Below are 45,877 nucleotides of genomic sequence, written 5' to 3' on the forward strand. Positions count from 1 at the left end.
GTGCCACGTGCACGGGGCTCGCCGATCGAGTAGACCGGGGGTCACTGCAGCCCTCAGGACACTTCCGCGGTCATTTCTCCGCTCGACCGTGTTTAGCATAGGCAAGGCTGCCCTAATTTCGCAAGCACCTATTGGGTAGTGTCATGTCTTGGGTACGACACTCGGTAGTAAGCCGGAGTAAGCTGGTTCCAACGCTCAGGAGATGAACTATGGCCAAGCTGACGCGGCTGGGGGATCTGGAACGCGCCGTGATGGACCACTTGTGGTCCATGCCGGAACCGCAGACCGTTCGCCAAGTCCACGAAGCGTTGTCTGCGCGGCGCGACCTCGCCTACACGACCGTCATGACGGTGCTGCAGCGGTTGGCGAAGAAGAATCTGGTGTCTCAGCTTCGAGACGACCGGGCGCACCGTTATGCGCCGGTGCACGGCCGCGACGAACTGGTTGCCGGGCTGATGGTTGACGCACTGGCGCAAGCCGAGGACTCCGGTGGCCGGCAGGCCGCGCTGGTGCATTTTGTCGAGCGGGTCAACGCCGACGAGGCCGACGCTCTGCGACGCGCGCTCGCCGAATTAGAAACCAACCACCGCAATTCGCAATCCGCTGGACCTCCGGCCGAAGACTAAGGGAGACTAACAGCGTGTCTGCGCTGGCCTTCACCATCCTTGCGGTGATGCTGGCTGGCCCGACACCGGCGCTGTTGGCCCGCGCTCGGTGGCCGCTGCGCGCTCCGAGGGCCGCAATGGTGCTTTGGCAGGCCGTTGCCCTGGCCGCCGTCCTCTCCACGTTCAGCGCCGGCATCGCCATCGCCAGCCGACTTTTGATGCCCGGTCCGGACGGGCGACCCACCGCCGGGATCGTCGACGCCGAGCGTCGGCTGGGCTGGCCCTTGTGGGCGGCCTACCTCACCGTTCTCACGCTGACGGTCCTGGTGGGAGCCCGGCTGGTCATCGCGGTGGTGCGGGTAGCCATCGCCACCCGACGGCGTCGGGCTCGGCACCGCATGGTCGTCGACCTGGTCGGCGTGGACCACGGCGGAGCGTTGGTCCAGCCCTGTGCCAGAACTCGGGACCTGCGCGTCCTGGACGTCAAGCAGCCTCTCGCCTACTGCCTGCCCGGCGTGCGCAGCCGCGTCGTGGTCAGCGCAGGAGCACTGAACACGCTGGCGGATTCGGAAGTGACCGCGATTCTGTCCCATGAGCGGGCTCATCTGCGGGCCCGCCACGACCTTGTCCTGGAAGCGTTCACGGCCGTGCATGCCGCGTTCCCTCGGCTGGTCCGCAGCGCCAATGCCCTCGGCTCTGTGCAGCTTCTCGTCGAACTGTTGGCCGACGATGCGGCGGTACGCGCTACCGGGCGCACTCCCCTGGCTCGTGCCCTGGTTGCCTGCGCCTCCGGTCGTGCACCGTCCGGCGCGTTGGCCGCCGGCGGACCCAGCACCGTGTTGCGGGTACGCCGACTGTCCGGCCGCGGCAACAGCGCGGCGCTGTCCGCGGCCGCCTATCTGGCCGCCGCGGCCGTCCTGGTCGTGCCCACTATCGCGCTGGCCGTACCGTGGCTCACAGAGCTGCACCGGTTGGTCTCCGCCTAGGGGCGGAGCCAACACCGCCGCGCACCCACGGGGTCGTTATGCCACAGTGTTTGGCGAACAGTTTTGGACGCTGGATCATTCAATCTGAAAGGCGAGGACATGAGTTCGTCGGATTCGAAGGCTGCGACCGCCCAGATTGGAGTCACCGGCTTAGCCGTGATGGGCTCGAACCTGGCCCGGAACTTCGCCAGGCACGGGTACACCGTGGCGCTGCACAACCGGTCCGTCGCCAAGACCGACGCCCTGCTCGAAGAGCACGGCTCCGACGGCAACTTCGTCCGCAGTGAAACGATCTCGGAATTCCTTGCGGCACTGGAAAAGCCGCGGCGGGTCATCATCATGGTCAAAGCGGGCGACCCGACCGACGCCGTCATCAACGAGCTCGCCGACGCGATGGAAGACGGCGACATCATCATCGACGGCGGCAACGCCCTCTACACCGACACCATCCGTCGGGAAAAGGCGATCCGCGAGCGCGGGCTGCACTTCGTCGGCGCCGGGATTTCCGGCGGCGAGGAAGGTGCACTCAACGGCCCGTCGATCATGCCGGGCGGACCCGCCGAATCCTACGAATCCCTCGGCCCGCTGCTCGAGGAGATTTCGGCTCACGTCGACGGCGTACCGTGCTGCACCCACATCGGACCCGACGGCGCCGGGCACTTCGTCAAGATGGTGCACAACGGCATCGAATACTCCGACATGCAGTTGATCGGCGAGGCGTATCAGCTGCTTCGCGACGGGCTCGGCAAGTCGGCGGGTGAGATCGCCGACGTCTTCGACGAGTGGAACAAAGGCGATCTGGACAGCTTCCTGGTCGAGATCACCGCCAAGGTGCTGCGCCAGACCGACGCACGGACCGACAAGCCGCTGGTCGACGTCATCGTCGACGAAGCGGAGCAGAAGGGCACCGGCCGCTGGACAGTGAAGTCGGCCCTGGATCTCGGGGTGCCCGTCACCGGCATCGCCGAGGCGGTGTTCGCCCGAGCGCTGTCAGGTTCGGTAGCCCAACGCAAAGCCACCACCGGGCTGGCGTCCGGCGAACTCGGCACCAAACCAGGAGATGCGGCGCAGTTCACCGAAGATGTCCGCCAGGCGCTGTACGCGTCGAAGATCATCGCCTACGCCCAGGGCTTCAACCAGATTCAGGCTGGCAGCGCCGAATACGAGTGGAACATCACGCCCGGCGACCTCGCGACGATCTGGCGCGGGGGCTGCATCATCCGGGCCAAATTCCTCAACCGCATCAAAGACGCATACGACGAGGACCCCGACCTGGCCACGTTGATCGTCGCCCCCTATTTCCGCAGCGCGATCGAATCGGCTATCGACGGCTGGCGGCGGGTGGTGGTTACGGCGACGCAGCTGGGTATCCCGATACCGGGTTTCTCGTCGGCACTGTCTTACTACGACGCGTTGCGCACCGAGCGATTGCCGGCCGCACTGACCCAGGGCCTGCGCGACTTCTTCGGTGCGCACACCTACGGGCGGACCGACGAGGACCCGGGCAAGAAGTTTCACACCCTGTGGAGTGGAGACCGCACTGAAGTACCAGCTTGATCGACCTGACGAAGATGTGAGCGCCGCACGATGAAGTTCCTCGACGGGCACCGCCCGTCGTTCGACCTGACCTACAACGACGTGTTTATCGTGCCGAACCGGTCCGAGGTCGCCTCGCGGTTCGACGTCGACCTGTCCACCGTCGATGGCTCGGGCACCACCATCCCGGTGGTGGTCGCCAACATGACCGCGGTGGCCGGACGACGGATGGCCGAGACCGTCGCACGACGCGGCGGCCTGGTGATCCTTCCGCAGGATCTGCCCATCCCCGCCGTGGAGCAGACCGTCCAGTTCGTCAAGAGTCGTGACCTGGTGCTCGACACCCCGGTGACGCTGACCGCCGACGACTCGGTGTCGGATGCGACCGCTCTAATTCACAAGCGCGCACACGGCGTCGCGGTCGTCGTCTTCGAGGGCCGTCCGATCGGATTGGTCCGCGAGTCCGCGTGCGTCGGTGTGGACCGCTTCGCGCGGGTGCGCGACATAGCAATCACGGATTTCGTCGCCGCGCCGGTCGGCACCGAGCCACGCAAGATCTTCGACCTGCTCGAACACGCACCGGTCGACGTCGCGGTGGTGACTGACGCCGACGGCACGCTGGCCGGAGTGCTGACCCGCACCGGGGCGGTCCGCACCGGGATCTACAGCCCGGCGGTCGATCACGCCGGCCGGTTGCGGGTAGGCGCGGCCATCGGTATCAACGGTGACGTCGGGGCCAAGGCGCGAGCACTGGCAGAGGCCGGCGTCGACGTGCTGGTCATCGATACCGCCCATGGTCACCAGGTCAAGACGCTGGAGGCGATAAAGACGGTCGCATCACTGGAGTTGGGGGTGCCGCTGGCCGCCGGAAATGTGGTGTCCGCGCAGGGAACTCGGGATCTGATCGAGGCCGGTGCCGGCATTGTCAAGGTCGGCGTGGGGCCCGGGGCGATGTGCACCACCCGGATGATGACCGGCGTGGGCCGCCCGCAGTTCTCCGCGGTCGTCGAGTGTGCCTCTGCGGCAAGGGAATTGGGAGGACACGTGTGGGCGGACGGCGGGATCCGGCACCCGCGGGACGTGGCCCTGGCGTTGGCCGCGGGCGCGTCGAACGTGATGATCGGGTCGTGGTTCGCCGGCACCTACGAATCCCCCGGCGACCTGATGCGCGACCGCGACGACCAGCCGTACAAGGAGAGCTACGGCATGGCGTCCAAGCGCGCGGTCGTCGCCCGCACCGGCGGCGACAGCTCGTTCGAACGGGCCCATAAGGCGTTGTTCGAGGAAGGCATCTCGACATCGCGGATGGGGTTGGACCCGGACCGCGGCGGCGTCGAGGACCTGATCGATCACATCACCTCCGGGGTGCGCAGCACCTGCACCTACGTGGGTGCCACTACCCTGGAAGAGTTGCACGAGCGGGCGGTGGTCGGTGTGCAATCGGCCGCGGGCTTCGCGGAAGGACACCCTTTGCCCACCGGCTGGTGAAAGGCCCATGAACCACTCCGCCACCGTGGTCAGCGTGTTGGCCATCCTGGCGCTGACGCTTGGCACTGCGGTGTTCGTTGCCGCGGAGTTCTCGCTGACGGCCCTGGACCGCAGCACCGTCGAAGCCAACGCTCGCGGCGGGGGTGCCCGGGACCGCTTCATCCGACGGGCTCAACACCGGTTGTCGTTCCAGTTGTCGGGTGCGCAGTTAGGAATCTCGATAACCACGCTGGGCACCGGTTATCTGACCGACCCGTTGATGGCGGCGTTGCCGCACCCGTGGCTGGACGCGCTAGGGGTCTCCGACCAGCTAGCCGACACCATCACCACCTTCCTGGCGTTGGCGGTGGTCACGTCGGTGTCGATGGTTTTCGGCGAACTGGTCCCCAAATACCTTGCCGTGGCGCGGCCGCTGCGCACCGCCCGCGCCGTCGTGCTCCCGCAATGGCTGTTCTCGCTGCTGTTCACACCAGCCATCCGGCTGACCAACGGGGCGGCGAACTGGATCGTCCGCCGGCTCGGAATCGAGCCCGCCGAAGAACTGCGGTCGGCCCGCACACCCCAGGAATTGGTGTCGCTGGTGCGGACCTCGGCGCGCCGCGGCGCCCTGGACGACGTCACCGCCTCACTGATGCACCGCTCCCTGCAGTTCGGGACGCTGACGGCCGAGGAACTGATGACGCCGCGATCAAAGATCGTCGCCCTGCAGACCGACGACACCGTCGCCGATCTGGTTGCCGCGGTCGCCGCGACCGGCTTCTCGCGTTTCCCGGTGGTCCGCGGTGATCTCGACGAGACCGTGGGCATCGTGCACGTCAAGCAGGTGTTCGAGGTGCCCCCGGCCGACCGGGCGACAACGCTGTTGACCAGGGTGGCCACGCCGATCGCGGTGGTGCCCTCCACGCTGGACGGGGATGCGGTGATGGCGCAGATCCGCGCCAACTCGCTGCAGACCGCGATGGTCGTCGACGAGTACGGCGGCACTGCCGGAATGGTCACCGTCGAGGACCTGATCGAAGAGATCGTTGGCGACGTGCGCGACGAACACGACGACGAAACGCCGGACGTCATCGCCGCCGGCAACGGCTGGCGGGTCTCGGGTCTGCTGCGCATCGACGAGGTCGAGACGGCCATCGGCTACCGGGCGCCGGAGGGGCCCTACGAGACGATCGGCGGTCTGGTGTTGCGCGAGCTCGGACACATGCCGGTGGTCGGCGAGACCGTCGAATTACCCGCGCTGGACCGTAATGGGCTGCCCGAGGAACAACGGCGCTGGCGGGCCACGGTGGTGCAGCTCGACGGCCGCCGCCTCGATCAGCTCGAACTGATCGAACTTCACGACTCGGACGGGGACGGGCAGTGAACTCGATCCTGGCGATAGGGCTGGCGATCCTGCTGATCGCGCTCAACGGCTTCTTCGTCGGTGCCGAATTCGCGATGATCTCCGCTCGCCGCGACCGCCTCGAAGCGCTGGCCGAGCAGGGCCGGACTCGCGCCGTGACGGTGATCCGGGCCGGCGAACAACTTCCGGCCATGCTGGCGGGCGCCCAACTGGGCGTCACCGTGGCCTCGATCCTGCTGGGCAGGATTGCCGAGCCTGCTGTTGCCTCGTTGCTGCGTTCGTCGTTTGCGTTGGCCGGTTTCCATCCCGCGCTGCTGCACACGCTGTCCTTCGTCATCGCGTTGGCTCTGGTGGTGACGCTGCACGTGCTGCTCGGTGAAATGGTGCCCAAGAACATCGCGCTGGCCGGCCCGGAACGGACCGCGATGTTGCTGGTTCCGGCGTACCTGCCGTACGTGCGTGCGGCACGTCCGATCATCGTGCTTTACAACAAATGCGCCAACGCGATATTGCGGCTGTTGGGCGTCCAGCCCAAGGACGAACTCGACATCACGGTATCCACGGTCGAGCTGTCGGACATGATCGCCGAGTCGCTCTCGGAGGGTTTGCTCGACCAGGAGGAGCACGTGCGACTGACCCGCGCGCTGCGGATCCGCACCCGGGTGGTCGGAGACGTCGCGGTGCCGCTGGCAAAGGTGCACGCCGTGTCGGTCGCGGGCGCGGGTTTCGGACCCACGATCGGTGCGGTGGAGCAGGCGTTGGCACTGACGGGCTACTCCCGCTTTCCCGTGGTGGATCGCGACGGCAACTACATCGGCTATCTGCACATCAAGGACGTGTTGGCGCTCGGTGACGATCCGCACACGGTGATCGATCTGGCACTTGTGCGCGCGCTGCCCCGAGTCCCGCAGTCGCTAGGGCTGCCAGATGCGCTGTCGCGCATGCGCCGCAGCAACAGTCACCTCGCCTTGGTTTTAGCCGATAGCCCTGCGGATAGTGCTGAGGCGGCAGCCACCATGAGCGAAGTCGTTGGGGTGGTGGCGCTGGAGGATCTAGTCGAAGACCTGCTCGGCAGTATGCGCGACGGGGCGCAACACAACTGAGCGACGGCCCGTATGATCTGAGCGGCCGCGGGTATCACCACAGGTGCGACTGGGAACGAAACGGGAACGAAAACCCACAGGTCCGCGTTGCCAGAAAGCAATTCCCAGCGTCCGTTGCGTAGCTGCGGGCGCCGTTGTCAGCGCGCCATGACCTGGCATTGCGGGTCGGCCGGGATAGGCTCGGCAGGCTACTGCTCGGTAGTCTGACGGTAGCTAGAGGGGCCGCGTAGTGGCCATTACGGAGGAGAACAATGTCTGATCGCGTGACCCAAGGCAACTTGCGCGTCGCCCGGGTGCTCTATGACTTCGTGAACAACGAGGCACTGCCTGGCACCGGTATCGACCCGGACAGCTTCTGGGCCGGCGTCGACAAGGTCGTCACCGATCTCACTCCACGCAACCAGGAACTGTTGAAGACCCGCGACGAGTTGCAGGCCCAGATCGACAAGTGGCACCGGCTGCGGGTGCTCGAGCCGCTGGACCCGGATGCCTACCGTGAGTTCCTCACCGAAATCGGCTACCTGCAACCAGAACCCGACGACTTCACCATCACCACCTCGGGCGTGGATGACGAGATCACCACCACCGCCGGGCCGCAGTTGGTGGTGCCGGTGCTCAACGCCCGGTTCGCACTGAACGCCGCGAACGCGCGGTGGGGGTCGCTGTATGACGCCCTTTACGGCACCGACGTCATCTCCGAAGCCGACGGCGCCGAGAAGGGCTCCAGCTACAACAAGGTGCGTGGCGACCGCGTCATCGAATACGCGCGCAAGTTCCTCGACGTCGCCGCGCCGTTGGCGTCCGGTTCCTGGACGGACGCGACCGGGCTGAGCATCGCCGACGGGCAGCTGCAGATCGCGCTCGGTTCAGAATCCACCGGGCTGGCCAGCCCAGAGAAATTCGTGGGCTACTCCGGTGAGCTCGGCTCCCCCAACTGGTCGGTGCTGCTGGTCAACAACGGGCTGCACGTCGAGATCCTGATCGACCCCGAGTCCCCGATCGGACAGACCGACGCCGCCGGCATCAAGGATGTGGTGCTGGAGTCGGCGATCACCACGATCATGGACTTCGAGGACTCGGTGACCGCCGTCGACGCCGACGACAAGGTGCTCGGCTACCGCAACTGGCTCGGCCTGAACAAGGGCGATCTGGCCGAAGAGGTCGCCAAGGACGGCAAGACCTTCACCCGCAAGCTCAACGCCGACCGCACCTACACCAGCCCGGACGGGAACGGAGAGTTGACGCTCCCCGGCCGCAGCCTGCTGTTTGTCCGCAACGTCGGGCACTTGATGACCAACGACGCCATCGTGTTCAGCGCCGACGGCGAGGACGGACCAGAGGTCCCCGAAGGGATCCAGGATGCGTTGTTCACCGGCCTGACAGCCATCCACGGCCTGCGCAGCGGCGACGAGAATGGCCCGCTGCAAAACAGCCGCACCGGTTCGGTGTACATCGTGAAGCCCAAGATGCACGGACCCGAAGAGGTCGCCTTCACCTGCGAGCTGTTCAGCCGCGTCGAGGACGTTCTCGGCCTGCCGCAGTCCACCCTCAAAGTCGGAATCATGGACGAAGAGCGGCGTACGACGGTCAACTTGAAGGCGTGCATCAAGGCCGCCGCCGATCGCGTGGTGTTCATCAACACCGGGTTCCTGGACCGCACCGGCGACGAGATTCACACCTCGATGGAGGCCGGACCGATGATCCGCAAGGGTGCGATGAAGAACAGCACCTGGATCAAGGCCTACGAGGACGCCAACGTCGATGTCGGCCTGGCGGCCGGTTTCACCGGCAAAGCCCAGATCGGTAAAGGCATGTGGGCGATGACCGAACTGATGGCAGACATGGTCGAACAGAAAATCGGGCAGCCTAAGGCCGGCGCCACCACGGCGTGGGTTCCGTCGCCGACGGCCGCCACGCTGCACGCGATGCACTACCACGCGGTGGACGTGTTCGCTGTGCAGAAGGAGCTGGAAGGCCAACACCGCACCACCATCGACGAGCTGCTGACCGTCCCGCTGGCCAAAGAGCTGGCCTGGGCACCCGAGGAAATTCGCGAGGAGGTCGACAACAACTGTCAGTCGATCCTCGGCTACGTGGTGCGCTGGGTCGAGCAGGGCGTCGGCTGCTCCAAGGTTCCCGACATTCACAACACGGCACTGATGGAAGACCGTGCCACGCTGCGTATTTCCAGCCAGCTGCTGGCTAACTGGCTGCGCCACGGCGTGATCACCAACGAGGATGTCCGGGCCAGCCTGGAGCGGATGGCCCCGCTGGTGGACAAGCAGAACGAGGGCGACCGGTCCTACCGCCCGATGGCGCCGAATTTCGACGACAGCATCGCCTTCCTGGCCGCGCAGGAACTGATCCTGTCCGGCGGCCAGCAGCCCAGCGGTTACACCGAGCCAATCCTGCACCGTCGTCGTCGGGAATTTAAGGCCCGCTCGGGTGGGTAGGCACAGCAAGCCCGACCCCGAGGATTCTGTCCCCGATTCCAACCCCGAACCGTTCGCTGATTTTCCTGCGGACCCGGAGCGCGACGATCAGTTCGAGGCGTCAGAGCCTGCTGTGGAGGACAGCCGGTATTCCGACCATCCGTACCAGGACGAGGAGTACCCGGACTTCGGAGCGCGCCCGTCCGATCCCGAGCCCGCTGCAGCGGAGCCGGCAGCGCCCGCACCGCCACCGCTGTTTCGGGCCGGTAGCCGCGGACTCGGCGACTGGCAGGGCGGGCACCGCAGCGACGGCGGCAGGCGGGGCGTCAGCATCGGCGTAATCGTTGCCCTGGTCACCGTCGTTGTCGTAGTAGCCGGGGTGATCCTGTGGCAATTCTTCGGTGATGCGTTGTCGAACCGCTCGCACACGGCGGCGGCGCATTGCGTGGGCGGCAAGGACTCAGTCGCCGTCCTGACCGACCCGTCGATCCTCGACCAGGTCAAAGAACTTGCCGACGGCTACAACAAGCAGGCGGGCCCCATCGGCGACCGGTGCGTCACGGTATCGGTGAAAGCGGCCGGTTCGGACGCCGTGATCAGTGGCTTCATCGGCAAGTGGCCCGCCGACCTCGGCAACCAGCCGGGTCTGTGGATTCCGGGCAGCTCGATCTCGGCGGCACGCCTCGCGGGCGCGGCCGGACAGAAGATCATCAGCGACAGTCGCTCGTTGGTGACCTCCCCGGTCTTGCTGGCTATCCGTCCGGAGTTCAGCCAGGTGCTTTCCAAGCAGAACTGGGCGGCGCTACCCGCTCTGCAAACGAATCCCAATTCGATGGCCGGACTGAACGCGCCCAACTGGGGCTCGTTGCGACTGGCGCTTCCGGTCAGCGGGAACGGCGACGCGTCCTTCCTGGCCGGCGAGGCGATCGCGGCCGCGTCCGCCCCCGCCGGTGCGCCGCCGACCAGCGGAGTCGCCGCGGTACGCACGTTGGTGGGCGCGCAACCCAAACTCGGGGACGACTCGCTCAACGAAGCGATGAACGCCTTGCTCAAACCCGGTGATGTCGCGGCCGCCCCCGTGCACGCCGTGGTTACCACCGAACAACAGCTCTTCGTGCGCGGGCAGTCGACTTCGGATGCCAAGACCAAACTGACTTCCTGGACACCACCGGGGCCCGTGGCGGTGGCCGATTATCCGACCGTGCTGCTCAGCGGTTCCTGGCTGAGCCAGGAGCAGACCACGGCGGCGAGCGCGTTTGCCCGCTACATGCACACATCCGAGCAGCTGGCCAAGTTGGCGAAAGCAGGCTTCCGGGTGAACGGCATCAAGCCGCCGAGCAGCCCCGTCACCAACTTCCCCGCCTTGCCGTCCACGTTGTCAGTCGGCGACGAGGCCATGCGTGCCACGCTGGCCGACACCATGGCCACGCCGTCAACCGGAGTGGCGGCGACCATCATGCTCGACCAGTCGATGCCGAACGACGACGGTGGCGGTAAGACGCGGCTGGCCAACGTGATTGCGGCGCTCAACAACCGGGTCAAGGCGCTGCCGCCGAGTGCGGTCATCGGGTTGTGGACGTTCGACGGGCACGAGGGGCGCGCCGAAGTGCCGGCCGGCCCGCTGGCCGACCAGGTCAACGGCCAGCCACGGTCGGCGGCGCTCTCGGCCGCGCTGGATAAGCAGTTTTCCTCGGGCGGCGGCGCGGTGTCGTTCACCACGCTGCGCATGATCTACCAGGAAATGCAGGCCAATTACCGTGCTGGCCAACAGAATTCAATCCTGGTGATCACCGCTGGGCCGCACACCGACCAGACCCTGGACGGTCAGGGCCTGCAGGACTTCATCAAGAACAGTGCCGACCCGGCCAGGCCAGTGGCAGTCAACATCATCGACTTCGGTGGTGACCCGGACCGCGCCACCTGGGAAGCCGTCGCCCGTCTCAGCGGCGGCAGCTACCAGAACCTGTCGACCTCGGCCACCCCGGAGCTGGCGACCGCGGTCAACACCTTCTTGAGCTGACCGGCCTTCAGGCAAACGCCTCGATCGGCGGGCACGAGCACACCAGGTTCCGGTCGCCGTATGCGCCGTCGATACGACGCACCGGCGGCCACACCTTGGGCCGGAACGTCTTGCCCAGCGGATAGGCGGCTTCCTCCCGGGTGTACGGGTGGTCCCAGTCAGCCGAAACCAGGCACTCGGCGGTGTGCGGTGCCCCGCGCAACGGGTTGTCGTCCACCGGCCACTCCCCTTTGCCGACCCGGTCGATCTCGCCGCGGATGCCGATCATGGCCTCGCAGAACGCGTCCACCTCGGCCAGGCTCTCACTTTCGGTCGGTTCGACCATCAGCGTGCCGGCTACCGGAAAGCTCATCGTTGGTGCATGAAAACCGTAGTCGGCCAACCGCTTTGCAACATCGTCGACGGTTACGCCGGTCGCTTTGGTGATGCCGCGCAGATCCAGGATGCACTCGTGGGCGACCATGCCGTTCTCGCCGGTGTAAAGCACCGGGAAATACTCGTCGAGGCGGCGGGCGATGTAGTTGGCCGACGCGATCGCGGTCAGCGACGCCGCCCGTAGGCCGTCACCGCCCATCATTCGGATGTAGGCCCAGCTGATCGGCAGGATCGAGGCCGACCCGTACGGCGCGGACGACACCGGGTGTCCCCCGGGCAGCTCGGCCGCGTGCGGGTGTCCGGGCAGGAACTGCGCCAGGTGCTCGCGGACCGCCACCGGTCCAACGCCCGGGCCGCCGCCGCCGTGCGGGATGCAGAACGTCTTGTGCAGGTTCAGGTGGCTGACGTCGCCGCCGAACTTGCCCGGCCGGGCCAGGCCGACGAGCGCGTTGAGGTTGGCGCCGTCGACGTAGACCTGACCCCCGGCGTCGTGCACGGCGGCGCAGATGTCGGCGATGTCGTGCTCGTAGACGCCGTGAGTGGACGGGTAGGTGATCATCAGCGCCGACAACCGCTCCGCGTGTTCGCTGACCTTGGCGCGCAGGTCGGTTAGGTCCACGTCGCCGTTGTCCAGACACCGCACCACCACCACCCGCATGCCGGCCAACGCCGCTGACGCGGCGTTGGTGCCGTGCGCGCTGGACGGGATCAGGCAGATGTCGCGGTGCGGTTCACCGCGACTGGCGTGGTAGTCGTGGATCGCGAGCAGACCCGCGTACTCGCCCTGAGAGCCCGCGTTGGGCTGCAGAGACACCGCGTCGTAACCGGTGATTGCCACCAGCCAGTTCTCCAGGTCGCTGATGAGCTGACGCAACCCCAGGGTGTCAGACGGCGGCGCAAACGGATGCTGGCGGCCGAACTCCGGCCAGGTGATGGATTCCATCTCGGCGGCGGCGTTGAGCTTCATGGTGCAGGAGCCGAGCGGAATCATGCTGCGGTCCAGAGCAATATCCTTGTCGGCCAGCGTCCGCAGGTAGCGCATCATCGACGTTTCGGTGCGGTACTGGTGAAACGCCGGATGGGTGAGGAAATCCGACGTGCGCGTGGCGATCTCGACCGGGGCCGGCTCGGCCGCCTCTAGGCCGAACGCCGCCAGCACACTCGCCACATGCGCGGCGGTGGTGGCTTCGTCGCAGGCCACCGAGACATGGTCGGCGTCAACCCGCCACAGGTTGACGCCGTTGGTCTTGGCCGCCGCAACCACCTCGTCGGCCCGGCCGGGGACGCGGGCCAGCACGGTGTCGAAGTACTTGTCGTGAACCAGCGCATCCCCCAGCGCACCGGCAATGGTCTCGGCGTGGGAGTGCACCCGTCGGGCAATTGCGGTCAGGCCGTCGGCCCCGTGGTAGCTGGCGTACATGGCGGCCATCACCGCCAGCAGCACCTGCGCGGTACAGATGTTGCTGGTCGCCTTGTCGCGCCGGATGTGCTGCTCGCGGGTCTGCAGCGCCAACCGGTAGGCCGGTGACCCGTCCGCATCGACGGAAACCCCGACCAGGCGCCCGGGCAATTGACGGGCGTGCCGGGTGTGCACCGCCAGATAACCTGCGTGGGGCCCACCGAATCCCATTGGCACACCGAAGCGTTGGGTGGTGCCGAACGCGACGTCGGCGCCGATCTCACCCGGCGGCGTTAGCAGCGTCAGCGCCAAGAGGTCCGCGCCTATGGCGACCAGTGCGCCGCGGTCGTGAGCTTCGTTCACCAGCGCGCTCCAGTCGGTGATCCGGCCGCTGGCTCCGGGTAGCTGGGCGATCACACCGAAGAACTCGCCGTCAGGCAGGCCATTGCGAAGGGCGGCGGTGACAATCTCGATGCCCAGCGGCTTGGCCCGGGTGGCCAGGATCGCGGCGGTCTGCGCGAACAGGTCGACGTCGACGGCCAACCGGTTGCTCGAACCCTTGTAGGCGCGATGCATCAGCGTCATCGCCTCGGCGGCCGCGGTCCCCTCGTCCAGCATGGACGCGTTGGCGATCTCCAGCCCGGTCAGGTCGGTGACCATCGTCTGGAAATTGAGCAGCGCTTCCAGCCGTCCCTGGCTGATCTCGGGCTGATAAGGCGTGTAGGCGGTGTACCAAGCAGGGTTTTCCATGATGTTGCGCAGCAACACCGGCGGGGTGAGCGTGTCGTAATAGCCCTGCCCGATCATCGATACGGCGACGGTGTTGTTGTCGGCCAGCGTGCGTAGCTCGGCGAGTGCTTCGGCCTCGGTGGCGGCCGGGGGCAACCGGTCCAGTCCGGGCGCGCCCGCCTCGGTCAGCTTGTCGAGAATGCCGGCCGGGACCGCCTTGACGGCCAGGGTGTCGAGCGAGTCGACGCCGATGACCGCGAGCATGGTGGCGACGGCGTCAGCGTCGAGCCCGATGTGCCGGTCGGCGAAAGTGGAATGGTCGGACACAAATCTCTCCTGACATAGGGCACCGCTAAAGGACGGGGGCCCTCTCCCTCTGTCTTTACCCGTGCACCGGGCGCCTGAGAGATTCAGCGCAGTTCGACTAGCGCCTTTCCCCATCGGCGGGCGTACGCCGTTAAAGACGATCGCCGCTTTCCAGAGGCATCGTTATCTCGGGCGGTCCGGGTGCCTGAGAGGTTGATGGAGAGGTATTGCTCCTTCGGCGTCTGTAGCTGGCGGCCACAGAGCTCTCCCGCGCGAGGGCGATGCGGGATCCAGTTTACGCTGCCGGGTCAGCCGATCTTGCGGTCGCGGTGCTTACGACGGGACGCCAGCTCGTCCTCGGGTGCGGCGATGGACTCGCCACCGTCGGCCCGCTCACCGGGAAAGTCGGCGATGACGCCGGTCAGCTCCCGCATGGCGCCGGACACGGCGATACCGAACACGCCCTGACCGCCCTGTAGCAGGTCGACGACTTCTTCGGCGGACGTGCACTCGTAGACGCTGGTGCCGTCGGAGAACAACGTGATGTTGGCCAGGTCCTGCACACCGCGCTGACGCAGGTGATCCACCGCGACCCGGATGTTGTGCAGGGAGATGCCGGTATCCAGCAACCGCTTGACGATCTTGAGGACCAGGATGTCCTTGAACGAGTACAGCCGTTGGCTGCCCGATCCGGCCGCGCTGCGGATCGAGGGCACCACCAGCGAAGTGCGAGCCCAGTAGTCCAGCTGACGGTAGGTGATTCCAGCGATCTGGCAGGCACTCGGCCCGCGGTAGCCCACCAATTCGTCCGGTACCGAGTCGTCCGGGAACAATCCGGGCTGCACCGGTTGGCTGGGCGCCGCATCGCTGCGGTTGTCACCGGTTGGTGCGCTATCAGCAAGGTCCAGCTGTTCTTGACGTGGCTGCTCGCTCACGGTGCGTCCTCTCGCCGATCGCGCTCTTGTCACTAGCTGCGGTAGTGGCTGCCCCAACAGCCACGTTATCTCAGTTGCGAGTGTTAGAGAGCATACGCTGTTCGGTGGCTGTCGTGCTCTGGGTCGATCCTCGATCCGTCACCAAAGTATGGCCGCCGACCGGATTCCGGAGCGTTATATCCCAGGCGTGTCGACAATCCGTTGTGTGATATGAGACGCATCCGTGACCCGGATTGGGTACCGGGTCGGCATGGTGCAGGTGTGCGGCGCGTGGGCTAAGTCGCCTTGAAGTCGTCGGGAGAGACGCTGTCGAGAAACTCCTTGAACTTCTCCACCTCGTCTTCGCGGACAGCGCTGCTGGCCTCTTCGTCTCCCTCGTCGGGAATCAGCAGGCCGGCCTGAGCCAGCACGGCTTCCTCGACGTAGATCGGCACACCCACCCGCAGTGCGATCGCCACCGAGTCTGACGGCCGGGCCGACACCTTGATGTCGCGGTCGAAGATGAGGTCCGCGTAGAACGTGCCCTCCTGCAGGTCGACGATGCGTACCTCCTTGAGCGAATGCCCAAGTGCGGCAATGAGATCCCTGATCAGGTCATGGGTAAGCGGCCGCGGCGGTTCGACGCCTTGCTGTTCCAGGGCGATGGCCGCGGCCTCCGACTGGCCGATCCAGATCGGCAGGTACCGGTCACCGTCCGCCTCGCGCAGCAACAGCACCGGCTGGTTCTGCGGCTGCTCGACGCGAATGCCGACAACACGAACTTCACCCATCTGTGTCCGCCCTCCGCACACGCGACCAAACACCAAGCTGTCGAACGGAAGTCTAGTCCTCAGCGGTGCAGTACGTCGCGAACGGCGGACTTGATCAACGAGGTGTGCAAAGTAATTGCGAGCGCGGCTACCTCGCGCGCCAGCTCATCGGCGCGGTCACGTGCGCCGGCCTTATCCGCCTTGACCAGCGGCCCGGCAATCTGGGCGATCAGATCAGACTGTCGATCGGCGGCGGAACGGAACGCGCGCAGATGTCTTGGCTCCACGCCGTAGTCGGCAAGTGCCCGCGCGCATTGCAGAATCACCACCGCGTGTTCGTCGAAGAAACCGCCCGGCCCCGTCGTGATCACCCCCGCCTTCAGCAGAGCGGTCAACAACTCGCCATCCACGCCGGAGCGTTCCAGCAGGTCCTCACGGCTGAGCCGGACGCGGGTGGGCGCCACGGCGCCCGGGTCGGCTTCGGCTGCGGCACCGTCCACCGACACCAATCGCGGTACGCCGTAGGGAGATCCGATCGCCGGTAGTTCCCCGTCCGGCAGCGCGTCGAGTTGGGCCCTGATCACCTTCAGTGGCAGATAGTGATCCCGCTGAGCGGTCAGAATGAAACGCAGCCGCGCGCAGTCGTACGCGGTAAACCTTCGATAGCCCGACGCCGCCCGCTGCGGTGTCACCAAACCTTCTGCCTCCAGAAAACGAATCTTGGAGATGGTGACGTCCGGAAAGTCCGGTCGCAGCAGGTCCAAGACCGCCCCGATCGACATCCCGGCCGGCGCTGGGCTATCGGGCGCGCTCACTGGCCCCCGGATCCCCCGTCGTCGTCACCCTTGGGGCCGGTCAGAAAGACCAACCGGAACTTGCCGATCTGCACTTCGTCGCCGTTGGCCAGGACCGCCGAATCCACCGGCTCCCGGTTGACGTACGTGCCGTTGAGACTGCCGACGTCGACGACGTTGAACTCGGAACTTTCCAACCGGAATTCGGCATGGCGGCGGCTTACCGTCACGTCGTCGAGGAAGATGTCGCTGTCGGGGTGCCGGCCGGCCGAGGTGATGGCCTGGTCCAGCAGGAAGCGTGAACCGGCGTTGGGTCCGCGTTTGACGACCAGTAATGCGGAGCCCGCGGGGAGCCCCTCGACTCCGGATACCGAACTCTCGGTGCCCGCCTGCGCGGGTGCGTCCAGCTCGTTGAGGAAGTCGGCGCGGAAGACAGAGGTCGTCTCCACGGTGACTTCGTCCTGGTCGTTGTCCTTGTCCGTCACCCGCTGCTCCTCACTGGCCGCTGTGGCGTTGTATGACCCGACCGTTCGGCCGGCTTCCCACTCCCTGATGTCTTGACCGTACCGCGCGCGAGTTGGCTTCTCCTAGATCCTCGCAACGCTTTCGGGACCATAGCAATTGTCATTCGGTCAATGTGCCGCGGTAGGCCTCCGCGTCGAGCAGTTCCGCGATCGTCGAATCCAGCGCTGCGACATCGGCGCCGTCGACCTGGAGTTCCAGCAACCAACCCGCACCGTAGGGGTCGGAATTCAGCAACTGCGGATTGCCGTCCAGCTCGCCATTGACCGCAGATACTTTGCCCGCGACCGGGGCATACAGATCCGACACCGATTTCGTCGACTCCACCTCCCCGAACGGGTCGCCGGCGTTGAGTTCGGTACCCACCTCGGGCAACTGCACGAACACGACGTCACCGAGGGCCGACTGCGCGAAATCGGTGATCCCGACCCGCACGGTGTCTTCTGCGCTGCGGCGAACCCACTCGTGTTCGGCGGTGTAGTGCAGATCGGACGGGATATCGCTCACGGTGATCCTGTTCTGGTCGCATTTTTTGGGATGGTTCACTTGCCGGGCTGAGCGTATTGGTGTGGTTTTGGTTGCCGCAAGGTGGTCACCTCGACGCGGTCGGCCTGCTGCACCGACATGCGTCCGCCGACGCGCTTCACACTGTCCACCGCGCCGCCGGGAATGTTCATCGCGGCGGCCAGCGTCGGCGGATTACCAATGGCCAGAATCGAATACGGCGGTGCGAACGCCTTGGTGTCGATGGTCAGCGCGCCTGCTGACCCGATTACCCAGGTATCGACGCCGACCCGAACCGACTGGCGCGCGTCGTTGATTTGAATCGCTTCCGCGCCGGCCGCGCGCAACTCGTTGATCACGTCGAGCATCACCTCCGGTGACACCCCCGGGCCAGGGTCGTCGATCTTCACCGTCACACCCGGCCCGGTCGCACCCACCGCGCCGACCAGGATGGACAGCGCGGCCAACCGCGCCTGAGCGCTTTCGATGGCGGCCTGGTCGGTGTTTCCCGAGGCCTGCAACGCGTTGAGGCTGTTCTGCAAGTCGGCGACTTCGGTGCTCAGCGTGGCCTCGCGCTGCCGCAACGAGTCCAACAACACCAAAAGGTCTGCGGGACGGGCGGTTTCCAGGGAATCTCCGGACTCGTTCTGGCGGACCTGGGTGACGATGGCGACGCCCAGAACCAGACACAACAGGACCGCCAGCGCGCCGAACGCCAGCCGGGACCGGCCACCGCGGAACTTGCGTCGGGGGCGGTCCGGCGGCCGTTCGTGGCGTCCGCGTGGTGCGGCCGGCGCGGTCTCGTCGGGTTCGTCGCTCACCGGATCACGCTCCGAACAGGCGGCGCCGCAGCGCGGCGGCGTTGCCGAAGATCCGGATTCCCAGCACGACGACGATCGCGGTCGACAACTGGGTGCCGACGCCCAATTGGTCGCCGACGTAAACGATCAGCGCCGCCACCAACACGTTGAAGACGAACGAGACCACGAAGACTTTGGGATCGAAGATGCGTTCGAGGTAGGCGCGCAACCCGCCGAAAACCGCATCGAGCGCCGCTACCACCGCGATCGGCAGATACGGCTGGATGACCTCGGGGACGCTGGGATGAAAGACCAAACCCAACACGATGCCAACGGCTAGCGCGGCGATTCCGATCATGCTCGCGTAATTCCCCTCCGTCTTCTAGGGCTTTTCAGGGTCCGGTCGGTGCGGCGAACTTGACGTCCCGCACCGAGCCGGCGGGCAGCGACAGTTTGGCGGTGGTGTCGACGTTAACGCTCACACCGACGCCGTAGGAGGCCTCCAGCAGCCTAAGCCGACGCAATCCGGTGCTGTTCTCGAAGACGTCGTGCATCGAGTGCGGCGGCCCCACAGCCAGAATGTTGTACGGGCTGGTGGTCGGGTTGTTGTCGACCAGGATTGCTCCGCCGGCTTGGCGGATCGTGACGTTGGGCCCGATTCTCACCCCGCCGATCGAGATGGCCTCGGCGCCACTGGCCCACAGCGAGTTGACAACCAGTTGCAGGTCGCGGTCGAGGATGATTTGTCGGCTCCCGGCGACCCGCTGCTTGGACGCGTCGGAAAGATTGGGGCTCGCGCCGGGATCGGTCACGGTCACCGTCAGCCCTGGCCCGGTCACCGCCGTGCTGGCCGCCGGCAGGCTCAGGGCGTCGAGGCGGTTGAGCAGGCGTTGGCCCTCGGCATCGTCGGCAAGCGCCAGCCGCTGTACCTGGTCCACCTTGGCCGACAGTGCGCTGCGCTGCTGGGCCAACTTGGTGGCGCTGGCCTCGGTCAGGCGCACGTTGGTGGCCAGCAACTGTTGTGCGGAACGCACCCCGGGCGCCACCGTGCGGGCCTGGGCGACGGCGGCGGCGAACACGGCCGCCACCAGGGTCGCCGCCAATGCCTGCCACATCCAGCCGATCGCCCGGTGCTCGGGTTCTTTGCTGCTTTCCCGCTTCGCGGCCGCCGCGGCGTAGCCGGGGTCCAGATGTTCGGACAGTAGCGCCCGCAGCAGCGACGGCACCGGAATGTGTTGTGGGCGAGCCGTGGTGTGGGCGCTGTACCCGGCATTCGGGTCATAGCCGCCGAGCAGTCGATCGGGGTCAGCCATGTTTGACCTTCGGCATGCGCCGCAGCACCAGGACCATCTGGATCATGTACAGGACGAACGCCCACAGGTACATGTACATGCCCCAGATCAAAAACGCCCAGCCGCAGGCCAGCACGACGCGGCTCCATAACTGATCCCACTGTCCCAGCAGGACCAGCGGAAAGCCGGACATCAGCGCGAACGTCGCCGCCTTGCCCACATAGGAGACCGGAAGAGCGGACAGCCCGCGGCTCCACAGCAGCGGCAGGGTCCCGGCGAGTACCGCGTCGCGGGCCAACAGGGTCAGCACGAACCACCACGGCACGATTCCGCTGATCGCCAACACGATCGGCACGGTCACCATGTAGAGCCGGTCGACAGCCGGGTCAAGCAGCATGCCCAGCCGCGAGGACTGGTCCAGCAGCCGAGCGATCTTGCCGTCCGCCCAGTCGGAGACGCCGCTGAACATCAGAATCGCCACCGACCAGCTATGGGTATGCGTGACCAGCATCAGGTAGACGAACAGCGGGATCAGGGCCAGGCGGACGGCGCTCAGCACGTTGGGCACCGTCAGCACCCGATCGTGCGCGAGCACTGGCTCCATGAGCCGTGACACTATCGCCGTTGCGCCCCGGTCCGCACGGCGGACCGAACCCGTCAGCGGAAAACGCCGGGCAGGCTCAGCGTGGATAGCGTGTCGTCGGACAACGGGTTGTCGTTGACCATGTAGGTCCACGTCGATGTCGGTCGGGCCAGCTTGGAAAGATCCAGCCCGGGCTCGTCTTCGAGGACGTTCGCCGTCTCGAACGTCTGCTGGGCTGCCTCAATTGCATCGGCGGCCAGTGATGCGAACGCATCCACGGCCATCCGGTGGAACTCGTCCAGTGGGTTCTGCCGGCCCAGCGCGCGCAAGTGAATGCTCTCGCGGATGTCGGCCAGATACGCCAGGTGGTCGGCCCAGCCGCGATCCAAGTGGTAGAGCATGATCAGCCGGCAGATTTTCTCCAGCCGCTCCTCGCTGACGTCCTCAGCAAGTTCCTTGTACCGCTTCGGCGCCAGCTCCTCAAGCTCTTCGCGAGCGGTCGGGGTGCGCAGCAACGTGTCTCGCCGGTCGACGATGATGGCACGTTGCTGGGCGATCAGCTGGTTGTAGCGCCAGGTGTTTGCGTGCACGTCCAGCAGCCGGCCTTCGGCGACCCGCTGGGCGTGGTCGAGCAGCCCGTCGGTCTTGGGGCTGAGGATGCATCCGTCCTCGTCTGTTTCGGTAGGCAACTTGTTGCTATCCAGGTTGGCGGCCACCACGTCGTCTTCCCAGCTGGAGAAGAACACCGACGAGCCAGGGTCGCCCTGCCGTCCCGCCCGGCCGCGCAACTGGTTGTCGAGCCGCTCGGTGTGGTGGCGGCCGGTGCCGACCACGTGCAGGCCACCGAGTTCAGCGACCCGGTCGTGGTCGGACTCGTCGGACCCGCCGAGGCGGATGTCAGTGCCGCGGCCAGCCATCTGGGTGGACACCGTGACCGAGCCGTAGGTGCCCGCCTCGGCGATCACCTGTGCCTCCTCGGCGTCGTTCTTCGCGTTTAGCAACACGGCCGGCACCTTGCGCCGGGTCAGGCGCTCGTGCAGATCTTCGGATTCGGCGACGTCCCGGGTTCCGACGAGCACCGGCTGTCCGGTCTCGTGCACCTCGGCGATGTGCTCGACGATCGCGTCGTTCTTGGCGGCGGCGGTGATGTACACCCGGTCCGACTCGTCCTCGCGGATGTTCGGAGCGTTCGGCGGTATCGGCGAAACCCCCAGCTTGTAGAACTGGCGCAACTGCTCGCCCGCCGCCAACGCGGTGCCGGTCATGCCGCACACCGTGGTGTAGCGGTTGATCAGCGCCTGGACTGTGATGGTGTCGAGCACCTCGCCGGTCTCGGTGGTCTCGATGCCCTCCTTGGCCTCGACGGCGGCTTGCAGGCCATCCGGCCAGCGCTGCAGTTGCGCGATGCGGCCACGCGAGGCGTTGATCAGATGGACCGCGTCGTCGCGCACGATGTAGTGGACGTCGCGTTGCAGCAGTACGTGCGCATGCAATGCGACGTTGACCTCCGTAAGGGTGGTCACCACGTGCTCTTCGGAATAGAGGTCGATGCCGCCGAGCGCCTTTTCGACCTTTCGCGCGCCCGCCTCGGTGAGGTGGACGTTGCGGCTGTCGGCGTCGGTGTCGTAATCCTGTTCGGCGGTCAGGTTGCCGACCAGCTTGATGATTTCCAGCCGCGGCGTCTCGCGATGGGTGGTGCCGGCCAGCACCAACGGCACCAATGCCTCGTCGACCAGCACCGAGTCGGCTTCGTCGATCAGAGCGACGTCCGGGTTGGGTGAAACCAGGTCGTCGACGTCGGTGACCAACTGGTCGCGCAGCACGTCGAAGCCGATCTCGTTGACCGAGGCGTAGGTGACGTCGCAGTCGTAGGCCGCCCGGCGGTCCGCACTGCTCGACTCCGCGGTGATCCAGCCGACGGTCAGTCCCATCGCTTCGATGAGTGGGCCCATCCACTCGGCGTCGCGGCGGGCCAGATAGTCGTTGATCGTGACGACGTGCACGTGCCGGCCGGCCAACGCATAACCCGCCGCCGCGATCGCCCCCGCCAGCGTCTTGCCCTCACCGGTTGCCATCTCGATGACGTCGCCGGCCAACATGCGCAGCGCGCCGAGCAACTGCACATCGAAGGGCCGAAGCCCGGTTGCCCGCTCGGCGGCTTCTCGCGCTATCGCCAGGAACTGTGGAATGTCGGCCGAGTCCGCCAGGTCGTCGAGGTTCAGTAGCCCGGCGGCCTTGCGCAGCTTCTCGTCGCTGAGGTCAGCGGCTTCCTTGTCGTATTCCTCCGAGTCGGTCACCACAGCCATCGATCGGTTGCGGTTCTTCTCCGTGCTGGCGCCGAGCAGGCGCCAGAATCGGCTGCTCAGCCGGCCGGGTTGCGAGCGGGTGGTCTTTGGCACAGCCCCACGGTACGCGACTGGTCAGGCCAAATTGGACCGGCGCGGGTAAGCGATGCTGGGGTCTGTGAGCACGTTGACGACGGCGGGAAGCCCGCTGGCAAAGGCACGCTCAAGCGCCGGGCGTAACTCACCCGGAGCCGACACCAACTCGCCGTGGCCGCCGAGGGCGCGCACCACCTCGTCATAGCGGGTGCCCGGGCGCAGTTCAGCCACCACCGAGTAGCCGTACAGCGCCTCCATCGGGTGCTTTTCCAATCCCCAGATGCCGTTGTTGCCGATCACCGACACCACCGGCACGCTGTGGCGCACCAGGGTGTCCCACTCCATCCCGCTGAATCCGAACGCACCGTCGCCCTGCAGCAGCACGACCTGTCGTTGCGGCTGCGCCAGTTTGGCGGCCAGGGCGTAGCCGGGACCCGAACCCAGGCAGCCGAACGGACCACTGTCCAGCCAGCAACCCGGCTGGTAACTGTCGATCACCCGGCCGGCGTAGGACCCGAAGTCGCCGGCATCGATGACGACGATCGCGTCGCGGTCGAGCAGCGGAGCCAACTCGGCGTACACCCGCATCGGATGCAGCGGGATGCGCTCGTCGGCGAGTTCGGCGTTTTCCAGCTCACGGCTGGCCGTCTCCACCAGCCGCAACTCCTCGATCCAGTCCTGGTGGTCGGTCGGACTCGCGCCGGACAGGGCGGACAAAGTTGCGCTCAGGTCGCCGTACAGCTCGGAGGCGACCGGACGCGGATGAGCGCGCTCGGGTCGGGCGCGGTCGGCCACGACGAGTTGGGTCTCCGCGCCGAAGACCCCACCGAAGCCGAGGCGGAAGTCCATCGGCACGCCCACGATCAGGGCGACGTCGGCCGCGCCGAGCGCCTTGGAGCGGGCCCGCGAGTACGCCAAGGGGTGGTCCGCGGGCACCACGCCACGGGCCATCCCGTTCATCAGCACCGGGATCCGCAGCTCCTCGGCAAGGCGTAACAGCGCAGTCTCGCCGTGACCCCACCACACGTTGGTTCCGGCCATGATGACCGGGCGCGCCGCCTTGGATAGCAGGTCGATTGCCCGGTCGAGCGCGTCGGCATCGGCGGACGCGGCGACCGGCAGCTCGTGCAGCGCTCCCGGACGGGAGTCGTCGTCGGACAGGGAAAACACGTGATCCATCGGGAAGTCGACGAAGCCGACTCCCGACGGCGCGCCGACCGCCGCCTGCAGCGCCTGGTCGACGAGCTTGCCCGCCTCCTCGGCGGACTGCGCGGTGGCCGCGAAGCGCGTCAACGGTGCCACGAACGGCACGTGGTCGATCTCCTGAAGCGAGCCCATACCCCACCGTCCCGCCGGCGCGCGTCCGCCCAGCACCACCAGTGGCGATTGGTTCTGTTGAGCGGCGGCCATTGCGCTCATCCCGTTGGTGATGCCAGGTCCCGCCGTCAGCGCCGCTACGCCCGGCACCCGGGTCACCTTCGACCAGCCTTCTGCGGCGAACGCCGCGGTCTGCTCGTGGCGGGTGTCGATCAGTCGGACGCCCTCGTCGCGGCAGCCGTCATAGATAGAGAACAGGTGTCCGCCCGAGAGGGTGAACATGGTGTCGATGCCGCTGGCCTTGAGCCGACGGGCGATCAGGCGGCCGGCGTGAACCGTCTGGGCGGGGGCAGCTTCGGTGGTCATACCCGGAGACTAGCCACCCGCTTCCGGTACCTTCGCCGAAGGATTTCTGCGTGCAGCCCGCCGCGTGACTGTCAGGAGACGACAACCTTGGCACCGACGCCGTTCAAGCCGTCCACCAACTGGTCCCATGCGTTCGTGGATTCGCTGCAATGGCTCGCTACAGCGTGGCTCATCAGCGCATTCAGTTTGCTGTTGGTGCTGGTTCTGATCCGGTTCTTCACACCGTGGGGTCGTCAGTTCTGGCGGATATCCCGCGGCTACTTCGTCGGTCGCGACAGCGTCCGGGTGTGGCTGATGCTGGGCGTGCTGCTGCTGTCGGTACTGATGTCGGTGCGGCTGGACGTGCTGTTCAGCTATCAGGGCAACGACCTGTACACCGGCGTCCAGAAGGCGGTTCAAGGCATGGCCGCGGGCAACGCTTTCGTGAAACAGTCTGGCGTGCGCGGGTTTTGGACGTCGTTAGCCATATTTGCGTTGCTGGCGATGATCTGGATCATCCGATACCTGGTCGACATCTATCTGCTGCAACGATTCGTCATTTCCTGGCGGGTGTGGCTGACCGGCCACCTCACCGACGACTGGCTGGATGGCCGGGCCTACTACCGAGACCTGTTCATCGACAACACAATTGACAACCCGGACCAGCGTATTCAGCAGGACATCGACATCTTCACCGCCAACAACACCTCGGGTACTCCGAACAGTCCGGCCAACGGAACCAGACAAACGTTGCTGTTCGGTGCCGTGAATGCGGTCGCCTCGGTGGCCTCGTTTGCGGCGATCCTGTGGAACCTGTCCGGCGGGCTCAACGTCTTCGGGGCTGAAATACCGCGTGCGATGTTCTGGACCGTTCTGGTCTACGTGCTGCTCACCACGGTGGTCGCGGTCTGGCTCGGTCGTCCGCTGATCACGCTCAGCTTCAACAACGAAAAGCTCAACGCCGCCTTTCGGTATGCCCTGGTCCGGCTGCGAGACGCGGCGGAGGCGGTGGGTTTCTACCGTGGTGAGCGTGTCGAACGGGCGCAACTGTGGCGCCGCTTTACGCCGATCATCGACAACTACCGCAACTTTGTTCGCCGCTCGATCATCTTCAACGGATGGAATTGGTTGATGACCCAGGTGATCGTTCCGCTGCCGTGGTTGATCCAAGCACCGCGACTGTTCCAGGGGCAGATTGATTTCGGTGACGTCGGGCAGACGGCGACGGCGTTCGGCAATATCTCTGATTCACTGTCCTTCTTCCGCAATCAGTACGACGCGTTTGCGTCGTATCGGGCAGCCGTCATCCGATTGCACGGCTTGGTCGATGCCAACGATCGGGGTCGTGCGTTGCCGGCAGTGCTCACACTGCCGAGTGCGGACGGGGCGGTGGAGCTCTCGAACGTCGAGGTCCGAAAGCCGGACGGGGACAGCTTGATCGACCCGCTGGATATCCGGCTGGAACCCGGCTACTCCCTGGTGATCACCGGGCAGTCGGGCTCAGGCAAGACGACGTTGTTGCGTAGCTTGGCCGAATTGTGGCCGTACGCTTCGGGTTCCTGGCATTGCCCCGGCGGCAAGAACGAGACCATGTTCCTCTCGCAATTGCCGTATGTGCCATTGGGCAGTTTGCCCGCCGTAGTGTGCTATCCGAACGCGGCGGGCGATGTCGCGGACACCGAGCTGCACGAGGTGTTGCGCAAGGTCGCCCTCGCGCCGCTGATCCCCAGGCTGGACGAAGAGCAGGACTGGGCGAAGGTGCTTTCCCCGGGCGAGCAACAGCGCGTTGCGTTCGCGCGAATTCTGCTCACCAAGCCGAAGTCGGTCTTTTTGGACGAGGCCACCTCGGCGCTCGACCCGGGTCTGGAGTACGCGCTGTATCAATTGGTGCGCGACGAACTGCCGGACTGCATCGTGGTCAGCGTCAGCCACCACCCGGCGGTCGAGCAGCACCACGACCGACAACTCGAACTGCTCGGTGGCGGGGAATGGCGGCTCGGCCCGATTGACAAGGAATTTGTCGCGTCAGACAGCTAACGCACCTGCGCGCCCGCGGCACCCGCCGCGTGCGCTCCGGCGCTGTGCTCTAACGCACCTGCGCGCCCGCGGCACCCGCCGCGTGCGCTCCGGCGCGGCGCCCGAAGAATGACCCCTCCCCCAACTGCGTCCCGCTGGCATACCCTTTGCCGTCCTGCGCGAGGTTGGACGCACAAGCTCCCGCGGCGTAGAGGCCGGGTATCACCGAGCCGTCTTCACGCAGCACTTCGCCGTCCACCGACACGGCCAGACCGCCGATGGTGAAGCCCGAATACATCGCCCGCCCAAGAGACAGGTCGAATACCGCCCAGGGGCCTTTGGTCTGCGGCGCAACGTATTCCGGCTGCTTGTGAAAGTCCGGGTCCTCCCCCGTGGCGGCGAACTCGTTGTACCGCTGAAGTGTGGCCGCGACGTTCCCCGCCGGGATATCCAAGGCGCTCTCCAGTTCCTCGATCGTCTCGTAGCCATCGAGGAATTTGATCAGCGGCATCTCGGGCATCTGCATGTGTTCTTCGTCGACGATCAAGTAGGCCGTTTGCTCGGGTTGTTCGAGCACGAAAGCCGAAGTGCGCGAGTGATAGGAGTCCTCGGCGACAAACCGCTTGCCCTCGTTGTTGACGATCACACCGGTGAGCAGGATTTCCGGCGGGTATGCGGCCGCGGTGATGAACAACTCGTCCATGTTCTTGGTGGCCCCGCCGGCCGAAACACCCAGCCGGATACCCAGTCCGTCGTCGTTCGGATTGCCCAGGATGTAGGGCGCAACCAAGCCGTGGTGTTTGGTGCGCCGCGGTTGGCCCAGCGCGGGGGTGTGCTCGGCAACCATGTCCGGGTTCATCGCAAAGCCGCCGGCGGCGATGATCACCGTCTTCGCTTTGATCGCACCGACCTCGGTGAAGTGTTTCCAGGCGACACCGACCACCGCTCCGTCGTCCTCCACAATCAGGCTCGTCGCGCCCGTCTCATAGCGGATTTGCACTCCCAGCGCGTCGGCACGCTTGACCAACAGGTCGATAACCATTGCCGCGCCGCCCAATTCGCCGGGTACCGGCACCGAGTGACCGCGCGGCGAGGGCACCGCCTGCTCACAGAACGGCCACACCTTCTCGTTGCCGGTATAACTGAGCCCCTCGGTGCCCGGCGGTACCACCACTTTGCCGGGGTAGTAGCTGCGCTCGAATTCAAAGCCCAGTGCCTCAAGCCAATTGAAGTGTTCGACGCTGTCGTCGCAGTAGGCGCGGATCTTGTCCAGTTCCGGCTCGCGGGACACCGCGACCAGGTACTTATACATTTCCTCGGGTGAGTCGGGATGGCCCGTCGCCACCTGGACCGCGGTCCCGCCGCCGAGATAGAAGTGCCCACCGGCCATCGAGGTGGTGCCGCCCGCGGCGGCGGCCCGCTCGAGCACCAGCACTCGCGCGCCCGCGTCGGCGGCGGTGACGGCGGCGCATCCGCCGCCGATCCCGAATCCGATGACCAGGACGTCGACTTCATCCGACCAGGATTGGACCGTCGCCGCGTCGAGGGTGGCGGGAATATCGGTGCTCACCGTTGCTCCTGTTTGATGTAGTCGTAGAACGCTTTGATCTCGGGCGAGAGGTACGCAATTTCGATGTAAGGCACACCTGCTTGGGGTGCTGAGACGTAGGCGAAATGGATACCGCCGGGCATCACGCCCCGTTGCACCACTTCGGCGCCTTGGCTGGCGGCATCGGCGAGTGCGGCGTCGAATCGCTCTGGGCTTTCGGCGTCCATGCAGATGTGGTGCAAACCCGGGCCATGGTCGCGCAGAAATTCACTATAGATGTTCTCCCCGCGGACCGGTTCGATCAATTCCAGTTGCATATCGCCGAGATAGCTCAGCGAGATGTTGGCGACGAAATCGGCGGGCACGCCCCGGTATGTGCAGCTGTCTGGCGCGAAGTGCACTTCGGGTATCCGCACCCATTTCTTGGCACCTAACAGGCCGGTGAGGGCCGATTCGGTGGCCTCTAGGTCGGCGGTCACCCAGGCGATCTGAGTTGGTGATTGAACGAGCAGGTTCATTGTCTCGCAGAATAACCCCAACCTTTGCCGCGCTCGCGACCGGTTCATCCGGGACGACCGGGTGAACACGTTCTAATTCAGTGCAGGGCCAGTGTGGTGACCAGCATCCTGATTTGGGTGTCGAACACGCTGCGCGGGTCGGTCAGCGTGTCGGATCCGTACTGCCCGAAGACCTCGAGGCTGATCGCGCCCACTACGCCAGCCCAGAGCAAAAAGCACTTGGCCAGCACCCGGTCATCGCCGGGAAAGCCGTATTCGTGGCGCAGCCGGCCGAAGTCGGACGACGTCGGTTGCGTTGCGGAGTCATTCGTCAAAACGATGTCCCCAGTGGTGATCCCGACCGAGATGGCATCGAGGAATGCCGCGATCACGCGGGTTCCGGCGGCGACCGTGCGTTCCGCCGGAGCGTGGTAGCCGGGCACCGGACTGCCGTACAGCAGTGCCCAGCGGGCGGGATGTGCGACGGCCCAGTCGCGCATCGCGTGGGCCATCGCGATGACGTCGTCGCCCCACCAGTCAGCGATCCCGTCTTGACGAACGCGGTCCACCCGGTCCGCAACGTCGGAATAGGCGTCGACGAGCAACAATGTCAACAACTCGTCACGGCTGGCGACGTATCGATACACCGCCGACGACACCATGCCCAGTTCCCGCGCGATTGCGCGAAGCGACAAAGCCGCGGCGCCGTGGTCGGCCAGATGGCGGCGGCCGAGGTCGATGATTTTTGCTTCGATCTGCTCCCGGGACTCCCGACGTTTGCCCACGTCGGTAAGTGTGACACAAGCGAGATCAGTGCTCTTGCTTTTCGGATGGTGCTGTGTCACGCTAAACGCATCGGAGAGCACTGCTCTCGAAACGAAAGCCGCGGGAGTGCAGTCATGGCCACGCAATATCAGCAACCGAAGCGCGTCGAGCAGGCCGCCAACGCGCTTATCCGGTGGCTCGCCGAACTGGGGATCAGCATCGCCGGCACCCGGGCGATGCGGGTGCGGGGCCGTAAGACGGGAACGCCGCGCAGCGTGGTGATCAATCTGTTGACGCTGGACGGGGTCGACTACGTCGTTTCCCCGCGCGGCAATACGCAATGGGCACGCAACGTCAGAGCGGCGGGCGTGGTGGAAATCGGGTCACGGTGGCGGCGCGAACGCGCCACGGTCAGCGAGGTTGCCGACGACGCAAAGCCGGAAATACTTCGGCACTACCTGGGCAGATGGTACTGGCAGGTCAAGACCTATGTGGGCGGGCTGACGCCGACATCTGGCGACGAGGAACTGCTCGCGGCCGCGCCGACCATCCCCGTTTTCGCGTTAGCGACTTAGCGATCTATGGATTGAAGCCGGTGTCCTCGCGGACCTGCTGGGAAACGGCTTGCCAGGAGACCGCGGCCGGCAAGGTTCCCCACACGCTGTTGAAGATGCCGACAATCTGGCCCGGCCCGCCGCCAGCGAGGTAGATCGGTCCGCCCGAGTCGCCCTGGCCAGTCTGGACGCCGTTGGTCATGGTGAACCACCCGTTGTTCACGCTTTCCACATTGCCGCAGGTCTCACCGGTAACGATGCCGAAATGGCAGACCGCCTGGCCGGGAGACACCACGCCGGGACCGGATCGCAATTGCCGCCCACTGGGCAGGACGTTGCTCACGGTGATGTTGTCGGCCAGTGCGATCGCCTCGTAGTCGGCGATCATCTGGTCCGTGGCGACGGTCGACCCGGTCGGGGTGTTGTCACGGAAGGTCGTCATGTGGCCGATGACGTTGCCGGCTTGGTCGGTGACTGCACCCCCGCCGCGGCAGTGCCCTGCGGTGTAGGCCATGTGCAGATTGATGTCGACGAATCCGAGCGTGCAGACGCGGTTGTCCTGGTGGATTTCCATGCCCGGAAACACCACCGCCGGTTCCGCGCTGGCAGTTGCCGGGGCGAGACCCGACGCGAACCCCAAGATCATCGACGCGGCTACTGCACGCAACACCGTGCGACCCACCATCGCAAATCCCCTCCGTCTGGGTCGACACGGCGTCGGCCCTCATCTAGAGGTTACGGATTGATAACCCCTATGAGGTTTTCGCGGTTGGTGGTCGCTGCGTTACCGAGACGTGATCAGCGGGGCGGCGGTCGCCTTTTGCTCGACTTTGCGTGGTGTCCATCCCGGCGGACCGAAGACGTAGCCCAGCCGGTCACGGAACCGCGTCGCCGAACGCCAGTCGCGGGCGATCGCCGCGTACTCGTGGGTCTGCAGCTTCCAGATGTTGAACGTGTCCACCTGCTTAGTCAACCCATAGTGCGGCCGGAACAACTCTTTCTGGAAGCTGCCGAACATGCGGTCGAAGATGATGAAGATGCCACCGTAGTTCTTATCCAGATACTGCTGGTCCATGCCGTGGTGCACCCGGTGGTGCGAGGGTGTGTTGAAGATGAACTCGAACCATCGCGGCATCTTGTCGATGCGCTCGGTGTGCACCCAGAACTGGTAGATCAGGTTCAACGACCAGCTGAAGAAGATCAGCCATGGCGGCACCCCCAGAAACGGCAGCGGCAGCCACATCAGGATTTCGCCGCTGTTGTTCCACTTCTGGCGCAGCGCGGTGGCGAAGTTGAAGTATTGGCTTGAGTGATGTGCCTGGTGGGTAGCCCAGATGAGCCGCATGCGATGGGCAACGCGGTGATAGACGTAGTAGAGCAGGTCCACACCCACGATCGCGACGACCCACGTGTACCACTTGGTCGCAGGCAGGTGCCAGGGAGCGAGGTAGGCATAGATGGCGGCATATCCCAACAGGGCCAGAGTCTTCCAAAAGGCGGTGGTGGCTATCGAAATCAATCCCATCGAGATGCTCGCCATGGAATCGCGGGTGAGGTAGGCGCCGGATGACGGCCTATCCTTCGGCGAATTTTCTGCAGCAGCCGCAGCGTCGAACTTCTCCAGCTTGCGCGCTGCCGTCCACTCCAGAGTCAACAGCAGGAGGAAGAAGGGGATGGCAAAGAACACCGGATCCCGCAGCTCCGCCGGCAACCCCGTAAAGAAATTTGCAACACCACTCACAGTGCACAGACTACTGCCCAAGCCGCAAGTCACTCAGCGCCTACTGCGCGCATCCGGCGTCCGCAACCGGATGTTCCCGCCGGCCAAGTTGGCCAGCTGGGCGGCAAACCCGCGGCCGCCGTACTGCGGGTTGCCGTCGAAGTTGGTCCTCAAGAAGGTCGATGTCGTTCGCGACGATCTCAACGGTCGCCCCGTCTACCAGGTCAGCCCGCGACACGTCGATCCCCGCTCGCTGGACCGACACCTGATTTATCTACATGGCGGCGCCTACGTGCTGGATTTGCTGCCTCACTTTCATTGGCCGGCGATCGCGAAGCTGGCCACCATGCTCAACCGCACCATCACGGTGCCCATCTACCCGATCGCGCCCGAACACAACTACCGCCAGGTGTTCCCCTTCCTGTTGCAGCTATACCGCCGCACCCTGGCGACTCGGGACGCGAGTTCGGTTGCGTTCATGGGCGATTCGGCCGGGGGCGGGATGGCTTTCGCGCTGTGTCATGCGGTCCGTGACGCGGGTTTGCCGCAGCCGACCGATGCGCTGCTGCTGTCCCCGTGGATGCATCTCGGCCTGCCGGACCCAGACGTGCCGGCCGTGGCCAAGATCGACCCGTTCCTCAACCTCGACGACCTGCGTGCCGCGGGCATCCGCTATGCCGGTGGAGACCCGCTCGACACTCCCCTGCTCAGCCCGAGCGTAGGCCCGTTGACGGGACTGCCGAGGTTGACGATTTTCACCGGGACACATGATGTACTCAACCCCGATGCCCGCGCTTTCCGAAAGCGCGCCACGGCCGACGGGCTCGATATTGGCTGGTACGAACTCGACGGAGGGATGCATACGTGGATGCTCCTTCCCGGGCACAAAGCCAAAGTGGCGATGGGTCAGATCCGCGAGGTGCTGGCGCGCTGAGCCGCGTGCTGGTGATCGGTTCTGGGTTTGCCGGACTGTGGGCCGCGCTGGGTGCGGCCCGCCGGCTCGACGAGCTCGCCGTCCCGGCGGGAACGGTCGAGGTCACGATGCTCAGCGCCCAGCCGTTTCATGACATCCGGGTGCGCAACTACGAGGCCGACCTGAGCGCATGTCGTATCCCACTGGCTGACCTGCTCGACCCGGTGGGGGTCGGGCAGGTGACCGCCACGGTGACCGGCATCGACACCGCGGCCAGGACTGTCACCACCGCTGCGGGTGCGACCTACGCCTATGACCGGTTGGTGCTCGCATCGGGCAGCCGCGTGTGCAAGCCCGACCTGCCTGGGTTGCGCGAGTTCGGATTTGATGTCGACAGCTATGACGGCGCGATGCGGCTGGCCGACCATCTGAAGCGCTTGGCAGAGCGCTTGGCGGCAACCCGCGGCGCAGGCACCGTGGTGGTGGTCGGTGCGGGATTGACCGGGATCGAAACGGCCTGCGAGTTGCCCCACCGGTTGCGTGAGCTGGGCCTGGCCCCGCGGGTGGTGCTCGTCGACCACAATGCGCAGGTCGGTTCGGACATGGGCGACTCGGCGCGACCGGTGATCGAAAAGGCATTGTCGGACAACGGCGTTGAGGTACGGACCGGTGTCGGGGTCAACGCAATAACAGCGGCGAGTGTGTCGCTGTCGTCCGGTGAACAACTCGAGGCCGCCACCGTGGTGTGGTGCGCGGGGATGCGTGCCAGCGCGCTGACCGAGCAGCTACCGGCAACCCGCGACCGATTCGGGCGGCTCGCGGTCGACGATCACCTACGGGTGATGGGAGTGCCGTCGGTGTTCGCCGCCGGGGACGTGGCGGCGGCACGAATGGACGACGAGCACATGTCGGTCATGTCGTGCCAGCACGGCCGGCCGATGGGTCGTTACGCGGGCTACAACGTGATCAGCGATCTGTTCGGCGAGCCGCTACTGACACTTCGAATCCCTTGGTATGTAACGGTTTTGGATCTCGGCCCGGTCGGGGCGGTGTATACCGAAGGCTGGGACCGGATCGTGGTTGCACAGGGCGAACAGGCCAAGGCCACCAAGCAGACCATCAACACCCGACGGATCTACCCACCACTGACCGCCAACCGCACCGACCTGCTGGCCGCGGCCGCGCCTGAGTTGCAGGCTCGGCCCTAGTCGTTAGGAGCGGCGGGCAGTATCGGGCTGATCGGCTCGCCAGCGTACCAGTGCACCGCGTAGATGCCCGGCTGTAGCGACAACTCCGCCACCAGCCGTTCCAGCCGGGCCGGTGAATGCCCGTCAACGAGCACGTGCGCGGTCAGCGCGACCTTGTCTTCGGTCTGTCCGGTGTGGATACCGCGCAAGATGATGTCGTTGCTGCTGGTGTGCTGCACGATTTGGGCGCGGGCGTACTTCGCGGACTTGGGTCGACAGATCACCTGCACCTGGTAGGGCTCGAGGCCCTCGTCTTCTTCACCGGAGTTGTCGTGGTCGATGAACCGCCCCAGTGGACGCCCCAGCAGATGGATCGCGACGACGGCGCCGGTGGCGATCAGGGCGAACACCAAATGGCCGGACGCGGCCAGGACTCCGACAGCGGCAGAGCACCACAGCGTGGCGGCGGTGTTGAGGCCGCGCACATTGAACCCCTCGCGCAAGATCACCCCACCCCCGAGGAACCCGATTCCGGACACGACGTAGGAGGCGACCCTGGTTGGGCTGCTGTCTTCGGTGGCAACGGAATACAGCACGAACAAGGTGGCACCGGTTGCCACCAGAGCGTTGGTGCGCAGCCCCGCCATGCGGGCCCGCCACTGCCGCTCGAATCCGATCAGCGCGCCGCAGCCCACGCCAACGCCCAAGCGCAGCGCGAAATCGGCGACGGACAACGATTGCACCGCGCGCTCCCCTCTCCTCGAACCTCTCCTGCGCCTTTCCCGGGCCTTTTAGGGCGGAATCGCTACGGCAGCCAATCAAATCCTGATGAACATCAGGTGGAAACCAGGCGAACCGGAGATTCCCCTAGAAGTAGCCGCCCTCGGGTTGCCCCAGATGCTCGGGACAGTAGGTGTTCGACGCGATGGCGGTGAACAGCGCCGCGGCGTCCAACGTGAGTGCCGGATTCTGCTTCTTCACGTCGGTCAACACCTGCAGACCGGTTTCGCCGTTGCGCATCAACCCACACACCGCTTGGGCGGAAGCGATGGCCGCCGCGGGGTTGGGAACTGTGATGCCGGCTTTGGCGAGGGCGGCGAGGAACGCCGCATCGCTGCCCGCGGGGTCGTCGCCAGGGTCGCCTTGGGCTGGGGCCGCGAGACCTATGGCGGCGACGAGCCCGAGCAGGACGGCCGGCAGTCTCACGGACTACCCAACTGCGCGTCGGGCAGGGTCACCTTGGGCTTGTCCTTGTTCGATACGTGCACCGCGTGGATGCCGGGCTCTTTGGACAGTTTGTCCAATAGCGCGTCCAGGCCGGCCTTGTCGACGTTCCAGTGCTTGACCGAGTCGGGTTCTTTCTGCAGTTTTGCGATGACGGTGTCCAGCTTGACCGGCTCGACCGGACCTTTGCCGCCGTTGGCGCGCGCGCGGGCGCCGCTGCCGCTGAGGACTTGCGGGCCCACGGCGCCGAGCGCTCCGCCCGTCATGGCGCCCAGCGTCATCTCGTTGACCAGGCTGCCCGGAATGGCCGCAGAGGGCGCCGCTGCCAGGCTCGTGGCGGACAGCGCGGTCGAAGCCATTCTGATCGCTGGCGTCGCGGAGGCCCAACTCGGTGGCACGGACAACTTCCCCACCACGTTGGCCTCTCCCACGCTTGCCGACGCCGCGCTGCTCAGGCCGGCGCCCGTCGGTGCCATACCGAGCCCAGCGCCCAGCGCCGACTTCGGGATGTCCTCCAGCGGCGGTTTCCAGAACAGCTTGAACTCGGTCATGCCGAGGTTGGGGATGCTCATGATGTCGTTGGCCACGGTGCTGAACCGGCCGATGTCGGCGAAGGTCCCGAAGGTGTTTTCCCATGTCGGAGCGGCCAATGAAGTCCCGGTGAGGGCATTGAGGAGCTGACCCATGGCTTGCATGTATTGGGAGCCGCCGGTGCCGAGAGCCTCGAAGACCTGCAGGACGAGGTCGAATGGAAACACCGGTGCGGCCGTCGGTGCGGCGGTGGCAGCCGCCGTCGCGGCCGCGGTGCCGGCGGCCAGGGCGCTGGTCTGGCCGACCGCAGCCTGTTGGCTGGCAAGGCCGGCCGGGTTGACGACCTGCGGGGGTTCGGTATACGGCGTCAGTCTTGCGGCGGCCGCCGACGAAGCGGTGTAGGCAAACATCGCCGCGGTGTCCTGGGCCCACATCTCCCCGTATTGCGCCTCGAGGGCGGCAATGGCAGCGGTGTTTTGGCCGAAAATGTTCGTCGCCACCAGCAACGCCAGCTGGCTGCGGTTGAGCGCGATCTCCGCCGGCGGCACCACCGCGGCAAAGACGGCCTCGTAGGCACTCACGGCCGCCTTCGCCTGGTCGCCGGCCGTCTTGGCCTGGGCCGCGGTCGCTGACATCCACGTCACATACGGCGTCGCGGCTGCTGCCATCGCCGACGACGACGGGCCCGTCCACGTCTCGTTGGCCAGGCCGGTGACCACCGAGCCGTAGTTGGCCGCGGTCGACTGCAGTTCGGCCGCCAATGCATCCCAGGCCGTGGCTGCCGCGATCATCGGGCCGGCGCCCGGGCCGGTGTAAATCTGCCAGGAGATGATCTCCGGTGGTCGCACCGCGAAACTCATCAGTCTGGCCTTCCTTGTGTTGATGTCATTGTTCAGTCTGCCGGTATCACGATGATGGTCGCTGTGGCGGCTTCTTCGGCTGCGGCGACGCCGCCGCTGGCACCGGAAGCGCCACTGCTGGTGGTGCGGATGCTGGCGCCGGCCAGCGCGCGTCCGGCCAGGCTCGCCATGGCCATTTCGCCGAATAGCCCACCCTCGGCCGCCGCGGGGATCGCCGGGAGTGCACCCGCGCTCACGCCGGGCAGCATCGATGCCATCGTCCGCATTACCGGAGCGGCCGTCACCCAGCCTTGCGGCACCGAAAGCGACCCGACCAGCGTGGACTGTCCCATGGCGCCGGACACGCCGGGCGGGACCGCTGCGACGTAGCCGCCACGCAGCGGCGACAGGCCGGCGAGCGGTTTGCCGCCGCTGTTCAGCAGCTGAGCGACCCCAGGCGCATTCTGCGACAGGCCCAGGATCTGCCCCGCGAACAACCACCAACCGCCGAACAGGACGAACCCGATGATGGGACTGTAGGCACCGGTGATGGCAGCAAAGAAGGGCCGGATACCCACGATGTACGGATTGATGGCGTCGATTATCGAGCTGACAGGAGTGGCCGCCGCCGGGGCCGCGGCCGCGGGACCCACCGTCTGCAGCGCATTGGGAATCGCCGTCATCAGCTGGGACAGGCCCGACTGCATCTCGGAAGCGCCGACGGCCTCGCTGACCGCCGCGGACTGTCTGGCCACACCGGACGGGTCGACGGTCTCGGGGGGTTCGGTGAACGGCATCAACTCCGTCGCCGCAGCCGAAGACCCGGCATAGCCGTACATGGCCGCGGCGTCCTGCGCCCACATTTCGGCGTACTGCGCTTCGTTGACCGCGATCGCCGGGGTGTTCTGACCGAGGATGTTCGTCGCGATCAAGGTCATCAGCTGAACGCGGTTGGCTGCCACCACCGGTGGCGGCACCGTGGCCGCAAATGCGGTTTCGTACGCGCCAGCGGCCGCCTTAGCCTGCATCGAGGCCTGCTCGGCCTGGGTTGCGGTGTTGGTCAACCAGGCCACAAACGGTGTTGCCGCGCTCATCATCGCCATCGAGGCCGGGCCTTGCCATGACCCCACCGTCATACCCTGCACCGCAGACGCGTATGACGCCGCAGTGGAATGCAACTCCGCAGCCAGTCCATCCCAGGCCGCCGCGGCCGCCATCATTGGTCCGGAACCCGCCCCCGTGTACATTCGTCCAGAGTTGATCTCTGGCGGCAGCGCCGCGAAATCCATCAGTCCCCTCCGGTCCCCTTTGTGGCCGCCATGGTAATCACCGGGGGATGCTTAAAGCCGCAAAACCGGGCGACCTCATATCAAACTCAACAGCTACGCCAATGGCGCACCGCAAATGCGACCTGCTGATTTCGACGACGGTGCCAGGTGTGTCGTGCTGACCGGGTCAGCTCTTGGAAAGATGCTGGGGGCAGTAGTACTTCGCCGCGATCACGGCAAACTGCGCCGCCGCGTCCATATTGAACGCGGGGTTGTGTGTCTTGACGTCGTGGACGAGCTCGAGACCCGATTCGCCGTTGTTCAAGCAAGTGCACACCGCGCGGGCCGAGCCGATGGCCGCTGCCGGGTTGCTGTATCCGATGTCGACGCCGTGCAGGGCAGCCAGAAAGCCTGCGTCGTCAGTAATGGGGCCGTCAGTAATGGGGCCGTCGTCCGGATCGGCGTGCGACGGCGCGGCGAGACCGACTGTGGCGCACGTGGCTATTAGCGCTAGAAGCAGCTTCATAACAGACCTTTCGCTAGCCGAGCTGGGCATCTGGAGGGACGACCCTGGCCGCACTTTTGGCCACATGCACCGCGTGAATGCCAGGCTTTTTCGCCAACTGTTCGAGCAAGCTGTCCAGACCGTCCTGGTCGACGGTGTGGTGCTGGACGGTTTCCGGCCGCTCCGAGATCTGAGCGACCATCCGCTTGAGCTTTTCCGGTGATCGCAAGTCTTTGAGGTCTTTGACCGGTTTAAGCCCGCTGCGGACGGCGCTGCCAGCCAGCGGGCTCGGAGCACCAGCGCCGAAAGCGCTTCCTGCCATGCCGGCCAGCGACATCGAGCTCAAAAGGCTGCCCGCGCCCAGTTCGGCTGCGGATACCGCTTCTGGCCCGGCACCCGACAGTGCGGTGGCCACCGTCCGGATCGCCGGTGTGTTCGCGGTCCAACTGGGCGGAACTGTCAGGGAGCCCACCAACATTCCTCGCCCGAAGTTCGCCGACGGGTTCGCCGACACGGCGCCGGTCAACCAGCCCCTTCCCCAGTTCGGTGCCGAAAGTCCGCCCCCCAGTGCATCTTTGGGTAACTCCAGTGCCCCAGCGGCTTTGGATCCGAATTTGAGAACCTGCGAGATGGGGAGGTTGAGCAACAACCCGATGTCGTTGAACTGAAGCGTAAAGGCAAGTGGCACCTTGACCGCCGAGTAGAGGGACGTGAAGGTGGATGCCCCGGCCGGACCGAATAAGCCATTCAGCATTGCCGTCACGGTCGCGGTGTAGTCGGTGCCGAGGTTTGCCAGTACTTGAAGCAGATCCGAGACCGGGTCGCCGACGGATTGGCCCGCCGCCAACGCCTGACTTGCCGGCCCAGTGGGATTGACAATCTGGGGCGGATCGGTGAACGGCGTCACTTCGCTTGCGGCGGCCGATGATTCGGCGTAGTTGTCCATTGCCAGCGCGTCCTGCGCCCACATTTCGCCGTACTGCGCTTCGGTGGCCGCTATGGCCGCGGTGTTCTGGCCGAACAGGTTGGTAGCGGTCAGGAACGCCAGTTGGCTTCGGTTGGCGGCGATTTGGGTCGGCGGCACGTGGGCGGTGAACGCCGTCTCATACGCCGCGGCTGCGGCCGTGGCCTGCATCCCCGCTTGCGCTGCCTGCGCCGCGGTGGCGCTCATCCACGTCACGTACGGCGCCACCGCTGCCGCCATGCCTACCGCGGACGGCCCTATCCACGGTCCGCTGGTGAGGCTGGACACCAACGAGCCGTAGGACGCAGCGGTGGACTGTAATTCGGTAGCCAGCGCGTTCCAGGCCGTCGCAGCGCTCAGCAATGGACCCGCTCCTGGCCCGCTATACATGCGGCCCGAGTTGATCTCCGGAGGCAAAGCCGCGTAGAACATCCCCGCTACCCCCGTCCTACTATCGGAACACGCTGCGCGAGAGAGTGTTTGCTCATCAGTCGTCCTCTAAAGCCGGGAGCACGAAGATCATCGCCGCCGCAGGATCGGCCTCGGCGACGACGACACCGCCTCCTGATACCGCGACTGCGCTGCCGCCACCTGAGCCCCCCACCGCGGCGCCAAGAGTGCGTCCAGCCAGGCTGGACAGGGCCATCTGGCTGAATACACCAGATTCCCCCAGTTCTGCTGCCGGGGCGGCCGCGGCCAGGTTGGTTGACAGTGTCTGGGCGACCATTCGGATTTCGGGCGCGGCCGTTGTCCAGCCCTGCGGCACGGACAGTCCTCCGATCGCGGCTGCGCGGCCCATTGCCGCCGTCGCGGCGCTGACGGAGCCCGCCCCACCCAACTGAGGTGCGACGGATTGCGCTATCGGTGCGAGTGTCCCGGTGATCGGTTGTGCCGGAGCGAGAAAGGCTTGCATGCCTTGTCCGTTTTGTCCGAACGCATATAACTGGCCGAACGACAGGAAGGGCCCACCGGCTATCGATGTCCAACCCTGCAGGGAGAACGGCCCGGTGAGAACGCCGAAGATGGCATTGAAGTTAGCCAAGTCGGTAGCCAGCGCCGGTGCCAGCGATACCTGCGGTAGTGCGAGCCCCGGCAGCAATGAGGTGGCCCCCGCCGCCGAAGAGGCGTCCGCGACGGTTGTAGCCAAGTCCCCCAACGCATTCGGTGCCGTGGTCTGGGGCGGATCGGAAAATGGTGTCAGCTCGGTGGCCGAGGCCGATGCTCCCGCGTACGCGTACATCGCGGCGGCATCCTGCGCCCACATCTGCAGATAATCTGCCTCGGTCGCGGCTATCGCCGCAGTGTTCTGGCCGAAAATGTTCGTGGCAACCAACGTCATCAGCAGCGTGCGATTCGCCGCCACCGCCGGCGGCGGAACTGTTGCCGCAAAAGCGGTTTCGTATGCGCCGGCAGCCAGTTTCGCCTGTGCTGCCGTCTGGTCTGCGCGGGCGGCGGTGGCTGAAATCCAGGAGACGAACGGGGCGACGGCAGCAGACATCGCGATCGCGGCCGGACCGTGCCAGGTTCCAGCGGCCAGCTCCTCGATGGTGGATGCGTAAGCGACTGCGGTGGAATGCATTTCGTCCGCCAAGACAGCCCAGGCAAGCGCAGCGGTCAGCAGTGGTCCAGCGCCCGGACCGGCGTACATGCGGCCCGAGTTGATCTCCGGCGGTAGCGCTCCGTAATCCATGCGTACCACTCCTTTGATTTCCCCCCACGGAGATCCGATGATTTCCGGGTATTCGCCTACACTTTCGGTCGAACCCATTTTCAGAGCGTTGCTGTCATGTGATCGTGAAGTGAACAAGAACTCCCGCTTTCCAGCCAGAGTCCGTGATGTCGCGCATGCAGCTATCGACAGATATAGTTATCTAAGCAGCTCAGCACGCTAGCAATCGAATATCGGCAAATTACTGTTGAATGTCATTACGGGCTGTTTACCTGTTTATATGCGCCGTAATAAACGAGATGTGAGAATGGTGCGCGTTAATGCAGTCCGGGCCGGAAACGCTGCGTTGCGCAGGCGATCATCCCGCGGCCGGCGGCCGTGCGACGACGAGCGGACGGAAGCCGTACTGGGGCACCGCCCGCCCGAAAGGCTGGCCGCCGACGTTGCCCATCGGGACCCCCGGCATGCCTGCCGGACCCGCCGCGGCCGGCTCCGGGGCAACCATCGGGGTACCGCCCAGCGCGGAACGCAGCAGGCCGTCGGCTGGCGCCGCGGCGGTCCAGGCCGGCGGCACTGACAGCTTGCCCACTGTGCCCGCATTGCCCACCATGCCCGCGGCGATCCCGGCCGTCGCGCCGCGCAGCCCGCCCGAGGCTCCGAGCGGACCCGCCGCAGCAATTGCACCGGGCGCCACGTCTTGAGCGGCCCCCGCCACATCCGACATGGCCGACGCACCGAACAGGCTGGATAGCGTTCCGATCGTGGAACCCGGGGTGAACAGGCCGGTGGACGTGATGGTGTTCCACACGTTCGCGTTGGGTCCCCAGGTTTCGATGAAGCCCTGCCACCCGGTCCCGCCCGATCCCGAGAGCCCCTGCAGCGCGCCCGGCACAGCGGCCATCAGTTCTGACAGCGTGCCCTGCTGCGCGCTCAGGCCGCTCGCACTGGTGATTGCCCGAGGCCCCGCAAACGGGCTCAGTTCAGTCGCGACCGACGAGGATGCCGCGTAGCCGTACATGGCGACCGCGTCTTGCGCCCACATCTCGAGGTACTGCGCCTCGGTGGCGGCGATCGCGGGCGTGTTCTGCCCCAGGACGTTCGTGGCGATCAACGCCGCCAGCTGTGCTCGGTTGGCCGCGACCTGCGGCGGTGCAACCGTTGCGGCGAACGCCGCTTCGAAGGCGCCGGCAGCGGCTTCGGCCTGAGCGGAGGTCTGCTCAGCCTGCGCCGCGGTCACGTTCATCCACGCCACGTAGGGTGAGGCGGCGGCAGCCATCGACGCCGATGCCGGGCCGAACCACTCTTCGCCCGTCAGCGCCGAAAGCACGCCCTCATACGACAGCGCCGTGGCGCGCAGCTCGGCGGCCAAACCCTTCCAGGCCGACGCGGCAACCAGCATCGGACCGGCCCCACTTCCGGTGTACATGCGCGCGGAATTGATTTCCGGCGGCAAGGCGGCAAAATCCAGCACGGCGCTCATCGGTGGCCTCCCCACTGATGGAACAATCCGAATCCGGGCAGCCGCCATTGCAATTTGTGCGGCAATTTCGCGCACGGCAATTAGACGCGCCTGCAAAGAGCAGACGACGTTATCGGACGAGCCGATTCAGCTTGCGTAAACGCCCGGGTCGGATCGAAACGAAATGGTCTTCGATCTCGAATAGGGACTATCGCCGGGACTCACTCCGCTCTCACCTCCTCAGGGCCAGGGCACACGGGGATGCCGGGCGCACGCCACGCAGAGATGAGGCAACAGCGGTAAACCCGCTGGGCCAGCACCTCTCTCGACAGAGCTTTGGCACCACACGGCGTATCCGGAGATACCGGAAGCCACTTGGGCTCAACCCTTAAGCCGGGAAGAGCTGTCCTGACCCGGGGCGTCTTTCGACGTTCGAGGTCAGTGGCCTGTGTCCGTGCAGACGCCTCACCTAGCGAGGTGCATGCAGAGGCCATCGTGGCACTCAAAGCGATAAGAGTCAAATTTGTAGTAGGTAATTTGTGCAAAAAGCGAAGAAATGCCTGTTGCAATTATCCGGCCGCTACGGGGCGCGGCATGATCGTGAGCTTATTTCCGTACCGCGGTCCGTTGCCCCAACTGCGCGAGTACGCGTTGGCGGCCGGCATGCCGGGTACCCCTGGCGCTCCCGCCGCGGCCGGGACCGCGCCGGTCCCCGTGGAACCAGCGCCTGGAATGGCAACGCCACCGTGGCTCACCTCGACGGCCGTGGCCCAACTCGGCGGCACCGACAACCGGCCGACCAGCGTCGCCTGATTCGTGCCGCCACTGACGGCCCCGAGAGCGGATCGAGCCCCGGTGAGGCCGGCGCTGGCGGCGTCGGCGGCGGCCGGTGCGACCGCCTCGGGCGTCGCCCCTTCGACCACCGAACTCACGTCGGCAATCGCGTCCGTGACGCCGGGACTGACCAGCCAGGGAGAAACCAACTGGGCTGAGACGATCGCGTTGAACAGGTCGGAGTCCATAAAGATCCCGAAGGCGTTGCCGTCGTTGCCATCCAGGAAATTGAGTAGGTCGACGAGCAGACCCGTTTGAGGGAAGGAGTCGAACGGTGATGCCGCCGCCGGGGACGCGAGTTCTTGCAGGCCCGCCGCGGTTGCCTGGCTGACCGCCGCGGCTTGGGCAGCCGGCCCGGATGGGTTGGTGGTCTGTGCCGGTTCGGCGAATGGAGTCAATGTCGCGGCCTCGGCGGCGCTGGAGGCATAGACGTACATGGCGGTCGCGTCTTGAGCCCACATTTCGGCGTATTCCGCTTCGGTAGCGGCGATGGCTGGGGTGTTGATGCCGAAGAAGTTGGTGGCCACCAGTGCCAGCAGTCGCGCCCGATTCGCTGCGACCACCGCCGGTGGCACGGTCATCGCGTACGCGGCTTCGTAAGCCGCCGCGGCGGCAGCAGCTTGAGCGGCAGTCTGCTCGGCCTGCACACTTGTGCCGCTCAGCCAGGACAGGTACGGCGCAACGGCCGCCGCCATGGTCGCCGACGCTGGACCCAGCCAACCGTCACCGATCAGAGTCGATATGACCGACTCGTATGCCGTTGCAGCCGAACGCATTTCCGCGGCTGTCGCGTCCCATGCCGCCATGGCGGCCAACATCGGCGCCGAGCCCGGCCCGGTGTACATCCGCAGTGAGTTGACTTCAGGTGGGAGTGCTCCGTAATCCAATACCAGCACCTCCTCTGCCCAGCCGTAGTGGCCTCCCCCCTGTTATCCAGCAGCTGGAGGGCGCCCCATGATCGTCGGCCGGAACCCGTAACGCGGTGGGTTGGCGAAGCTGTGCCCGTACATTCCGGCACCGGGCATTCCGGGAAAGCCGGGTACACCTGCCGCGGCTTCCGGTGCAACTACATTGCTGGTCCAGCCACCGCCGGCGGTGGCCGCACCGGCGTGGTTAACCACCGAGGTCGCCGCTGTCCAGGTCTGCGGGACCGACAACCGGCCGACCAGAACCGACTGGTTGATCCCAGCTGTCACACCGCCCGTCGAATAGGACGCCTCGGCCACGTCCATCAGCGGCGGAATGTTGGTCGGGCTGAGCGGCGAGTCCGCGGGGATCCAGGACGGGTTACCCGAGCCAGATCCCATCGGCGGCACCGCGGACCCTTCTTCGGCTCCGAGGGCGACGGCGTTGATGTCTGCCAACCCTGCAAAGACCGCGGGAGCCACGATGGCGGGACTGATGTACCCGGCCGATACGAACCCGTTTACCAGGCTGGAATTCAGGAAGATCCCATAGGGATTTCCGTCGTTGCCGTCCAGGAAATTCAGGATGCCGGCGAGCAGGTCGGCACCTGGGAAAGCCTCGGCGGTCGCGGCCGGCGATGCAAGTCCCTGCAGAGTGGACGGCAGCGACGACATCAGCTGGGGTAGCTCTGACTGCGTCAGGGTCCCGACGGCGTTGCCGGCGGCCTGGGTGACGGCCGTCGCTTGAGTGGCCTGCCCGGCCGGGTCCGTGACTTGCGCCGGCTGGGTGAACGGAGTCAGCGTCGTCGCAGCCGCGGAACTGGTGGCATAGCCGTACATTGCCGCGGCATCCTGCGCCCACATCTCGCCGTACTCCGCCTCGGTTGACGCGATTGCCGCCGTGTTCTGCCCAATCAGATTGGTAGCGACCAATACCTGCAGTTGGGCACGGTTAGCCGCCACCACAGCGGGGGGCACGGTCATGGCGTATGCGGCGTCGTAGGCTCCCGCGGCCGCGGCCGCGGCCGAAGCAGCCTCCTCGGCTTTGACACCAGTGATGTTCATCCAGGTCAAATAGGGGGTGACCGCGGTCAGCATCGACTCTGAGGCGGGGCCCAGCCAGCCGTCACCGGTCAGCACCGATATCACCGTGTCGTAGGCGGCAGCTGTCGAATGTAGTTCCGCGGCGAGTTGATCCCAGGCAGCCACCGCGGCCAGCAGTGGCGCCGAGCCGGGCCCGGAGTACATGCGCAGGGAATTGACTTCAGGGGGTAATGCTCCGAAATCCATCGTCAACACCTCAACCGATGTTCGAGGTGAGAAGGATTGTGGCACAAGACATTATCGGACTCCTCCGTTGGAGATGGTCCGACCCGGCTACGTGCCTCGGCCGCTGATGGTGTCGGGGTGCTCAGTTGCGCCAGCCGATTCCGACGACGGGAAAGCGCCGTGACCGGATCGGGAAGAAATGGTCATCGAATTCGTACAGGCACGGTCGAATTGATCAGTGCGCCACCACCTCCCGTCGCCGTCGGGGCACACGGGAGCGCCACCGTGGTCACACAATCTGGGAGGAATTAGTCCAGCGAGATTCGCCGGACGCGCCCACCCGTCTCGAGTCCCACACAGCGTAGCCGCACGAAGCGCTAGCGGGAGGATGTTAGGCACAACCCTTATGTTGTGGTGCCGGGTCGGCTGTTGCGGCGTCGCGGGACCGGCGCTACTTGCTCTTTTTCTCCGCCACCGCGGCGCTGAGGCCTTCGGCGAGATCTTCGCGCGTCAACTCCCGGAACCGCCGCATCTGGTCTTCGCTGAATTCGGTGAAATCACTGTTGAGCACGGCATCCAGGTCTTCGTCGTCCAGCCGGAAACTGCGGTGATCGCGCGCCTTCTCCACCACGTTGCGGACAAAGCCGGCGTTGCCCAGCATGTCGA

The 45,877-nt window shown here is 65.8% G+C and carries 39 protein-coding genes, 1 pseudogene and 3 riboswitches; of the genes and pseudogenes, 12 read left to right on the forward strand and 28 right to left on the reverse strand.

Annotated elements, in window-relative coordinates; genetic code table 11:
* The first annotated feature begins 209 nt into the window (after window positions 1-209).
* The 8 genes from A5634_RS04970 (at window position 210) to A5634_RS05005 (ending at window position 11,512) form a co-directional block, all read left to right on the forward strand.
* Complete coding sequence (locus tag A5634_RS04970; protein WP_065142973.1) at window positions 210-626, forward strand: BlaI/MecI/CopY family transcriptional regulator; 417 nt, start codon at window positions 210-212, stop codon at window positions 624-626.
* 14 nt (window positions 627-640) lie between these two features.
* Window positions 641-1,591 carry a M56 family metallopeptidase gene (locus A5634_RS04975; protein ID WP_065142974.1) on the forward strand — a complete coding sequence of 317 codons (951 nt, stop codon included), beginning with the start codon at window positions 641-643 and terminating at the stop codon, window positions 1,589-1,591.
* A 99-nt stretch (window positions 1,592-1,690) separates the two neighbouring features.
* Complete coding sequence (gene gndA, locus A5634_RS04980; RefSeq protein ID WP_065142975.1) at window positions 1,691-3,148, forward strand: NADP-dependent phosphogluconate dehydrogenase; 1,458 nt, start codon at window positions 1,691-1,693, stop codon at window positions 3,146-3,148.
* A gap of 30 nt (window positions 3,149-3,178) precedes the next feature.
* Window positions 3,179-4,615: a GuaB1 family IMP dehydrogenase-related protein gene (locus A5634_RS04985; protein ID WP_065142976.1), complete on the forward strand. Its 1,437-nt coding sequence runs from the start codon at window positions 3,179-3,181 to the stop codon at window positions 4,613-4,615.
* Window positions 4,616-4,622: 7 nt separating this feature from the next.
* Window positions 4,623-5,978, forward strand: a complete 1,356-nt coding sequence (locus A5634_RS04990) for a hemolysin family protein (RefSeq protein WP_065142977.1) — start codon at window positions 4,623-4,625, stop codon at window positions 5,976-5,978.
* Window positions 5,975-7,060 carry a hemolysin family protein gene (locus tag A5634_RS04995; protein WP_065142978.1) on the forward strand — a complete coding sequence of 362 codons (1,086 nt, stop codon included), beginning with the start codon at window positions 5,975-5,977 and terminating at the stop codon, window positions 7,058-7,060. Before A5634_RS04990 ends, A5634_RS04995 begins: the two co-directional genes overlap by 4 nt.
* Before the next feature lie 251 nt (window positions 7,061-7,311).
* Window positions 7,312-9,513 carry a malate synthase G gene (locus tag A5634_RS05000; RefSeq protein WP_065142979.1) on the forward strand — a complete coding sequence of 734 codons (2,202 nt, stop codon included), beginning with the start codon at window positions 7,312-7,314 and terminating at the stop codon, window positions 9,511-9,513.
* Window positions 9,506-11,512, forward strand: coding sequence for a substrate-binding domain-containing protein (locus tag A5634_RS05005; RefSeq protein WP_065142980.1), 2,007 nt, complete (start codon window positions 9,506-9,508; stop codon window positions 11,510-11,512). Before A5634_RS05000 ends, A5634_RS05005 begins: the two co-directional genes overlap by 8 nt.
* A 7-nt stretch (window positions 11,513-11,519) precedes the next feature.
* Here the strand turns inward: A5634_RS05005 and gcvP are convergent, their stop codons facing one another.
* The 12 genes from gcvP to A5634_RS28005 all read right to left on the reverse strand — a co-directional run bounded on the left by gcvP (window position 11,520) and on the right by A5634_RS28005 (window position 24,564).
* Entirely contained in the window at window positions 11,520-14,342 is a 2,823-nt protein-coding gene (gene gcvP / locus A5634_RS05010; RefSeq protein WP_065142981.1) for an aminomethyl-transferring glycine dehydrogenase, read from the reverse strand.
* Between the two features lie 39 nt (window positions 14,343-14,381).
* A riboswitch (glycine riboswitch) is annotated at window positions 14,382-14,504 on the reverse strand.
* Window positions 14,505-14,602: riboswitch (glycine riboswitch) on the reverse strand.
* A 27-nt stretch (window positions 14,603-14,629) separates the two neighbouring features.
* Window positions 14,630-15,256, reverse strand: coding sequence for a MerR family transcriptional regulator (locus A5634_RS05015; RefSeq protein WP_065142982.1), 627 nt, complete (start codon window positions 15,254-15,256; stop codon window positions 14,630-14,632).
* 275 nt (window positions 15,257-15,531) lie between these two features.
* Entirely contained in the window at window positions 15,532-16,026 is a 495-nt protein-coding gene (locus A5634_RS05020) for a bifunctional nuclease family protein (protein ID WP_065142983.1), read from the reverse strand.
* 59 nt (window positions 16,027-16,085) lie between these two features.
* A complete protein-coding gene (gene ftsR / locus A5634_RS05025) occupies window positions 16,086-16,820 on the reverse strand; it encodes a transcriptional regulator FtsR (protein WP_065142984.1) in 735 nt (244 codons plus the stop codon).
* Window positions 16,817-17,284 carry a glycogen accumulation regulator GarA gene (garA, locus tag A5634_RS05030; protein ID WP_065142985.1) on the reverse strand — a complete coding sequence of 156 codons (468 nt, stop codon included), beginning with the start codon at window positions 17,282-17,284 and terminating at the stop codon, window positions 16,817-16,819. Before garA ends, ftsR begins: the two co-directional genes overlap by 4 nt.
* A gap of 139 nt (window positions 17,285-17,423) precedes the next feature.
* Complete coding sequence (gene gcvH / locus A5634_RS05035) at window positions 17,424-17,828, reverse strand: glycine cleavage system protein GcvH (protein ID WP_065143008.1); 405 nt, start codon at window positions 17,826-17,828, stop codon at window positions 17,424-17,426.
* Window positions 17,829-17,863: 35 nt separating this feature from the next.
* Window positions 17,864-18,646 (reverse strand): DUF881 domain-containing protein, encoded by a 783-nt coding sequence (locus A5634_RS05040; protein WP_065142986.1) that lies wholly within the window; start codon window positions 18,644-18,646, stop codon window positions 17,864-17,866.
* 4 nt (window positions 18,647-18,650) lie between these two features.
* Window positions 18,651-18,983, reverse strand: coding sequence for a small basic family protein (locus A5634_RS05045; RefSeq protein WP_065142987.1), 333 nt, complete (start codon window positions 18,981-18,983; stop codon window positions 18,651-18,653).
* A 34-nt stretch (window positions 18,984-19,017) separates the two neighbouring features.
* Window positions 19,018-19,938 carry a DUF881 domain-containing protein gene (locus A5634_RS05050; protein ID WP_065142988.1) on the reverse strand — a complete coding sequence of 307 codons (921 nt, stop codon included), beginning with the start codon at window positions 19,936-19,938 and terminating at the stop codon, window positions 19,018-19,020.
* Window positions 19,931-20,521: a CDP-alcohol phosphatidyltransferase family protein gene (locus tag A5634_RS05055; protein WP_065143009.1), complete on the reverse strand. Its 591-nt coding sequence runs from the start codon at window positions 20,519-20,521 to the stop codon at window positions 19,931-19,933. The genes A5634_RS05050 and A5634_RS05055 overlap by 8 nt, the downstream gene beginning before the upstream one ends.
* Before the next feature lie 53 nt (window positions 20,522-20,574).
* Entirely contained in the window at window positions 20,575-22,899 is a 2,325-nt protein-coding gene (secA2, locus tag A5634_RS28000; protein WP_065142989.1) for an accessory Sec system translocase SecA2, read from the reverse strand.
* 21 nt (window positions 22,900-22,920) lie between these two features.
* Window positions 22,921-24,564, reverse strand: a complete 1,644-nt coding sequence (locus tag A5634_RS28005; protein WP_065142990.1) for an acetolactate synthase — start codon at window positions 24,562-24,564, stop codon at window positions 22,921-22,923.
* Window positions 24,565-24,651: 87 nt separating this feature from the next.
* Here A5634_RS28005 and A5634_RS05070 point away from each other — a divergent pair, with 87 nt between their 5' ends.
* Window positions 24,652-26,580, forward strand: a complete 1,929-nt coding sequence (locus tag A5634_RS05070) for an ABC transporter ATP-binding protein/permease (RefSeq protein ID WP_065142991.1) — start codon at window positions 24,652-24,654, stop codon at window positions 26,578-26,580.
* 49 nt (window positions 26,581-26,629) lie between these two features.
* On the opposite strand, the gene A5634_RS05075 is transcribed toward A5634_RS05070, so the two are convergent.
* From A5634_RS05075 to A5634_RS05085, 3 genes are all read right to left on the reverse strand, one after another.
* The gene (locus A5634_RS05075) at window positions 26,630-28,129 is read right to left on the reverse strand and encodes an FAD-binding protein (RefSeq protein ID WP_065142992.1); all 1,500 of its coding nucleotides are present in this window, start codon (window positions 28,127-28,129) and stop codon (window positions 26,630-26,632) included.
* Window positions 28,126-28,626 carry a VOC family protein gene (locus tag A5634_RS05080; protein ID WP_065142993.1) on the reverse strand — a complete coding sequence of 167 codons (501 nt, stop codon included), beginning with the start codon at window positions 28,624-28,626 and terminating at the stop codon, window positions 28,126-28,128. Before A5634_RS05080 ends, A5634_RS05075 begins: the two co-directional genes overlap by 4 nt.
* 77 nt (window positions 28,627-28,703) lie before the next feature.
* Entirely contained in the window at window positions 28,704-29,390 is a 687-nt protein-coding gene (locus A5634_RS05085; protein ID WP_065142994.1) for a TetR/AcrR family transcriptional regulator, read from the reverse strand.
* Between the two features lie 114 nt (window positions 29,391-29,504).
* Here A5634_RS05085 and A5634_RS05090 point away from each other — a divergent pair, with 114 nt between their 5' ends.
* Window positions 29,505-29,945 carry a nitroreductase family deazaflavin-dependent oxidoreductase gene (locus A5634_RS05090; RefSeq protein WP_065142995.1) on the forward strand — a complete coding sequence of 147 codons (441 nt, stop codon included), beginning with the start codon at window positions 29,505-29,507 and terminating at the stop codon, window positions 29,943-29,945.
* A gap of 4 nt (window positions 29,946-29,949) precedes the next feature.
* On the opposite strand, the gene A5634_RS05095 is transcribed toward A5634_RS05090, so the two are convergent.
* Together A5634_RS05095 and A5634_RS05100 are read right to left on the reverse strand one after the other, a co-directional pair.
* Window positions 29,950-30,609, reverse strand: coding sequence for an Rv1815 family serine proteinase (locus A5634_RS05095; protein ID WP_065142996.1), 660 nt, complete (start codon window positions 30,607-30,609; stop codon window positions 29,950-29,952).
* A gap of 99 nt (window positions 30,610-30,708) precedes the next feature.
* Window positions 30,709-31,665, reverse strand: coding sequence for a sterol desaturase family protein (locus tag A5634_RS05100; protein ID WP_065142997.1), 957 nt, complete (start codon window positions 31,663-31,665; stop codon window positions 30,709-30,711).
* A gap of 1 nt (window position 31,666) precedes the next feature.
* On the opposite strand from A5634_RS05100, the gene A5634_RS27020 reads away from it, so the two are divergent.
* Together A5634_RS27020 and A5634_RS05115 are read left to right on the forward strand one after the other, a co-directional pair.
* Window positions 31,667-32,578 (forward strand): alpha/beta hydrolase fold domain-containing protein, encoded by a 912-nt coding sequence (locus tag A5634_RS27020; RefSeq protein WP_172831622.1) that lies wholly within the window; start codon window positions 31,667-31,669, stop codon window positions 32,576-32,578.
* A complete protein-coding gene (locus tag A5634_RS05115) occupies window positions 32,575-33,765 on the forward strand; it encodes an NAD(P)/FAD-dependent oxidoreductase (RefSeq protein ID WP_065143010.1) in 1,191 nt (396 codons plus the stop codon). The genes A5634_RS27020 and A5634_RS05115 overlap by 4 nt, the downstream gene beginning before the upstream one ends.
* Here the strand turns inward: A5634_RS05115 and A5634_RS05120 are convergent.
* The 11 genes and pseudogenes from A5634_RS05120 to A5634_RS05170 form a co-directional block, all read right to left on the reverse strand.
* On the reverse strand, window positions 33,762-34,487 hold the full coding sequence (locus tag A5634_RS05120) for an MgtC/SapB family protein (protein ID WP_065142998.1): 726 nt from the start codon (window positions 34,485-34,487) through the stop codon (window positions 33,762-33,764). The genes A5634_RS05115 and A5634_RS05120 overlap by 4 nt on opposite strands.
* A 124-nt stretch (window positions 34,488-34,611) precedes the next feature.
* Window positions 34,612-34,950 carry a DUF732 domain-containing protein gene (locus A5634_RS05125; protein ID WP_065142999.1) on the reverse strand — a complete coding sequence of 113 codons (339 nt, stop codon included), beginning with the start codon at window positions 34,948-34,950 and terminating at the stop codon, window positions 34,612-34,614.
* Window positions 34,947-36,359, reverse strand: a complete 1,413-nt coding sequence (locus A5634_RS05130) for a PPE family protein (RefSeq protein ID WP_065143000.1) — start codon at window positions 36,357-36,359, stop codon at window positions 34,947-34,949. The genes A5634_RS05125 and A5634_RS05130 overlap by 4 nt, the downstream gene beginning before the upstream one ends.
* A gap of 32 nt (window positions 36,360-36,391) precedes the next feature.
* Window positions 36,392-37,627 (reverse strand): PPE family protein, encoded by a 1,236-nt coding sequence (locus A5634_RS05135; protein WP_065143001.1) that lies wholly within the window; start codon window positions 37,625-37,627, stop codon window positions 36,392-36,394.
* Window positions 37,628-37,793: 166 nt separating this feature from the next.
* Entirely contained in the window at window positions 37,794-38,132 is a 339-nt protein-coding gene (locus tag A5634_RS05140; RefSeq protein ID WP_065143002.1) for a DUF732 domain-containing protein, read from the reverse strand.
* A 13-nt stretch (window positions 38,133-38,145) separates the two neighbouring features.
* Window positions 38,146-39,507 carry a PPE family protein gene (locus tag A5634_RS05145; RefSeq protein WP_065143003.1) on the reverse strand — a complete coding sequence of 454 codons (1,362 nt, stop codon included), beginning with the start codon at window positions 39,505-39,507 and terminating at the stop codon, window positions 38,146-38,148.
* Window positions 39,508-39,562: 55 nt separating this feature from the next.
* Window positions 39,563-40,765, reverse strand: a complete 1,203-nt coding sequence (locus A5634_RS05150) for a PPE family protein (RefSeq protein WP_065143011.1) — start codon at window positions 40,763-40,765, stop codon at window positions 39,563-39,565.
* A 337-nt stretch (window positions 40,766-41,102) separates the two neighbouring features.
* Entirely contained in the window at window positions 41,103-42,224 is a 1,122-nt protein-coding gene (locus A5634_RS05155) for a PPE family protein (protein ID WP_065143004.1), read from the reverse strand.
* Between the two features lie 292 nt (window positions 42,225-42,516).
* Window positions 42,517-42,687: riboswitch (M-box (ykoK) riboswitch) on the reverse strand.
* A gap of 85 nt (window positions 42,688-42,772) precedes the next feature.
* Entirely contained in the window at window positions 42,773-43,924 is a 1,152-nt protein-coding gene (locus A5634_RS05160) for a PPE family protein (protein ID WP_081290205.1), read from the reverse strand.
* 42 nt (window positions 43,925-43,966) lie between these two features.
* Complete coding sequence (locus A5634_RS05165) at window positions 43,967-45,232, reverse strand: PPE family protein (RefSeq protein WP_065143006.1); 1,266 nt, start codon at window positions 45,230-45,232, stop codon at window positions 43,967-43,969.
* 430 nt (window positions 45,233-45,662) lie between these two features.
* A pseudogene (locus A5634_RS05170) lies at window positions 45,663-45,877 on the reverse strand (type VII secretion AAA-ATPase EccA); the annotation flags it as partial.

This window comes from Mycobacterium asiaticum (genome assembly GCF_001673365.1).
In the GTDB taxonomy this organism is placed as follows: Bacteria; Actinomycetota; Actinomycetes; order Mycobacteriales; family Mycobacteriaceae; genus Mycobacterium; species Mycobacterium asiaticum_A.

Excerpts from the sequence above, each read along its gene's own strand:
- A5634_RS05155 (WP_065143004.1), bottom strand. The coding sequence starts at position 42,224 with ATGAGCGCCGTGCTGGATTTTGCCGCCTTGCCGCCGGAAATCAATTCC.
- A5634_RS05045 (WP_065142987.1), bottom strand. The coding sequence starts at position 18,983 with ATGATCGGAATCGCCGCGCTAGCCGTTGGCATCGTGTTGGGTTTGGTC.
- A5634_RS04985 (WP_065142976.1), top strand. The coding sequence starts at position 3,179 with ATGAAGTTCCTCGACGGGCACCGCCCGTCGTTCGACCTGACCTACAAC.
- A5634_RS05050 (WP_065142988.1), bottom strand. The coding sequence starts at position 19,938 with ATGGCTGACCCCGATCGACTGCTCGGCGGCTATGACCCGAATGCCGGG.
- A5634_RS05090 (WP_065142995.1), top strand. The coding sequence starts at position 29,505 with ATGGCCACGCAATATCAGCAACCGAAGCGCGTCGAGCAGGCCGCCAAC.
- A5634_RS05145 (WP_065143003.1), bottom strand. The coding sequence starts at position 39,507 with ATGTTCTACGCGGCTTTGCCTCCGGAGATCAACTCGGGCCGCATGTAT.
- A5634_RS05165 (WP_065143006.1), bottom strand. The coding sequence starts at position 45,232 with ATGGATTTCGGAGCATTACCCCCTGAAGTCAATTCCCTGCGCATGTAC.
- A5634_RS04990 (WP_065142977.1), top strand. The coding sequence starts at position 4,623 with ATGAACCACTCCGCCACCGTGGTCAGCGTGTTGGCCATCCTGGCGCTG.
- A5634_RS05140 (WP_065143002.1), bottom strand. The coding sequence starts at position 38,132 with ATGAAGCTGCTTCTAGCGCTAATAGCCACGTGCGCCACAGTCGGTCTC.
- A5634_RS05150 (WP_065143011.1), bottom strand. The coding sequence starts at position 40,765 with ATGGATTACGGAGCGCTACCGCCGGAGATCAACTCGGGCCGCATGTAC.
- A5634_RS05080 (WP_065142993.1), bottom strand. The coding sequence starts at position 28,626 with ATGAACCTGCTCGTTCAATCACCAACTCAGATCGCCTGGGTGACCGCC.
- A5634_RS04970 (WP_065142973.1), top strand. The coding sequence starts at position 210 with ATGGCCAAGCTGACGCGGCTGGGGGATCTGGAACGCGCCGTGATGGAC.
- A5634_RS05055 (WP_065143009.1), bottom strand. The coding sequence starts at position 20,521 with ATGGAGCCAGTGCTCGCGCACGATCGGGTGCTGACGGTGCCCAACGTG.
- A5634_RS28005 (WP_065142990.1), bottom strand. The coding sequence starts at position 24,564 with ATGACCACCGAAGCTGCCCCCGCCCAGACGGTTCACGCCGGCCGCCTG.
- gndA (WP_065142975.1), top strand. The coding sequence starts at position 1,691 with ATGAGTTCGTCGGATTCGAAGGCTGCGACCGCCCAGATTGGAGTCACC.
- A5634_RS05135 (WP_065143001.1), bottom strand. The coding sequence starts at position 37,627 with ATGGATTTCGCGGCGCTGCCGCCAGAGATCAACTCTGGACGAATGTAC.
- A5634_RS05095 (WP_065142996.1), bottom strand. The coding sequence starts at position 30,609 with ATGGTGGGTCGCACGGTGTTGCGTGCAGTAGCCGCGTCGATGATCTTG.
- A5634_RS05130 (WP_065143000.1), bottom strand. The coding sequence starts at position 36,359 with ATGAGTTTCGCGGTGCGACCACCGGAGATCATCTCCTGGCAGATTTAC.
- A5634_RS05020 (WP_065142983.1), bottom strand. The coding sequence starts at position 16,026 with ATGGGTGAAGTTCGTGTTGTCGGCATTCGCGTCGAGCAGCCGCAGAAC.
- A5634_RS05000 (WP_065142979.1), top strand. The coding sequence starts at position 7,312 with ATGTCTGATCGCGTGACCCAAGGCAACTTGCGCGTCGCCCGGGTGCTC.